Origin of the sequence: Leptolyngbya sp. Heron Island J (assembly GCF_000482245.1) — a bacterium.
Classification (GTDB): Bacteria; Cyanobacteriota; Cyanobacteriia; order Phormidesmidales; family Phormidesmidaceae; genus Leptothoe.
The window spans coordinates 115,344-173,014 of record NZ_AWNH01000012.1; the positions used below are offsets into that span (position 1 = coordinate 115,344).

The window sequence follows — 57,671 nt, forward strand, 5'->3', positions numbered from 1 at the left end:
ACTTAACCCAATGGACTGTCATAAAATTGAAATCCATGATTATTGTTCAACGTGATATTCCCCTACTCGGCTTAGCTAGCGGCTACGCTATATTATCTATGGTGCAGGGGCTACATTTCTGTCTTCAATAGTTTTGGCATAGCCAGCGCTTTGTATTTAAACGCTTCAACAAGTCCATAATGCCCTGGTTATGCCAGGGTATTTTTTTATGAACAGTTCTCTCCAAATTTAATTTTAGCTTAACTCTATGGGATTTACATTAGCAGAACTACACTTAAAAAGTGGCGTTGCTGACAGGTAATGAATTGGCATCTTGACCAAACTATAAAAACGAGTGCAGGGACTGTCGCAGCTGGCACGGCAGGCCATGGACCCGATCTGATCTTGGCCCATGGATGGCCGTGGTCTTCATTTTCATGGCACCGTGTTATTCCACAACTTGCAGAACACTTTCGGGTTCATTGGTACGATATGCCCGGTTATGGACGTTCTGATAAAAATGATCAACAACCCACATCTCTGGATGTGCAGGGGCAAATATTTGCTGAAATGCTTGACCATTGGCATCTGGAGCGTCCTCTAGTTATTGCCCATGATTTTGGCGGTGCGATAACCCTTCGAGCCCACCTGCTTCACAAATGTGATTTTGAACGATACGCCCTGATGAATGTTGTTGCAATGCGCCCATGGGGGTCAGAGTTCTTTGAGCATGTTGGTCGTCATGTAGAGGCGTTTCTTGGATTACCTCCACATATCCATAGGGCAGTTGTCGAGGCCTATATCAAAGGTGCAATTGTTGGCAATATTGAGCGTAAGGACTTTGACCAGCTTGTTAAGCCATGGCTTTCAGAAGATGGGCGTATTAGTTTCTATCGGCAGTTTGCACAGGCTGACGAGAAATATACCGCTGAAGTAGAACCCCTGTATAGCGATATTCGTTGTCCAGTAAAAATTCTCTGGGGCAAGAATGATCCATGGATTCCCCTTGAGCGTGGTAGGGCACTCCATGCACTGATTCCACAAGCCTCTTTTGAAGTTCTCAATAGTGTAGGTCATTTACCTCAATTAGAAGCTCCCGAACTTGTTTTAGAGCAGCTTATTGAGTTTCTGACAAACTAGAGAGAATCTGGTGTTCGACAGTGGGATCTACCGAACAAGCATTAAACAGCTGCACTACTCCCGTGATGTTTTCATCACCATATCCCTGAGCGATCGCAGTTTGATAAACATCATAAACTGTCTGCGATGCTGGAGCTGAAGCCCCGACGGCTTGAGCTGTTTGCAGCACGTAGCGAAAATCCTTAACCACCAGCTCAATGGGAAACATAGGAGCATGACGATTGCTTACCATCAAACCACCTGCCCCCTTCGCGGCTACACTGGTGACTGGTAATTCACCCAAACAGACCATGGCCTTTTCCGGAGAGATGCCACACTGGGACAACATTCCCAGCATCTCGGCTAAAGCGGCCACTTGAATACCAAATAGGGCATTGACCGCCAGTTTCATCGCCATCCCCTGACCGGTTGCTCCCACATGGTGAACGGTAGCAGCACCTGCAGATAAAAGAACAGATTTAACCTGGGCTGCAGTTTCAGCGTTGCCGCCAACAAGGTAAATGAGTTTCCCGGCTTCGGCTTGGGGCCGCGAACCGACTACAGGCGCATCGAGAAACGTAGCACCTTGGCTAGTGATAGTGGCAGCCAATTGTTGGGTCCACGTTACGCTCAAGGTACTAGACTCAATCGCAATCTTTTGGTCACTTAGCCCCAACACCGCCCCGTTCTCCGGATTTAACCAGATGTTACGTGAGCTGTCATCATCAGTCACCATACTGATCACAATATCGGCCTGTTCGGCGGCGGCTTTGGGAGTAGCTGCATAGACAGCTCCCTGATCAAGCAGGGATTTAAGCTTGTCTGCCGTGCGGTTATATACAATCAGCTCGTGCTGGGTCTGAAGCAGATTTTGAGCCATGCGATAGCCCATCGCTCCCGTACCTAGTAATGCAACTTTGGTCATAATTGTTCTTCCAGAATAGGTGGTGGTTCGCTACGAACCATGGCCTCACTCTATCGACTGCGCAGAATACAATAAAGACCAATCTACGAAAAACACTTTTGAATTTTTTGCATGAATTGCGATCACCTCAGATAAGATGACCGCTAGCCACTTTTCTTGCCGTCAATCAGTGCTGGACTTCAACGATGGATATATCGGTTTTGCAGCTTTTTATTCAAGTAGTGAAGCAGAGAAGCTTTACCGCTGTGGCTCGCGATCGCGATCTTGATCCATCCTCAGTTTCCCGAGCGATTGCTGGTCTAGAAGCTGAACTCGGTGTACGGCTGTTTCAGCGCACTACCCGTCAGCTGTTTCCTACCGAGGCGGGTCAAACTTACTTTGAGCGCATTGAGCCTCTGCTAGAAGAGATGCAGCAGGCTATCGATGCCACCATTGATATCTCTGAAAAACCCAAGGGCACTCTCCGCGTTACCGCATCTGTTGCGTTTGGTCACCACTGCATTGTGCCATTGCTACCTGAATTCGCCAGTCGCTATCCTAATCTCACAGTTGATTTATGGCTGACTGATGCGGTAGTCGATTTATTAACGAATCAAATTGATGTCGCTGTGCGGCTTGGCATTTTGTCTGACTCTACTCTGATGGCGCAACAGCTGATTCCCACCCATTATGCTGTCTGCGGAAGTCCGGCCTATCTCCAACGCTCAGGGCCACTCCAACAACCAACAGATTTAGCACACCACAACTGTTTGCGATTCCCACTAACCGGATTTCGAACGCGGTGGCTCTTTAAGGATAACAATGAACAGATCACGGAGGTACCTATTTCTGGACACACGATTATTTCAAGTGCGATCGCTTTAAAGCAATGTGCGATCGCAGGCATGGGATTAGCATTGCTACCCAATTGGTTGGTGGATGAGGATTTATGTTTTGGAACCCTCATTAACGTGTTTCCAGAGCACAAGGTAACCGCAACAGATTTTAATACCGCCGTCTGGTTAGTCTATCCATCTCGGGCGTATGTCCCGCTTAAGGTTCGAGTCTTTATCGATTTCCTAAAACAGGCTCTTTCGGCTAACTCATCCACGGTATAACGCCCTTAAAACACATTACTGACCAAAATGACTAAGTCCACCTTAAAGCCGTTTGGCAGCATGACCAATCATCCAAGGACGCCCACCTGTAGGGCTTTGAGCAATGGGTGTCGCTGGTTCGCCCTGACGCTTAACCAGTCGGGGTTCTAAAGAACTACTCATCCGACTTAAACTCCCTGTGCTGAGACTAATGTTAGGTGCTGTAAACACACGAGTTGCAATGACACCACAACTAGGGCAAGACAGTGGTGTTGTCACCTCAGCCATTTTTCGCCACACATCAAACGGCCCACAGTCAGCACACTTATAATCATAAAGCGGCATTTGTTTCGCTCCTTTAAGACTATTTTCTTGAAAAGACTCTACTGGTTAAATCTCTCTCGACCTTAATTTTAAAGGGATAAGGCTCACCCCCCCAAGTTTCGGGTTTGGAAGCTTGACAAGCTGTTAACTTCTTGATCAGAGAAGCCTTAGTACCCGATGGCAGAAATGTGGCAGCTATTTCATCCACCCATCGACTCATCCACATTGGATAGTGGGCAAACTTACGCCACAGAGTACTAAACACTTACACCAAATCCTAAACTGGCAAAATAGGCTGATCAAAGATCTCTGTCGGAATCGCCAACGTACAGCAGGCATTTGGAATATCCACAATGCCGCTTACCCGACCTTCTACGGGCGCACAGCTCAACAACAAATACGCCTGTTCACCCGTAAACCCAAACTTTTTGAGATATTCAATCGCATTTAAACAGGCGCGACGATAGGCAATATGCACATCCATATAATACTGTTTGCCCGAATACTCATCCACAGAAATGCCTTCAAATACCAAATATTCTGAATAGTGAGGCTCTACTGGGCCTGGCTTAAAAATCGGGTTAATCATGCCGTACTTATCCATGCCACCCTTGATGATGTCCACATGCAGGTCGATAAACCCAGACATCTCAATCGCGCCACAAAACGAAATCTCTCCATCTCCTTGAGAAAAGTGAATATCTCCCATGGAGAGTTTAGCTCCTTCCACATACACCGGAAAGTAAATGCGGGTTCCCCTGGAGAGATTTTTGATATCGCAGTTGCCGCCATGCTCTCGGGGTGGCACCGTGCGGGCTGCTTCGGCAGCAATTCGGTCAAAGTCTGAGGCGGGCACCTGACCCAAAATGGCATTGTTGGGATTCGGTAAAGCAGCCAACACTGGCTGATCTCCCGACAGTCCTGACCCATAGGTGCGCAAATCAGGCGCAGTATTCACCAATTCCGCTTCGCGTTTATTCCACTGGGCTAACAACTCATGGGACGGCGCACAGCCGATTAATCCTGGATGGGTAATGCCAGCAAATTTTACCCCTGGGATATGGCGAGATGAGGTGTAAATCCCTTGAAAATCCCAAATAGCCTTAGCCGCTTCAGGATAATGATTGGTTAGAAACCCGCCACCATTATTTCTAGCAAAAATGCCGGTAAAGCCCCATTCATCTCCTTGCAGTGCCCCAATGTCGACTAAATCCACCACCAGGATATCTCCTGGTTCTGCGCCATTGACCCAAATCGGTCCGCTAAGCACGTGGACAACTGTCAGATCAACATCTCGAATATCGTCAGGACTGTCATTATCTTTAATTTGACCGTCGGTCCAGTCTTTGCACTCAATCCTAAAAACATCACCTGGATTCACGGAAACAACGGCTGGAATGTCTGGATGCCAGCGATTGTGACCCGGTAATTCCTGCTCTGACATGGGTTTTGTCAGGTCTACCTTAAACAATGTTTGAGGCATGTTGTTGACTCCCCTGATGTGAAGTGGGCTTAAGTTGTTGTCTCGTTAGCTGAAAGGCTAACTTCTCCTAGTGTTTAATTTGTGGTGTTCTAATGGAGATGACATGATCTGACCGTAGCTTTTATTGTTTAGCTCAGTATGTAACATTGGCTACGGGATAAGGGATTGATCTATTACGTTTCTAGTTCAAATATTGAGCTGTTTTAAGAGGTGTGTTGCAAATACATCAGGGCTGATCGAAACCAATATACTCTTTTAGCGTTTTGATATGAGCAAAGCAGCATTAGCCCAGTGATTGGAGCACAGCAAAATGACCGCGAGTGCGCCAATCATCAAATTTTGCGGCGGCTGTCTCGGCAATTGATTTATCAATTCCAACCAGCGCATCAGATTTGAGTACTCTTAATGCCAGGGATTTGAAAGGAACGCCACAAGTGGCAATTTCAACGGGGGTATCCATTGGCCATTGGCGATCTTGTACAAATCGACGATAGTTGAGATCACCTTTTGAAATAACGCTAATTGAGTTACTCAGGGTATTGCTTAGATTTTTATCCAACCCATTGAAATGTCTGGGTTCACCCCAATCTGCTTCAGCCTGGATGATCAGTCGATCACAGCCAATAGCGGCTCTAAGTCGTTGTCCCATCAAGCTAACATTTTCAAAGAGATTCTCATCAACAAAACAATTAATGGTTTCCTCTACATCAATGGAGAGAGCATCGGAAACAAACATCGGCCATGGTTTCACATGAATGATTATCCGAATATTATTGAATAATTTGAGTAGGGCGTCGACCATGACTAGATCCCAACAGAGTTCATGCCCGGCATTATCAGCAATGAGATAAATGTCTCCTTGAACAGTAGACTGTTCTAAACAGGACATAAACGCGTCACTTTCGTCGAGCAACACACGATCATTCCATAGATTGGCATCACTTCGTGAGGTGATTAGTTGACTGTAGTCTGCCTCATTGGCAAATAATGAACAACGAATGGTTGCCCCGAGTAAATCTGTATCAGAGAGCTGCAAAATTTTTTCTAACCCAGAGTCAAGAACTGGAATTGCCTCGGCTAGTGCCATTTGACGAGTCGGCCAAAAGACATCAACGCCATTATCAAAATATCCAGCAATAGAATTTAACCCATGATAGAAGAGAAATTCTAAATCGAAAAATGGTAGATCGTTCCAGGTTAAACCATTTAGTTTATCGAGATAGACCTGCCAATAAGCTGTAGGGTGAGCAAAGTTGTTTGTATCGATGGGGCTTCCTGAAATAATAGATTGAAGCATTCTTTGGGCAGCTTCTAATTGCTCATGAGCTTGGAATTGTTTTTCAATAGTGGACAAGATCTTGGGTAGACGACGAGTAATTGTATAATCTACAAAACCTTTCCCGTGAATACGTTTGATAACAGCAGGATGATTGTTAGATGTGCTCATAGTTAGGGGATAGCAGGGTGGGCAAATCTTTACAGATATCTATTGTGCTCTATTGATTTTTTAATTGCCCACCCTGATCGATGCTGAACACCATTAACGGATCATTTGTGCCATTGTAGTGGCCGGAAAAAATCTCGGCTTATCAGATAACAGATCGAATTGCCCTTGGAGGGCTAGCACCATCGGCAATCGCTGCTATTACCTGCTGATATAACCGTGGCATAACAACATCGGAGAAAAACTGACTAGAATCGGTCTGGATATATCCCTCAAGGGATAACTTTATCCCCTCCTGGGAGGAGCAACGGGGTGGGTTGACCGATGGTGCTAGGTTGCGTCATCAAAAGATTATGTGACAAAGCTCTTGCAGCGATCAATAGGTCATAAGTCCCGATTGGTTGGCCCTGAGCTTTCAAATTACTAATCCCCTTCATTATTTGCCGAAATGGTGCCATGTATTTTGGTTTGAGAAGGGATATCCTCTCTCATCTTGAGCCAAGCATTCAAATCTTCCTGAAGAATTTCATTCAGATCTTCCATAAATATAGCTAGTTTTTGTTCGTTAATTTCACATTCTTCTCTACCTCTAATGTAAAATTCAGAAATCCTTTTTAAATATAATAGACGGGAAAGAGTAACTGTTCTTCTTATCCAAAGACCTCGATAATCATAAAAGGCATCTACAGCATTTAACAACGTAATAGATGCCCCAAGAATAAGAGCCATATTCTTGAATAATTTGGTCTGACTTTCATTAGTATTTAAGCCAAGCAGCACCGTTATAGCTGCTGCAAAAGCAACAGCTGTTATTTTGAGTCTAAAGGCCTTTGATTTTTCCTCTTTTCGTTTTTTAGCATTTCTCTGAATTTGGGTATCTAGCTCATCTTGGAAAAATTTCAGTCTTTCACTAACATTCATTTTCGAGGGACTTATAAAGTGGTCATACCAAATTTAATCAAATCACCCTAGTTTTTGAAACTTCTATCCAAATTTGTCCACAAACCCACTTCTCCGATTTTGCAACGCAATCTCCTAACTGACAACAATTACTGACGACGATAGAGTTCGACTTCATTAGCAAGAATGCGGAATCACTTACAAAACAATTGCCATCCCATCTGCTCGTGGCTCCGACCCCGCCACTAAAACACCATTCTCTAATCGCAAAATCATTTGTCCTTTGCCAAACATTTCTGGGTTTGCAACAATTTGCACATCATGCCCTAGATCGCTTAACCCCAAGGCCACATGTCGCGCCACTGTTTGCTCTAAAAACACTCGATTACCTCGATCAAATCGCCAGCGGGGTGCATCTAACGCTGCCTGAGGGTTGAGCCCCCGATCGACTAAATTTGAAACTACTTGTAAATGTCCCTAGGGCTGCATTGATGCTCCCATCCCTCCAAAGGGACCTAATGGCTGGCCATCGCGCCTGAGAAAACCTGGAATAATGGTATGCAATGGACGTTTTCCAGGCGCGATCGCATTTGGATGCTCATCGTCTATTGCAAATCCAGCGCCTCGATTTTGCAATGCAATCCCAGTGCCAAGAATGGCAATGCCGCTGCCAAATCCCATAAAGTTTGACTGGATAAACGACACCATTAGCTCATTATCTGCGGCGGCTAAATACACGGTGCCACCTTTGGGTAATCCGGATTCAGCTAAAGGGATAGCGCGATCGCTAATCAGCCCTCGACGCTGCTCTGCATAGGCTTTATCCAACAACGCGGCTGTTGTTACATCCATGGTGCTTGGATCGGCGGCATAGCGATGGGCATCGGCAAAGGCCAGCTTCATCGCTTCAATCTGTGGATGATAGTTGGCAACGGAGTCTCGGGGCTCAGACGAGAGGAGGGGTAGGAGTAGGCGGTTAGATCGAATGGTTGCATGATTGGGGTAAGCGTCTTTTGTTGCATAGTACCTAATGGGTTAACAGGTCACAGTGTGCCAATGTCTACAATAGTCAAAAGATGGTTAGAAAATGAGATATGTCAGCTACCGATCGCAACCAAATCCAAAAAATATTTGAAGAAACCTACCCAAATAACGTCAGAGCTAAAGATCCCCAGGTCTATGCGGCTCTGTTTACTAAAGCTGCTTTGCAAATGCCGCCTGACGTGCCTGATCATTATGGTCAAGATGAGATCGCAACCGGATTTGCACAACAGATTGCCGACAAAGATCTTGATCCCACGCTGACTGCTGAAGAGATAGAGATCATGGGCGACTATGGCTATGTGACTGGTATCGCTATGATTGTTGTTCATCCCCATGATGGGAGTTCATCAATGCAGCTTAAATTTCGCGGGGTTTGGTTGATGAAAAAAGAAGAGGGAGAGTGGAGGATTGATCGTCAGATTTGGAATGCAAAACCCTAGGGGATTGTTGATGTAGGGTGAAAAGGTTAAGCTCCCGCGCTTAAATCATTCCCCGTTACCCCATCACTCATCCACCCATCCACAGCCTCAACCTGGGACTTTATTTGTGTGCAATCTCCTTACTCCAACCGGGCTTTTACCTTTTCTCTTAGTTCTAGTTGTTTTTCAGGAGAGCCTACTAGCAAAATTCCGAGTTTTCCGACTAAGACAATGCCCCAGTTGACTAAGATGATGCCTGTATGGCTGGCTTCGTCGTATTCTAAGCCGTTGAGGTCGATGTCACTGAGGGATCGATAGCGGCTGGTAAAGGTCTCATGGGTCCAATGTTTTAGGTTTAGTTTTAAGGCAATACCGGTGGGATAGGATGCACCGTTATAGCGGGGATTGCATTCGATCGCAAGATAGTTAGGTTTTGCATTAATCTCTTCAACGGCTACGTCAAAAGCAAAGATCTCTTGCATGCCTCGGTCCACCATCCAAACAGCCATGGGTTCGACTAGATCCCAGGCATCGTAGACGGTTGGATAACGATTACCTAAATGGTTGTAGCCATCTAAAATCTGTTCTGTAATGGCTAAGCGCTGGGGGCCATTCGGGGTGGAGCGATACTGGACATTGAGAAATGTTTTGGCATTTACTTCTTTCTGGAGCTGAATGGGGACGCCCTCAGCCACTGTCGCCAGAGCTTTTGTCAGGGTTTGTTGGTCACTGCAGCGGACGATCCCCATGCCGTCAACGGAAACAGCTGGTTTGAGATAAAGCGGGTAATCAACGCCGGGATCATCTAGGTCGATGCTGCTGGGGCTGGTATATCGTACGGTTTTGGGTACGGCTATGCCTAATTCATCGGCCAGGGTCATAAAGTTATTTTTGGAGTTGATCCACTGGACGGTGTCGTACCAGGGGGCATCTAATCCTTGAAATAGGCCCAGGTAGGGGCTGTTGGCATGGACGGCATCTCCAAAGTAAAACACTGAGATTTCGTGCTCGGGATGGCCGGATAAGTGGTGAAATGAGATGTCCCAAATTACATTTTCGGTATGGCTGAGCCCGATGCGGGTGTAGTGCGCGGCGATCGCATCCCATTCTGGCTTGAGATCGGGATGTAGCTGAATCACATCGTCCGACTCTGTACTACCCAACACTCTCCCAGAAAAGTACTGATTGCCTACCACCTGATCGTGGGTGCAGATCATAATGTCGTGATTAAAAATTCTCATGGATAATCCTGTTATCGTTTAATGCAGTGGTCTAGCTTAAGATCTCAAACAGTAGAGACATATCCCATCTCCACTTTCCGAGCACAGGTGCATGTGTGTTTCTAAATCCTTATAGTCCTGCAGAAACAATATACTGCAACCAAATTTGTTGCATATCGACAAACTTTTGATCTAAAGAAATGCTAAAAATTATCCTTCTGGGGATACTTGAAAGCTGGCATTCAGCATTGGATAAATCCCTCTACCGGGTAAACTTGCGACGAATCATACCTTAAATTTCTTCAGGTTTTAGACAACTAAGAGACCAGCCAACATGTTTAACACTTTTTTATATAACCTTTGAGCCTGGAGCATTAAACACACCAATGGCTCAATAGTTACTATCGAGTGTTTCAGATAGGCCCTGCGGAGCATATCTATCTTGCTGATTGCCTACAATAGGAATACTTCACAGCTGGTAACCCGAGCATACGCCCAGTCATCTTAGATCCTATGTCTCTGTTGTCACACCTATCCCAAATTGCCTGTCTGCGTCAGAATATGGCTACCCAGCTAGATACGATTGCTGATACGCTGCGGTCCCTGCAAGTTAACTTTGATCTGACTCAGCCTTTAGCGGATCTCTCTGCGGCTAGTCAAAGTCTGCGCCAGGGTGTTTTTCGTCTGATGGTGCTGGGGGATATGAAGCGGGGAAAGAGCACCTTTCTCAATGCGCTGCTAGGAGAGTCGCTGCTGCCGAGTGATGTTAATCCCTGTACTGCTTTACTGACGGTACTACGCTACGGAACGACTCCCCAGGTGACGGTTTATTTCACGGATGAGCGACCGTCTGAGCAGTTGGATATGGATACCTTTACTCAGCGCTATACCATTGATCCGGGTGAGCTGCGGCAGGCTGAGAATAAGGCCGCATTTGCCCATGTCAGCCATGCGGTCATCCACTACCCACTACCGCTGTTGCAAAATGGTGTGGAGATTGTTGATAGTCCTGGTCTCAATGATACTGAGGCGCGTAATCAACTCTCTCTGGGCTATATTCAAAACTGTCATGCCATCTTGTTTATGTTGCGGGCGACTCAACCGTGTACTCTGGCTGAGCGTCGCTATCTAAATAATTATCTGCAAAATAAGGGACTATCGTTGTTTTTCTTGTTAAATGCCTGGGATCAGATTAAAGAGAGTTTATTAGATCCAGACGATCCAGATGAGTTGGCCCAGGCGGAAAAACGCCTACATACAGTGTTTTACAATTCTCTCAAAGATTATTGTGATCACTATGAGCAGCGAGTGTTTCCCATCTCTGCCCTAGACGTGTTGCGTCAGCGGCTTAAGTCACCGAATGTGCCTATTCAAGATCCGGGATTTGCTCGATTGTTGACAACTTTAGACCAGTTTTTAACTCAGGAACGGGCAAGGGCTGAGTTTCAACCAGTGGTGGCCCTGTCTCACCGAACGCTGAGGGATCTGACTGAGAAGGTACAGCTGCGTCAAACGCTGTGGCAGCAAAATGTGGCTGAACTTAAGCAAACTATTTTGCAATTGGCTCCGGTATTTGAACAGTTGGTGATGATCCGAGATGACTTTCAAACAGAGATTAGGCAAAGTTGCGATCGCAATGCTACTACCACTACTACGGCGTTCAAAGACTTTATCCTCAATCTAGAAACCACCTTTGAGCAAGACTTTGCCCCCTATCAGCCCGATCTCTCACTGTTAGATCTGGTTAGCCCTGCCGGTCGCCAACAGTTTAATCAATCCTTAGAAACTGCATTCCAGCGTTATCTCAACGACCAGCTGCTGCGCTGGAGCCGGAGCCTGGAGCCAGTTCTGCGCAATGCCTTCCAAACGCTGTCTCAGCGGGCCGCCCACTATGGCACGTCCTACAACCAGATTACCCAGAAAATTCTCACCACCCTTAGCGGTCAGTCAGTAGAGCTACCCCTCGACAATGCTCAGCCCAGCTGGGCAGCATGGGCCATCAATGCCCTGAAGCAGCCAGCAGAGACTCCTGAGGTGCAGACAGTGCTGGCCAGCCTCAATCTCCAGAGCATTTTGATCAATGTAGTAGCTGCCATCGGCGCTAGTTTGCTGGCCTCTAGCCTAATTAGCACCATGGCCGGTCCGATCACCCTGGGGATTGCCAGCCTGGGGATAGGTGCTTTACAAATGGACCAGATCCGCCGGGCACTGGTGCAGGCTGCCCGTCAGGAACTCAGTGCCCACCTGCCTCGTATTGCTGCCGAACAGCAGCAACCAATTTACACTGCCATGGTGCAGTATTTTCGTGACTATGAGCAGGCCGTGATCAGTCGCTTAGATGCGGATATCACAGCTCGCAAAGCTGATTTAGAAACTCTATTGGCCCAAAAACAAGAGCAAGAACATCAAGGCCAATGTGAATTGGAGCAGTTGCAGATAGGCTTAACTCAGCTGCAGCAGGCAGATCAGGCAATTCAACAGCTTTATAGCCAAGTGTAAATAAGTTTGGCCCAGTTGGCATCAGAGAATGCGAGTCAACGCCCGTACGGTGGCTGGTACCACGGTAATATAGGTTGGCTATAACCCGTAAATGACAAGACCTTGCCTATCTTTCCCTGATTCAAAATTCATGCCTGACTTTAAACCCAACGACGGTCGTCTTTATGCCCCCGCTACCGAGCGCAACCGTGAACCGATTCTGGAAATACTGGAGCGGGTGCTGCCCAATCCCGGCACAATTTTAGAAATTGCCAGCGGCACAGGCGAACATGCCAGCTTTTTTGCTCCCAAGCTCGCTCCCCGTCGTTGGTGGCCCAGCGATATCAGCACGCCCATGCTGAAAAGTATTGCTGCCTGGCAAAAAGCGACCAATGCTCGTTATTTACTGCCGCCGATCCAACTGGATGTACGCGAGCAGTCCTGGTCGGTGGAAACTGATCAAAAGCGTCCCATTGATGCGATCGTCAATATCAACATGATCCATATTTCACCCTGGAAGGCGTGTGAATCACTGATCGCTGGAGCTGAGCGGGTATTGCCCGATCAGGGTGTCCTTTTTTTGTATGGTCCTTTTAAGCGCAATGGTGAACACACAGCTCCTAGCAATGTGACCTTTGACACCTGGCTAAAAGAACAAACGCCTGACTGGGGCGTGCGTGATTTAGAAGCAGTTGAAGGTGTAGCCAAGGTTCATCACCTGATATTGCAGGAGGTCATTGAAATGCCTGCGAATAATCTTTCCCTGGTATTTCATAAACAGCCATAAGGCTCCCGCGCTTAAATAGTCCCCCCGTTGCCCCATCACTCAGCCACCCATCGACAGCCTCAACCTGGGGCTTTATTTGTGGGCAATCCCCTAACTTGACGCCTAAACCATCGGGAAATACCCATCGGGTTAGGCATGGGGATTGGTCATCTGCCATCAGATATTGAGGGGGATTTTCAGGGTAAAGCAGGTGCCTTTGCCAGGGTGATGGGTGGCTGCGAGGGTGCCTTTAAGCGGGTGTTCTATGTGAGGCTGGACTTGTTGATAAATTGCGGCTGGATTGGGTCCACAGCCATCGTCCCAAACGCATATGATTAAATGTTGTTCTGTGTGTTTTGCAGCTAGTTGGATTCTGCCTAATGCTGATTTACCCTGCTGTTGTCGGATATCGGGCATTTCGATGTCATGGGTAAAGGCGTTATGGACTAGCTGTTGCAGCGGTATGTATAGCTGCTGGGCTAATGTCTGAGAAATTATAATGTTGTTGGTTTTTAGCTGGACCAGAACAGGTTTACCGTGTTGCTGGGTGAGCTGCTCTAATTCTGTTTGACAGCGTTGAAATAGCTGCTGGATGGACTGCTTTTTGTGACTGGCAATAACTGTGGATGCTGGTTTTTGGGGGGGATACTGTCGGTGAGTCAATGAAATCGGCTGTTTTAACCATTGCCAGAGGTTGTTCAGCCAGTGACGACGCTGGGGATGACCTTGCTTGCTTAGCTGCGTCAGGGCTGGGCTGGGTTCACCTCCCTGGTTGCGATCGCCTTTCAGCACCCTTGTCTGCCCTGCCCGGTAATCCTCTAACGCCAGGTGAGCGATCTGAATCACCTGGTCCGGGTGTTGTTGCAAGGCTGCCAGGGTTGTCTGGGCAATGTTGCCAAAACCTGGCAGATTCAAGGATTCTGCTAAACCGAGAAAGACATCTGCTTGAACTTGCAACAGGTCTGTGAGAGTATCAGGCTCAGCTACTGTCAGAGCCTGACTTAATTCATCCAGATACTCGCTGACCCCGCTTGCAAAAATCGATTGGGTCACATCTACCCCAAGCTGAGCAGCGGTGGGGAGCTGACTCTCTTGGGCATACCGGGCACCCAGATTGTGTTGCAGCTTAGCACCAATAACAGCTATGCGATCTAACGTACTAAATTCATCAACGGTTGTATTGTCGAGCTGAGCTGACAGTAATAGTTTCAAACAGTCATAGGCTTCAAAAATTAAACCTTCTACAGTGGCCGTTAAACGAGCTTCTGGGGTGCATAATGCTCTAAAGGCGTATTCCAACGTTTGGGTTGTAATTTTGACGGCATCTAACCCGACTGTAGCGGCGGCTCCCTTCAGAGTATGGGCTAACCGCATCAGGGTATGAACTTTCTGAACAGTAAAGCTCTGATGCAGGGTAGTAATCTCCTCCTCTATCTGCTGCAACAGGGTGGCGGCTTCTTGCAAGTAGACTGAGCCTTGCGTTTGAGTTACTGGATTAGCCATTGTCAGAGGAGGAGATTGTTGTTAATCAATGTTGGTGACTCGATGGGGTCACCAACAAATAGCCCATGGATACTACACAGACGGTGATAGCTGGCGGAAACGGGTGGTTGGTTTGGGGGAAGCCACAGGGGTTGGCTGTAAATGTTTAATGGCTACTTTCAAAACCCGTTTGGCTTTGATGGGTTTGCTTAGAAAACCTGTTGCTCCCACAACTTTGGCCCGTACTCGATCAGGAATGCCATTGTTGTTGGTCAGGATGATAATGGGAATGTGCCGCAGGGCTGAGACGCGTCTGAGCTGGGCGCACAGTTCGTAACCATTGATCACTGGCATTACTAAATCGAGAAAGATTAACTGAGGCTTGAGTTCGATTAGTTTTGTCAGGGCCTGGATTGGGTCGGCAATATTGACATAGCGATAGCCTGAATCTTGAAAGATCTTGGCCATGGTTTGACTGTCGGCTGGACTGTCGTCGACGTAGACCACCACTGGGGAATTTTTGGTAACTCTGGTGGTGGGCACCAGCCCTGGCGATTGGGTAGGCGGCAGTGGAGCCGCCGCCGGTGGGAGTGGTTTAGCGGCTGGGGCTGTCTGCGATCGCGACTGGGGTTTGGACTTTAATTCCAGGTCTTTTACAGACGCTAATTTGATCAAGTCTCGTCGGATATGGGGTACCAGTGCCTTGGTTAACGAGATTAAGGGTTGCTGCGTTCTAATCGCCAGGTCTCGTAGGGTATGCTGACCGTTGGCCCACCTTTTTAAGTCTTGGAATGCATCTAAAGAGATGCGTTCTTGCAAAATTCCAGACTGCATAATCACCGGGGCCAGGTTGGGACAATACTCGGTCAGGTGAGCCTGCTGCCAGTGTTGCCAATCCTGTTGCACCTGTTCCCAAATCGGTTCTCGACGGAGGCCAATACAAGGAAAATTAGCACCATTGCGAGGGCTGACTTTGTAGATTAAAGGAGAGTTAGCGGTTTGCTTGCTCAGGGTGGCGCTATGGACAATGTCAAACAGAATCTCAGAGATACAGCCCCTAACAATTTTAGAAAAATGTTCTCTGCTAAATTTCTGATTCATCACAAGCTGCGCTACAGACTTGTAATTCTGAGCTTGATAGGAAATCTCTTTCAGATTTTTCTGGCTCAGGTCTGAGGAATTTTTGAGAAACTGTCGATGCCAACGACGTTTGGAATGGCTCCGATCATTGGCCCAAACTATTTGACCCACGAGAAAGTATAAAAACCACTCTACATCTGTATCTGTTCCAATGGCGAGAATTCCAGTAAACAGGCTCTCCCTAGCGCGTTGAATTTTGTGAGTTAACTCGTCAATAACCGATATTTTTGACATACTCGTGGAAACCCTACACGGAGAGGGCTGGTATAGACCGTCTGAAATTGGCTAACTGGATTAAACAGCCCCAGCACCCATAAGCCTGAGCCCATGAAAGCTGGAAGATATATGCGTTACACCCGTGTCTTCTCGTACGAGCATAACGTGCAAGTTACATCAGTTCAAGTTGATTTATGACGGGTTATGTAAAATCAGCAATTGAGACTTACTGAGTTTGAATGGTGATCACCTGGGGCGGGGTGGCATCGGGTGGATAGCGTAGAATGACGTCCACCTGGCGTTTTTCATTGGGGGCTAGGGTGACTGTTGCCAGGGGTGCCCCCTGCTGTCCGCGCAGCTGCACCAGATGAAAATTGTGAATTTGGGGTAGACCGCGATCGCTGCGATATCTAATTTGAATCGGACCCCGGAAAAATGTTCGATTGGGCGGTTCTTCAAAAAACTGCAGCCCCTCTGTTGAGAGTTGGTCTTCTTTGATCGGGGTTTCGAGGGAAACTGTGACAGTTTTAGGAGTGTCACTGGGATTGTAGAGGGGGAAGGAGAGGTTGTAGGCGATGCCGTAGTTGCCGTGGGCCTGGTAGGCAGTGTCGTCATAGCGCACGAGCATAGGGGCGCTCTGGTTTTGACCGGTGCCTAGCTGTCCGGCATAGAGGGTGCTAATGCCATAGGAAAAGGCAGCTCCGACGGCGGGGATGGTGAGTACCGGATTGTTTTTGTCGGGGCTGTCGTCGACTACGGTGGCAGTCCAGCTGGCTCCCTGGGCGACACCTGCCACCCGCCCATAGATTACCTGACCGGGATTGTCGGTAATGGGGGTGGGAGTGCGATCGCGAGGTCCGGCTAAGCCGGACTCTCTCAAAACTGTTTCCCACTGCGCCAGGGAAGGAGCTAGCTCAGTTTCGTTGCCATCTAAGTTGGCCGCTTTGGCTAAACTCGCTAAATAGACAGGGCCGTCACTTTCTAATTCCACCAGGGTAGAACGACCATTCAGGGGGGGCTCTAATTCAGCTACGGAGATGGGGGCATTCATTAATAACGCGCTGGCCCCAGGGGGTACCACCAGCTGAGAGGGAAACATCTCCTGGCGACGCCCCTGGATCAGGTCTCCCATCACCCGGCTCCCTGGCCCAGCAAACATGGGCTCGCGGGGTGAAAAGGGCACCACACTCGGCAGGGGAATAAACGGTGCATCTGGCTGGCTCAGATAGCTGGCCCCAGCTAACACGTTGACGGTAACTGTTTCTACCCCAGGGTTATGGACCAAAATCGCCACATACATCGATCTGAGGTCTTCCGGATCGTCAGCTCGGTAAACATGGTGGGCAAAGACATCAAACCGACCGTCAAAGGCAAACTCTAGATGGGCCTCTGGCTGGGCCATGTCGTCGGGGGGAAAAGTTGAGAGTAAAATTCCCGGCTCGCCAATGAGCTCAGGGCTGTTGCTGTTAAAAACCGGTACGGTGTCGAGCTGAGCGGGTAGCGGTCGGACTTCCTGGGGACGAACGATTGGCGGCGGTGGGGTCTGGGCGAGAAAGAGGGGGAACATGGGGGCAAGGCAAGCGGGCTAAGGTTGCTGGGATCTAATAGTCATGGGGATCATACAAAACAATTAGCACGCTGAATTCAAATGCTCAACTATTTTCAGAAAATCGAATTCAATCAGGGGCCGGTTGGCCGGAGTAATCAAGGGGATATGAACAAAAAGGGCCAGGGCTGATTGTTCCTGAAGATGCTTGAGGACTCGATAGTAAAGACGATTGCAGACAAAGTCGCCAGCATCATGGCTAATGCGGGTGTGAATTGTCTGTTTAATCAGGGTTGGCAGATGGATGGGGGTGGCCAGTTGCTGGTCCTGGTAAGTGCCCCACTGCTCTACGGTGAGTGACTGGCGCGTTTCGGCCATACCGCAACAGATAACTACCTTGGGGCGGTACTGAACAATGTGGGTGATGACCTGGATGGGGGCCAGGTCAAAATTGACGGGTAGCGATCTGAGGATAATGGCATTGTCTGGCAGGTTTGCGGTCACCTGTTTGAGTAAGACATCGCTACTATTAATGCCTTGATGGGCTTTCCAGGGTCGAAAGCTGGTGATCAAGATCGGGGCCATTGTGGGGATGTTTTTTATCTGTATATCCTAGGACACCCATAGCGGGTATCTACCCATCCTTCAAGCAAGCCGATACTATAGAGCAGTCACTGCCTATAAGAGGGACTATGGCAACCATTGCTGTGATTGATTACGACATGGGCAACCTGCACTCGGCCTGTAAGGGCCTGGAATTTGCGGGGGCAACACCAGTGGTGACTGACCAGCCGGAGGTGCTACATCGGGCCGATGGGGTGGTGCTACCGGGGGTGGGGGCGTTTGACCCGGCGATGCGGCATTTATGCGATCGCAACCTGACCCAACCCATTCGGGATGTGATTGCCAGCGGCAAACCATTCCTCGGCATTTGCGTGGGTTTACAGCTCCTGTTTGAAGCCTCTGAGGAAGGGGTGGAGGCGGGTATTGGTGTACTGAAGGGCACCCTGCGTAAATTTAAGCCAGAACCGGGCATTACCATTCCCCACATGGGTTGGAATCAGCTGCAGCTAACCATGCCAGACCACCCCCTATGGACCACAATTGCCTCGGATGAGTGGGTTTACTTTGTGCATTCTTACTACGCTGAAACCTCTGATCCTGCCATTGTTGCGGCCACCGTTACCCACGGCAGCCAGACTGTTACAGCCGCTGTTACTAAAGATAATCTGATGGCAGTTCAGTTTCACCCTGAAAAGTCGGGTAAAACGGGGTTGCAGCTGTTAGCCAACTTTGTTGAGATGGTGAAACAGCCTGCCGTGGTTGGATAATGATGGCTAAACCCTACCAGCGTGTTCCCATTGAAGACTGTGGTGAACCGTTAGTTCCCATTCCGCTGGAGCAGTTTGCTGTTGTTACGCCCCACCCCTATGCGGCACTGGGTGCTCCCTACGGCGAGCTTTCGCCCTATTATGTGCGACAGGGGATCTTACAGGCTTTATTACAAGCCCAGGCATCTTTGCAGATCAACAATCCTGGCTGGCGGATTCAAATCTTTGATGCCTATCGGCCAATTGCGGTCCAGCGGTTTATGGTGGAACACACCTATGAACAGCTGCTGCAGGACTGGCAGCGGCAATCTCCTGGGAGAACTCGGGAGATTGCACCTAGGGAAGATCTGCTGGCGGAGGTATATCAGTTTTGGGCTGCGCCCAGTCACGATGTGGCAACGCCGCCACCCCACAGCACCGGCGCTGCTGTGGATATCACCCTGGTAGATGGGCAGCAGCAGGTGGTGGATATGGGGTCTGCCATTGATGAGATTTCGTTGCGATCGCACCCCCATTACTTTGCCGATCAACCCAACGGAGAGATTTTTCATCACCATCGGACAATCTTGTCCCAAGCGATGCAGACCGCTGGCTTTCGTCAGCATCCCCATGAATGGTGGCATTTTTCTCGGGGAGATCAGCTATGGGCCTGGTTAGAAAACACAGCCCCGGCTCAATATGGCCGCATTGATTAACACCGATATCTGAATTTTGCACATATTTACTTCAAACTTTGGTAATTTTTAGTGAATATGTGCGAAATTCCTAGAAATAGACATCAGTATCTACATAGTCGCTGGGTGCATGATCAATGCGGTCTAAACTGAATTCCAACGAAAAGGCCTATTACGTCTTAGTGTCTGAGTGGGGGACCAAAACACTGGTGTCAGTGCACGCGACCAGTGTCCAATCAGCTGAAAAAATTGCCAGACAAAATGCTGGCAGAAAAGACGGCTGGGAAGGCATTCATAAGATTTACAATGCCTTCCCAGCCGATGAAAAAGCGTGAACCGACGCTCAGCTCGTATATTGCAATAGGCAAGAGACTCTACTCGCCAACCACCTGTTTTAATGCCGCCTGCAATTCTGCTGTTGCCATTCTGGCACCATAGGCGGTCACTAGTTTGGCGGCAGCCAGGGAGCCTAAGTGGCCAGCCTGGGCCCAGCTCAGCCCGTGGGTTAACCCGTAGAGCACGCCGCCAGCATACATATCGCCAGCGCCTAAGGTATCGATGGCGGCAACGGGATGGGGGGCAATTTCTAACACCTGTTCGCCATCAAACAGGATAGATCCCTGGGGACCGCGAGTAATGGCAAAGGCTTTGGCCAGAGTTTTAGTATGTTCAATGGCCGTGGCAAAATCCTCCGTATCGGCCAGCAGCAGCGCCTCAGATTCGTTGGCAAAGAGCATATCAACACCGTCACCGATCATCTCTAGCAGCCCTGGTCGAAAGAATTTCACCATGTTGTAGTCCGATAGGGACATGGCGACCTTACGTCCGGCGGTTTTGGCTAGATGTCTAGCCTTAATGGCAGCTGCTTTGCTGTTCTCTCCGCTCACCAGGAACCCTTCAAGGTAGGTATATTCAGCAGCAATAATGGCGTCAGGATTGAGGTCGGCTTCAGATAGCTGAGCGGAAATGCCTAGAAATGTACCCATGGTACGGTCAGCATCCGGGGTGACTAAAACGAGACATTTGCCTGTGACCCCCGCTTCGGGGGCATGGCTGGTTAAATTTGTATCCACCCCGCAGTTCACCAGGTCCTGGGTGTAAAACTGACCGTAGTCGTCATCGGCCACTTTACAGCCATAGAAGGTTTTGCCCCCCAGCTGACTAATGGCAATAATGGTATTAGCAGCTGAGCCGCCACAGGATTGTTTGGTGCTCCGGCTGTTGAGCTGTGCGATCGCATTATCCTGTACCGCTTCATCCAGCAGCGTCATCACCCCTTTATCCATGCCGATGGCGGCCAGGGTTTCCACCGATAGGGCACATTCAATATCCACCAGAGCGTTACCAAGGCCATAAACATCGTACTTCGGTGGGGTGCTGGTCATAGGAATACAAATTATCCAATAATTTTGCCTGCCTATTATCCCGCTCATCCCTGGAGGTGGCAATGGGTGAGCAGACTTTGAAGAATTCGTGGGGGATTTATCAAGCGTCCGGACATTTTTTGACCAATACCGAAAAGGTGAAAACTTCAGCCTTTTGCCAAGGCCTCTTGATTGACCCGCAATCAATCATGTCAACGTTTATTTAGCGAATTTGTCCGAATCATTGCCCTAGAGGACTATGAATAGTTTGTTCAAGCGACTTTCAAAACACAAGTCCTTCACCTTTCTGGTAACAGTTAGCTTTTTAACAGCGCTATCATCTCAGGCCTTTGGCCAAGAACCCACCAACACAATACCGCTCTCTAACGATTTTTTTTCGGCCATCAATACCATTTGGATGATGATAGCCGCTTTACTTGTGTTCTTTATGAATGCTGGTTTTGCTATGCTTGAAGCCGGAATTTGCCGCACTGAAAATGCCACTAATATATTAGCTAAGAATTTAATTGTCTTCTGCGTCGCCGCAACGGCATTTTTTATTTTTGGATTCCGCTTTATGTTTGGCGACAGCAGTAATCCAGTCTTTGGACAATTCGGAATTCTTGTAGATTCCCTATTTCCCTCTGAAGTCAACTTAAATCCCTTCCCCCAAGGTTTTGAGAATTTAAGATTCTTTTGGCAGGATCGCTCATTCGCAGCAATTTTCTTTTTTCAACTATCGTTTGCCGGCACTACGGCAACAATAGTATCTGGGGCTGTGGCCGAACGGATAAAATTCTGGGGATTTATTCTTTTTAGCTTTGTTCTAGCAGGCTTTATTTACCCCCTAGTCGGATATTGGGTGTGGGGCGATCATGGCTGGCTAGCCAGCGTTCTGAACTTTCATGATTTTGCCGGTTCAACGGTGATTCATTGCGTCGGCGGCACCGCTGCATTGGTGGGCGCTTGGATACTCAGGCCCCGCCATGGAAAATTTGGCTATGATTCGGCAACAGAAAGTTTTCCCTATGGGGAAGAAGTTGGCACCTTTGAACCCTGTAACCCAGGATTTACCACCTTAGGCTGTCTCATCCTATGGGTTGGCTGGTTTGGCTTTAATGGCGGTTCAACCCGATTTCTAGAGTATGTTCCCCATGTGCTGATTACAACGGTATTTGCCTCTACAAGTGGTGGTCTGGCAATTCTCCTCTATAGTCCCTTAGTCACCGGCTATAAGGTCAAACTTTCATCGATTATTAATGGCATTTTAGGCGGTCTAGTCAGCATTACAGCCTCCTCAGCCTATGTTGATATCTTAGGTGCCTGCATTATTGGAGCTGTGGGTGGTGTCCTGGTACTGCTTGGCGAAAGTTTGTTCCAATCAAACTTATTGCGGATCGATGATCCCGTCAGTGCAGTACCTGTCCATCTGTTTTGTGGCATCTGGGGCACAGTCGCCGTTGGCATTTTTTCTCAAAGTATTTCCCGCGAATTTAATAGTCTGCACACTATAGCGCAGCAAACCTTCTATCAATTTTTGGGGTGTAGCTGTGTCATCCTCACAACCTTGCTATTGAGTTTATTAGCCTGGATGGCCATCGGACTATTTCTTTACTATCTCAATCCCAGCGTCTCTTACCATTATTCAGAGGGTGATATTGGTGTGCTGACCACCGTCAGACGAGGCTTGAGGGTAACCCTAGAGGATGAAAAAGCAGGCAGTGATGCCACCATCATTATGTAAGGCAAAGACACAACCATGCCATACCGCTTAAAGCTCGACATCTCCAACCCCTTGCTCCCTGGGGGAGAAGGGGCCAGATCAAAGTCCCTCTCCCGCGGGAGAGGGGTTTGGGGTGAGGGCCAATTACAAAGTATGAAGCACCTTCACTTGTGTGTACACGTTAGCCTAGCGGACTTCGCTTAATATGCCTTGAGCTGCAGGGCAGTTCTCGAAGGGGTTTTTATAGGTTTGAAAAAAGCTGGTTAACAATGGCTTTATTTCTTGCGGCTCACCCGACGTATTACGATTTTCCGTCCAAATATTAAATAAAAACTCAGCATCTCTAAAGTAGTCTGATTCAGGCCTTTGTGGAATTTGGCACAGGCGCATAAATGAGGTGTTGAATCGTCCTGCTGTAGCTTTGACCACAGCTGTCTCATACAAAATGCTGTCTAGCCTATCCTGACAAAAGCTAGACCATTCATCACCCATGGCTGCTTTTAAGTCTGACAGAGTTTGCAAAAGTGTTTCCTGGTCGTCAGAGGTATTGGCACAGTAATTTTCTCTGGCGACTGTTTCTGTAGTGGCCTGTATCTGTGGTTCAGACTTAAACATGAAATATGCAGCCGCCGCTAATCCTGACAGGATCAGAGCCACCATCGATAAAAATATAGCCGGACCCGAGGCATCTCTATCTAAGTCTTGTTTACGCATTTTTAGCCATGCAAAAGGTTGCTGGATGCTGACTAGCTCTTTTAGAGAGCCCAAACTTGGGACTCCCCGTGGAGCTAATCAGAAGGGGTGAGATATTGTTGTTAAGGAAGACTTTGTCCGGCGCTGACTGCCACCTTTCAAGCATCCTCGTCATCGGATCGATTGACAGTTTATATCTTCTATTCTGAAAATCAGAATCAGTACAATGTAGCGATTTTTGTGTAAATGTGCCTGATTTTACGGATAGGCGATCAGACTCAGTTGAGTTGTTGATTCAGTGATTCAAATCGTTTGAGCTGACTACCCGTACCCCTGAATAATTTATACGACTGCTGGCAATTATACGGATACTACGAACAGGGCAATGTATTGGTAAGGGCATCAGCTCTGTAAAAATACGGCTCAGGTTTTAATGATTTGCACAGGGCCTACTGGCATCTCAACCAAGGTGTGGGCAACTGAGTTGTGTAGTCGCTGTTAAAAAAAGTTGCCGCTACTCAAAACTGCGCATATTTTGGAAAGAGGCGATCGGTCTTTTGCAAAATTCATGAACCCTGATCATCAGTCCAAAGAGCAAGAATTCAAACAGCGGGAAGCGGAGCTGAAGGAGCGCGAAATTAAGATTCGGATGCGTGAGTTGGAGGCTGAGTTGGAGGACTCTACCCCGGTGCAGCCTACAGTTAAACACAAAGAATCCTTAGGGCGTCCCTGGTACAAGCGTTTGCCCAAAATTGCCAGATTTGGCTTGATCGTCGTGGGTGTAATTGTGGCCGTTAGAGTAGCCACATGGCTGGCCACACTACTGCTGATATTTGGTGTGGGCTGGGCTGGTTACAAACTTTTTTGGGAAGGCGATCGCAACCAAGATTAAACCTTTGAACCAAACTCTTGTTCTCCCGGCTGCCTAACCTTGATATTGCCAGGCAGGCACCGCCCCTACGAATACCCACTACCCAAGCTTACGTAATGTCTACAATTCAATCGACTGATTTCTTTAGCGACCTGGATCGTGTCGCCAAAGTGCGCCACCAGATGGCTGATGTTCTATCGGGGCTCACCAAGGTACTGGCCGATACAGAAGCCGAAAGTGCTGATACCTCCGGAGAGCTGGGTCTAGAGCAAACGATTGAGGATATGCACACCGCCAGCCAAAATCTGCGTCGCGGCGTGTTTCGACTGCTGGTGCTGGGGGATATGAAGCGCGGGAAAAGTACTTTCTTAAATGCGCTGATTGGTGAGAATCTGCTGCCTAGCGATGTCAACCCATGTACGGCGCTACTGACAGTACTACGTTACGGTCCTGAGAAAAAGGTAACGGTCCATTTTGTCGATGGTCGGGCGGCTGAAGCCCTTGATTTTGCTGAATTTAAACAGCGCTACACCATTGACCCCGCTGAGGCAAAACAGCTGGAGACTAACCAAGAACTAGCCTTTCCCGACGTGAGCCATGCCGTGGTGGAATATCCGCTGCCACTGTTGGAAAAAGGAGTGGAAATTGTCGATAGCCCTGGTTTAAATGATACGGAAGCCCGTAATGAGCTATCCCTGGGCTACATCAATAACTGCCACGCCATTTTATTTGTGTTGCGGGCAACACAGCCCTGTACGTTAGCCGAACGGCGCTATTTAGAGAACTATATAAAAGGACGCGGGCTGGCGGTCTTTTTCTTGATCAATGCCTGGGACCAGGTAAAAGAAAGCTTGCTGGACCCGGATGATACTGAGGAAGTGGCTGCAGCTGAAGCCAGGCTACATCAGGTTTTTCGCACACAGCTTGAGGACTACTGTCAGATTGATGGTCAGGACTGGTATGACGAGCGAGTGTTTGCCATTTCAGCCCGCAATGCCCTGCGCCAGCGGCTCAAAAATCCGGATACCACCCTGGATGGGACTGGCTTTCCACCCTTTATTGAGGCCCTGAATCAATTTTTGACCCAGGAACGGGCAGTGGCAGAATTTCGTCAGGCACGCACCCTGGGACGTCAGGCTCAAAACCGCTTTGCGGAAGTACTGGAGCGACGGCTGCCCTTACTGAATCAGACGGTGGATGAACTCAAGCAGCGGATTGAATCGGTGGAGCCTGAGTTTAAACAACTGGCGGATATTCGCGACCAGTTTCGAGCAGATATTCGGTCAATGTGCGATCGCAAATCCCACGCTGTTGCCAACTCATTCCGCACCTATGTCCTCAACCTCGAAAATACCTTTGAAGCCGACTTTCTCCGCTATCAGCCCGAGATTCGGTTGCGAGAGTTTATCAGCGACAGTGGGCGCGGGCGCTTTAATGCCCAGCTAAAACAAGCCTTTGAACAATACTTTAACGATAAATTTTACGCCTGGTCACGTACCGCAGAACAAGAGGTGGATGCCGCCTTTGCCCAACTAGCCCAAAACGCTGCTCAGTATGGCGCGTCCTATGCCCAAATTACCGACCGGATGACAGCCAAGCTGACCGGGCAAAATACCGTTGGTCTGCCCAACAGCCTCCGGGATGACAGCTCACCGAGCTGGGCCACCTGGGCCATGGGATTGATCTCGCTCGCATCTGGCAATATCGCAGGTATGGCCCTGGCCGCCACCGGCTTTGACTGGCAGAGTATTTTGCTCAATTTTCTCACCGTGAGCAGTATTGCCCTGGTGGCCTCTGCCCTGTTTGGGGTGGTGTTGGGACCTTTGACTGTGGCCCTGGTGGGACTGGGTTTTGGTGCCCTACAGCTAGACCAGGCCCGCAAAGAGCTGGCCAAGGCGATGAAAAAGGAATTGGTCAAACATTTGCCAAAGCTGGCGGATGAGCAGTGGCAGCCCATTTATGATGCGGTCCATGATGGCTTTGATAGCTATGAAAAGACAGTAATTGAACGGATTGACCAGGATATTGCTAGTCGTAAGGCAGAATTGGACAATCTGGTCAAACAAAAAGAAACCTGTGAGATTAATCGCGATACGGAAACCCAGCGGTTGAAGTCAGCCCAGGCCGACGTGAATAGCGCCTGCCAGCAGCTAGAATCGGTGTATCAGTATTTGCTGGCGGTGGATTAGCGAGAGAATAATGGATTCTGTGACTACCTCTGAAGCACTAACACCTCTGCTCATCACCCTGCGGAAAGCTGTGGGGCTTTTAGACAACAACAATGCCGAGCTTAAAAGCGATGTGTTAGGCCAGTGCGATCGCATCTCTAATCCTTCCCTACGCATCACTGTTTTTGGTCCCTTTAACTACGGTAAATCTACCCTCCTTAACGCACTACTGGGTGAAAAAGCCCTGCCCATTGACTTGGTACCGACTACGGGAGCAGCAATTACAGTCACCTATGGCACTGAACTAACCAGCTGTATTACCCTGACGGATGGCCAAGTGCTGAAAGAAGCCGGTACAGATCTGTTACAGCGCTACGCCACCCTGGATGAACAACGCCACATGCGTCAAGAGGTGGCTGCCGTTGCGGTGGAATGCCCTCATCCATTTTTACGGACGGGAGTGGAGCTGGTGGACCTACCCGGTACCGACGATCGCGAAGCGCAAAACAACCTGGTTTACGCCAAGCTACAAGAGACCGATGTGGTCATCCAGCTACTGGACGGTCGGAAGTTGATGACCCTGGCCGAGCGTGAACATTTGCGAGATTGGCTGATGGAGCGAGGCATCACCACGGTGTTATTTGTGGTGAATTTTCTCAATTTGATGGAGCCTGAGGAACGCAAACAGGTGATGTATCGCCTGCGGTTTTTGGCCCAGGACTTTCGCTCCACCCTACCGGACGGTGTCAGCAACCTCTACGCGGTAGATGCTCTACCGGCACTGCGAGCGCGGCTCAAGGGCGATATGGCTGCAGCCACCCAATCCGGACTACCCGCATTAGAATCGGCTTTGCAGACGCTGGTGCAGTTGCGAATGCCTCAACTGTCTACCCACCGTATGACCCGGCTATTGCCGTTGATGCCTAAGGTGCAGCAGGCTCTGCAACAACAGTTAAAGAGCTTAGAAACTCCATCGCCAGATAGCCGTCGCGCGGCGATTCAACAACGGGCTCAGACGCTAATCCAAGAGGGTTTTCAGCAGAGTATGGCTGAACTACAAGACTGGCTGCGCTTAAGGAATTTGTTGAATCAATATCAGCACAGTTTTGCGGTTGCGCTGCAGGCAGGAACTGCATTTCAATGGTTAGAAGAGTCTCTGCAGCCGGTGTGGAAACAAAAAAAACGGGCGGTGGTGGAATGGGTGTATAAAGCCTGTGATTTTTTTGAACAACCGCGTCCGGTGGATTTGTGGGTGAGCTGGCAGCTGCCTGATGATTCTGTTCAGGCAGTACCGGAACCGGAACAACCATCGGGGAAAAAAGAGGAGGGAATGGCTCCGGTTGCGATCGCAACTGGTCTCGGCTGGGTGTTGGGAGGCCCGATGGGAGCCGCTGTTTTGGGTGGAGCCAGTCACCTGATTAATCGGTCCGGGCGGAAGCCATCTGCCCAGCCAGAACCAACTGTTTCAGCTGATCTCAGTCGTGAAGCGGCTCGGAGTTATCTAGCTCATTTTTCGGAAACTGCGCTGGCCGCTCTACATAATTACCAAAAAACCACCCGACCTATTCTTTACCAGTCTGTTGCTAAGCCAGCATCGCAACAGCAGCGGATTGGCCAACAAACGCTGTTGGAAAATACTCTGGTGGAATTGCAACAGCTAAAAGCCCAGTTGAAGAATTTTGGGAGCTAAGGAGGGAGTAATCGTCTGATATCTAGGGTTCTGCACGATATTGCATATATCGATAGTATTTTGGATAACTATCAAGTCGCACATGCAACCAAGCAACGCCTCCTCCGGCTACAGAGATCCATAATGGTTTAGAGCTAAGCCTTTGCTTCACACATCTTCCTAACATTCTCCATAATGCATGCTGCTGAATTTCTGGTGCATTTCGTAAAAATGCAGCGAGGTTAGTATAATCCACGTCGGTTTTGCATGGAGATGGCACCACTAATAATGCATCCTTGCCGAGATTGTCGAATGCAATAACTCCATTATCACCGGCATCAACATTAAAGTATTGAGCATAAGTTTCCCGGTCAGGGGACCCAAATCGTTTTGGCAGGCTTAAAAGCACAAACTCAAAAGGACGATTGAGATGATTACTTGTAATGGGCGGAGTTTCCCATACGTAGGAAGAAAGCCCTGAATCATAAAGTAAAGAACGGAAGAAACTCCTGAACTGGTCATCATGAATCCAGCGTTCAATTACGTCGTTATAAGATAGAAGTTCATCTTTCTCATGGATCTGAAATCTAAGCGTATTGCCCTTGTTGTAAGATTCTCTAATTCCTCTGAAAGGGCCTTTGTCAATATATGTAGGAATAGTTAGAGACTCCAATTTGTTAATAAGATTTGTCAAATGGGGATGGAAGTCGCGACCGGAATCTACTGCAAAGGCATTCTTCCTAGATAGTCGCTTGAGTGATTCTGGAAGTTGATCTGTGCCGGGCATAAAAGCTCCGCCAATTAGCACAGGTATCAAATGAACCCCTCTATTGAGAGCACTCTGTATCTCTGCTTTTACAAAGTCTTCTTTTTCCTCTTCGCGGACTTTTAACTCTGTCAGCCAATCAGGACCAATTATTGCCAGTAGGGCATCTGCCTGTGCTATCTGTTCAAAGATAAATTCGTCAAATTCACGACCTACAGGAATCGTCTGGATATCAAGGAAGACATTCGATTCACCAAAATGAGCGATCAACCTGTCGGCTATTCGCCCCACAAATATATCAGCATGCCCCCCTACATCAGCTCTCCGGTACGAAATAAAGATACGCATTTCAGAATTCTTCAGTCTGTAGGTTGGGTTGAAACAAAACCAATATTTTCGCCGTTTGTCCCATCTCTCATCAACCCAACAAATCTGACCGATCATTGTCCACATTTTGGGTGTAAGCGTTATCGGTTGACCATGTTGGGTTTATTGAGGAATCTAAAGGACACGAGAGATTTAGGTGGGGAGTACCCACGTTTACCAATTATTGAACGTCAGACCCTGGCGGTGGCAATGTAATTGTCTTATCCACCTCAACGGAGTCCACACCGGCTACCTCAGATAGTGAAGACATCTTGTCCGAGTCCACTGAACCCGTCACAATGCCCAGGGTCGACATGGTTTGATCCACACTTAACCCTGATGCCTTTAGCTGCTCAGCAACCTGATCGATTTGCTCTAGGTGAGCGTCATCAATTGATATTGTCACCTGTACCTTGCTCATATCTGCTCCTGGGTTTGCATCAACAATATCTGATCCACTGGGCGAACAGCTTAACAAGCCCATTGTTGCTATGACAATAATTAGCCAATGAATCAATTGCCTAGGCCACCTAGAGTGTCTCATAGTCCTATGGCTGTTGCGGATCTTTGCCAAGGTTAACGCAAAGATCTGCAACGAACCTTACTAAATATGCAACCGTACGGCTCTAGAACAAAGGGGCTTGTGCCAGACCGATGCCCACATCAGTGCCAGGGAGTACCATGCGCTGAGCATCGCGCATTAGCCAGGCCCAAAGCTCCATGCCTCGTGCTCCAGTTGCTTCAGCATAGAGAGCGGCAATGCCAGCCACGTGGGGTGTGGCCATGCTAGTACCGCTAATCGTATTGTAGCGCTCAGGCATGGGCCAGGTGGAATATACGTCTACACCCGGTGCGGCAATATCCACCTGACCACCGTCTAGGTTGATGCTGCTGTTAGAGAAGAATCCCATCTGCAGCTTGTTATCTAGAGCACCTACGGCCATCAAGGATGGCGCATTGGCCGGATAACCCACGGGCTTGATCTCGCCGCGGTCACGTCGGCTTTCATTTCCTGCAGCCGCAATGATCAAGGAGCCGCGCTTTAATGCCCGATGGCCCACCCGTTCATAGATGGGTGAGTAGGTATCGCCTGGTTGGGTAGGCGCTCCTAAGGACATGGAAATCACGGCGCAGTTATTATTGACCGCCCATTCAATGCCCGCCAGAATACCACTATCGGAGCCGGAACCACGGTTGCTCAGCACTTTGCCTGCATAAATCTCGGCATTGTAAGCAACACCATAACGAGGCAGTGTTGGCGGGTCCATGGGACCACAGGCTGTACCAATACAGTGGGTACCGTGGCCGTTACCGTCTTGTACGTCCTCGCCCCTGATGAAAGAGCGGCTGCGAATCATACGACCGGCAAAGTCAGGGTGGTTCAGGTCTAAACCGGTATCCAATACGGCGATCCTAATACCCAGACCGCTATAGGATGTATCGACTACCTTAGTTGCCTGCAATCCCCAGGTGTTTTTACAATCCTTAAATTCCACCGGCTCACCCTTGCGAGTACGAGCGGCCTGCATGGCTTGATCGGGTTCTGCTTGCTCATACAGGTGATTGGTGGCATCACGATAGCCCCGGAGATACTCCCCGGACAGTCCTTGCCCCAGGGCATACACTACTCGCTCTGGCTGAATGGCTAAAACGTTGCTACTGGCTGCCGCACTGGCTCGTACTGACTGAGCCTGATCGGGGTCAAGGGGAACAACAGCGACGCCTAGATCATCAAAGACGGAGGCATTGGGGCTATCGAGTTCTTCAGTTGTAAAGGCATGATCTTCAAAATCTGCGGCTCTAGCCACACCTTGAATGCCGGTTGCACTGGAGAGTGCTTGAATGCCAGCACCTAAGTCTTCGTCAGGCAGCAGTACCAGATAACGCCCTGTGGTTTCAATAGACATAATTCACCTTTAGTTGCGGAAAGTGGTCTTGAGATGCGATTCGAGATGCAGTCTGTTACATCCAGGTGCACACTTAGCTCCATACAACTTGCCAAGAAACCATTACGGAACAGCTCAAATAAAATGTGAATTTAAGAATAACTCTATAGAAATGTGCTGGTTAAGAATAGTCAACAATTATCTGAATTAGTCGATTCTTAGTTAGAATTTTCGATTTTTCAGCGTTTTTGAGAGTCTCTAACCTGTTTTAAAAAGTGTTTTTTGTTTAGTTTTGTTATCTGTTCCATGGTGATAACAAGATTTAAAATATGTAGGATTAAATTTATTGTTTTAAATGTGGGTGATTACTCACTATTGTTGGCTGTTTCTTTGCCAAGATCATGACAGGCTGATTGAGATAGCAAAGAGCAAGAGTAACAATCTCTCTGCTACGGCCTATTGCTTAATTCATGCTGCCACTGATGGTACGCCTGCAGTAGCCCTCGCTGTGTACACCAGAGGTAGAGAGCTGTAAGTACCCCCAAGCCTGCGGCTAGCATCCAGCGCTGAGTGTTAATGGCGGCCAGGGTCCAGGAGCCGACACCAAACGCAGCGCCGTAGGCACACAGGCTGCTGATCAGCGCGATCGCACTTCCACCCACCCGCTGTTTACCAGCAGTCCAAAATCCGCAACTACCGCCAACAAACAGACCCACCACAGCGCCTGCGATCGCCCACACAGTATCTTGCTCGCTCAGTTGTCCAAAACTGTAAAAGCCCAGGATAGCTAGGGACGCGGCCCCGCTAACCATGCCAGTCAGTCGACGGGGCAGACCCTGGAGAGACTGGATGCCAACGGCGGCTCCGGCAATAGCTAAAAACCCACCTAAGGTGAGCGTTAAACCCCATTGGGGACTGCTGGGGGCCAACCCCAGAGCGCTAAAGACTAAGCTGCTAATGGCATGAAAGGTAAAAAGTGCGATCGCAATTAAACCAGCGGTATACGCTGTAGCCTGCCAGTTCCAGGAAGGACGGTATTTCATCAGCGACTTAAGTGACGTTTCAGGATGACTGGGAATGAGAATTAAATCAGGAAGCTGCCAGAGGCTGTTCTAGCTAGCGCCTCGACTACAGAGTAGCCTAAACCAACATTGATAGCGATTGTCGCATTTTAGATGACAATACGTCCATTTAAATAACTATTGTCTTTTAATTTGGGATTGTTCACACTATAAGTGCAAACTTTGAGAGGAAATTTCCAATGAGTGAACCAACGATTGTTGATACGAAACCAGTCGTCATGGAATTAGAACCTGGCGATTACTGGTGGTGCAGCTGTGGCAACTCTGGGAATCAGCCGTTTTGTGACGGTGCCCACAAGGGAACAGAGTTTACCCCGGTTAAATTTACGATTGAGGAGAAAAAGACGGTTGCCCTGTGTCTATGTAAAAAGACCGATGGTCAACCCTTTTGTGATGGCACCCATAGCAGTCTATAAAGGGCCGCTGTTTCAAGTGTTTTGATTGGATAAAAATCTATGCCCCGTGGGAGTTTGGTGAAAAGAAGCGTGCTGTGGCTTGGGCTGTTAATGCCGCTGATGCTCTATGGCGTTGGTATTTGGCGTCGTCCTAGCCGCCAGGTCGTTACTCGCCAGCCACTCTTTCGGGGTATTGTGTACAGCCGTCATATTGCCGATCACCCCCGACCTCAGGTGGCTCATGTCGTTGAGATTGATTTGACCACCCCTGGGCTAATTCCTTATGTGACGCCTGCCTATCAGCCGGTGGCTGAGATTGACCCGTTGGATTGGGAACGTCGAGAAACAATTGCCCGACGGACGTCTGAGGCGATTAAAGCTGAAGGGCTGCAGCTGGCGATTAATGCCAATTATTTTTTTCCATTTCGAGAAGTCACCCTGTGGAACTATCAGCCCCGTTCGGGTCAGTTGGCAAGTTTGGTGGGGTTAGCGATCGCAAATGGGAATAAGACATCGGCTGAGGACCCCCAGCGAGCAGCTATTTGTTTTTTAAACCAGCAAGCAACAATTCGTGGGGATAGTGCTTGTCCTCAGGAAACCCAGCAGGCAGTGGCCGGTAACTGGATGTTGCTGAACCAGGGCCAGCCCACCGAGACCGTACAACAACAACTCCCTAACGAAGACAACAAACCCTATTCCTATACCATTGCTGCCTTAGATGCGACGGGAACCCGTCTGTGGTTAGTGCTGATTGATGGCAAACAGCCTCTTTACAGCGAGGGGATGACGCTGGCGGAAGTGACGAGATTTGTGCAGGCGTTGGGAGCTGATACGGCTCTGCAGCTGGATGGTGGCGGGTCGACAACGATTGCCATCGCAGCGGCTACCGGGCCACAGGTGTTGAATGCCCCGATTCATGCCAAAGTACCGGGCCAAGAACGGCCAGTGGCCAATCATCTGGGCTTTTTTGCTCAACCCTTAGACCCTGAAATCGATAACAACTAAAAACGAGACGTTTGGTTGAGAGTTAGGCAGGGTGATAAAAGTAAAGTCCGTGTGAAGAGGATGCACCAGGGTTTTAGCCTCTAAATGCCGGGTTTTCAGGGAGCTTATGGTGCTAGTAATACACCAAGAATACGTCAGACTGTTGCCCTGATCTGACCCCCAGTGACGCCCAGTGGCCAGAGGTGATAGTGAGTCGCCAACACATAGTGCTTGTAGCATCAGCCCATGCAAGTTCGAAATTATGATTAAGTTTGGGCTGCATCAATCGTGATTGTTAGGCAGGCATCTTAATCTTGGAAGCGAATTTGCTTATGCATACCTAACTATGGTTTGGAATAGACTCCAGAAGGTCTCTATATATAGCATTTTAGCTTTATTGCTATGTTCTACTGCCGCGAATGCCCAGGATGCTGAGGGCGGGGAACCGGTTGATGCCACCCGTGCAACGACAACAGATACTATTTCTCCCAGACTGGGCGTTGATTTTAATAGCCCTCGCCACGGCGATGATGAACGCAGTTTTGGGCGAGTTACGGGCTTTATTCCCCTCTGGCAAACCCCTGGTAATAATCTGACCTTTTTAGATACGGCTGTTCGTCTGAATAGTACTGGCGAACTGGGGGGGACGGTCACCGTTGGCCAGCGGTACCTCTATAAGAGCATGGTGGTTGGTGGGCATCTTTCCTATGATGTCCGCGATACGGGTAACAATACGTTTAATCAGCTGGGGCTGGGGATCGAGGTTTTTGGTGATTTGTGGGACTTTCACCTGAATGGCTATTTGCCCATTGGGGATACCCAGGCTTCAGCCGGTCGCACTGGCGGCACAGGACAGGTAACCGATACCCGGTTTCAGGGAAATCAGCTGGTCTTTTTAACCGAAGGGGGCTCGGAGTTTCTAGAAAGTGCTTGGGGTGGTGTTGACCTGGATGCAGGCATGCAGCTGGTCGATTGGGAGGATTGGGGTCAGCTCTGGGGCTACGGCGGTGTTTATTATCACGGGGATGCCATCGGCGGGCGGCTACGGGTTGATCATCGGGTCCAAGACTGGCTGCGTCTGGGATTGGGGGTGCAAAGTGATGACAATTTTGGCACTCGGGGCTTCTTTTCGGTGGGCTTTAGCTGGGGTGGAGGTCGCCAGACCCGCTCCGATACAGACGCACTGTGGTTCCGGGCAGCAGAAAGTGTTACCCGCAATAGTGCCATCGTGGTGAAGGAAAGTGAAGTCGTCACGGCGGGCAGCACTGAGATTGCGCTTAACCCAGCGACAGGGCTGGCCTACAGTTTTCAGCATGTGACGCCTGATGCTACGTCGACAGCGGGGGATGGCACGATTGAAAATCCGGCGGCCAATTTGAATTTAATCAATGTCCAGGCCGGTGACATTATTTATGTGCGGGAGGGTGATAGTCGGACTAATCCGTTGGCTCCCTTTACGGTGCCAGGGGAAGTGACGGTGATTGCGGCTGCGATCGCAGAAAATATCTCCACTCAATTGGGGGATATTCCTTTACCAGGGGCCGGTGTGGACGATCTTCCCTTGGTGGATGCCACCGGGTTTGACAATGGGATTACCCTAACCGGTAGCAACATCCGTCTGGCTGGCTTTGAGGTCTTTGGTGCCAATGTAAATGGCATTTTTGCCACCAATGCGCCTAATGCCATCATTGAAAATAACATCAGTCGTAACAATACGCTGGTGGCCATTGGGGTGGAGGGCGCATCAGATGGGGCCATCGTTCGCAACAACCAGCTGGATGCCAATAGTGTCGGCATCGGCATTGCTACCTCGGTTGATGTGCTGGTACAACAAAATCAAATCACCAATAGTCTGGGTCTGGGCATTGGCTTTATTGAGGCGGACAACGGCATCATCGATACCAATATCATTAGCGATGGTGCCGGGGCAGCCATTGGGGTACTCAGCGGCAGTGGCATTGCCATCAGCAATAATCAAATTATCAATACAAATACCGACATCGGCACCCTTAATTCACCTTTAGGGCCACTCGGTTCACCAGCGGCTGTGGTGGTGGGAGCCTTGGAGGGCGACGTTACGATTACGGGCAATATCGTCACCGGCAGCACCGGCTCGCTGATCCTGAATGGCCAGGGGATTTTGGTTGGCAGTAATGCTGGTACCATGGCTCTCACACTGGAGGGCAATACCATCAGTAACAACCAGGGAGATGGCTTTAACCTGCTGCTGGCGGGGGATGGCACCGCCACCGTCGATATCGTTGACAATATCATTGAAAACAATGGGTCAAATGCACCAACCCTGCGCGGTGATGGCATTAAGATTGCTATTGAAGAAGATGCTCAGATTACCCAGCTTGCGATCGCAGAGAATCAGCTGATCGGCAACTTTGATGACGGTCTCGATATTAGCCTAGGTCAGTTTCAGAATATCCCCCTTCCCATTCCTATCCCGATTCCCGGTATTGGCACAGCCATTGGCTCCAGCAATGCACAGCTGAGTAATGCCGAGAGTAGCAATAACGTCATTACCGACAATCAAAATGGTCAGGGTATTATCTTGCGTAGTCTGGGGGACAATAGCAGCCTGTTGATTGTGGTGGATAACAATGAATTGACCAACAATGTGGGCGGTGGATTAGAAGCATCCTCCTTAGATACCAACGCCGATGGATCAACGAACCTGTGCCTAGCGCTGACCAATAACAATAGCGACAATGGCTACCAGCTCAATGAAATCCCCGGCAGCACCTTTACGGTGGTCAATCGAGATGCCGTAGACGCCCTCAATACAGGGGCGATCACCTTTTTCCCAGTGCAGCTCAACTTTGACACCGTGGCGGATGCCGCCAGTTGTCCATAGAGGGCATACCGTTAGAGGTGTTCCATGGAACACCTCTAACGGTTTATGACAATAACCCGATTACTCAATGGAAAAATCGGGCTCAGCATCAATGGACACCCGATTCCACTCGGGTGTTGGCATATTTAGCGTGGCTTCTCGCAGCGCTCCTTCCCAGTATTTACGAATTTTTGCCAAATAGGGATCGCTGGACTGAAGCTGTACCCGATGGCGAATTTCAAAACTGTTGGCTTCATAAAGCACCATGTTGATGGGAGGGCCAACAGAAATATTAGAGCGCATCGTCGAATCGATGGAGAGCAAGGCGCATTTGGCAATTTCATCTAATGATGATTCATGGGTCAAGGTGCGGTCCAAAATCGGTTTGCCATATTTGGTCTCACCAATTTGCAAAAACGGCGTTTCCGGCGTTGCTTGAATACAGTTACCCTGACTGTAAATTAAATACATTGCCGGTGCTTCCCCTGGCAGCTGCCCCCCGACTATAAAATTGCACTGAAATTTAATGCCGTCTTGATCTAACCAGGTGCGATCTTCGTCCTGAATTTTACGAATCTCATAGCCAATATAGCGAGCCACCTCATACATGGTGGGAATGGTGTGTAGCGAATCCTTAGCACCGGTTTTAATCGCCTGACCTAGCTCGTGGATCACCGCCTGAGTCACCGATAAATTACCTGACACACAGGCGACAATTACCCGCTCTCCAGGAATTGAGAAGTCAAATAGCTTTTGATACGACGAAATATAATCTACTCCCGCATTAGTGCGAGAATCGGCTGCCAAGATCAGCCCTTCCTTGACAGCTATCCCCAAACAATAGGTCACTAATTCTGACTCCTCTTTCATCTAGTAGCTGCGCTCAGTGCAGATAAATAATGCATCAGCTTTTTGGTAAGATATGACACATCGTCAAAATATCATGACTTTATCGAGCGTAGCCCCTTAGTCTCTTAGCCAATGTTTTGAGCTGTCGGAATAATAGGGTTTTACCAGGACATTGTCTGTGGAGCTAAGGACTGAGGTTTACAACAATAAAAGTTTTAACTACATACTGAAGATTCTGTTGCGATTCATAGCGAGATGCTACGTGCTGTCTAGATTGATTTTATTCCTATACTTTAATTTAAACAGCAATTGTTCAGCCTACCTACATTGAGTTGTTTCTATGTTCGTTAGTCTCTATAGTCTGTTAGTCTAATTGCTAGGCGTTGTTTATCGGCTCTGGTCTTCATGAGAACAATCTCATCGTTGCCTCTTATGAAAGTGTAATCAGAGCATACAGACATGGGAATCTCCTTATTTTTATCTCTTAAAAATCAGTATGAATCACTGCGACGGGTAAACAGCGTTCCAGTTATGAATCTGATTAGTCACCAGATAGAAGATCAAATTATTAATCATCAAATTACAACTGATTTTTTTGCCGGGTTTCAACGGTTTTCTCATTTTCCTGAACAACTACGCCGCTACAGCCGACTTGGGGCAATTTGCCGCCGGGTTTATGTTTTTGGGGTGCCAGATTGCCAACCCGCTACAATTGCAGGACTGGAATTTATTGAACTAGCCCCAGCCTCTTCCTTGGCCCAAGAATGGTTTTTGTTAGTCAATACGCCTACGTTTTGGGCCACCTTGGTGGCCCGTGAGGTCGACGGCTACGATCCGTCAACGAAAGGTCGCCGCTTTGATGCGGTCTGGTCCTATGATGTTGAGGTGATTGAACGAGTGGCACTGCTTGTTTCTCAGGTGATGGAGAAACCCTATGAGCCGATCCGTGAACGAGATTATGTTCAGCAAAATTGCCATATTTCTGAAATCAACAGCAATATGGTTAACCAAATAGAAACTGTAAATGCGCTCAGTCAACGGCGATGGTCACAGTTACAGACACTGCGGGCCCTTTCAGCTATTTCCGCCCAACGGTTGATGCCCTTTTTGGAAGAAGCAGCTAATGTACTGCTGGAGGTGTTTGGAGCGACTGGGGTTGTGATCGCATTTCAGGCAGATAGCGATAGTTATAAAGTGGTGGTTGCTTCTGGAGAAGCCATGGGGAAAGGCTGGGGCGTGCATCTGGCCGACGGCATCTGTGGCAAATCCATTCGCGAAGGACGTCCTATACGGTATCAGGACATTAGCCACCATCAGCGGTTTGACTCACAGCTGCCCAGTGCCCAGTCCTTAATGGCAGCACCTATCCACCATCATAAGCAACCGGGGGTGGTTGCCCTGGGGCACCCCAAACCCAATACCTGGGATGAAGAAGATATGGATATGCTAGAAACCGTGGGTCGTTTTATGGCTATTGGGCTAAAGCAATTTCTGAAGCAAGCCCAGTCAAAACTTAAATCTCGCGATCAACAGAAAGTAAAAGCTTGCGACTATCCGGGATTGACAACCAAATAACGCCTGTCTTTTTTCTCATGTTGATTTTTTATGGGGACTTAATGGCCATATTACTCTGGAGGGAGTATGGCTGTGATTGGTTGACCTGATACTCAATTAACTGCTGTACCTTGATAATGGTCTGATTAAATTCTGGACCTTTGCGGTGAGGCATGCTGTCAAAGGCCTGTTGCTCATCTTCCATCATCAGCACATCCTGTTCAACTAAGCCTGCCAACAAACCACGGGCCGCATTAAACAGACTGTTTTTAACAAAACGGCGAAACCGCATTGGTAGTTTGTGTAGCCGATGGAAGGCCCCTAGCGAAACAAAATGAACTAGATAGGCTTTCGTTTGGGTTTCACTCACCGGACAGAAGAGACAATAAATTTTAAAGTCTTTTCCTAAAACAGACTGCCAGTGGGGATAAACATAGCTGACATCCAGATTGGTAGGACGCAGCTGGCGCATAGCTGGAATAAATAGCTGGCCAACGGAGTAAATTTTGTCGATTTTGTAATAGCTTTCGGCATCGTAATGGGCATCTACGCGAGTTGGATGGGTTTCAATCTCACGCAGCACTGGATTGGCCCATGCTTGCAAATCATCGTGCAGCCGCCCATGGTACATGTCCATCAGGTTCTCGATCAAAAATGAGAAATGGGAGCGGGTGTCGATGGTGGTGTAGGAGGCAATGTAATTAATGTGATCCCACTCCGGTATTCCCATCAGCGGCACGGTATCTGCCTGGTCTACCTCTCCTGGAAACAGCCAGATAAAACCGTCCTGTTCTTTGACTGGGTAAGTACGCAGACGACAGTTAGGCAGCTTTTGTTTTTTGCTCAGGTAGGGGACGTCCACACAAGCGCCCGTGGGATCAAACTGCCAGCCGTGGTAAACGCACTCTAGCTGATTGCCCTGCACTTGGCCATGGCTGAGCCGGACTTGGCGGTGGGGGCAGCGATCTTCCAGGGCATGGACTACGGTTTGGTTAGCTGATGCGTCCCTGGCCTGCTCACGATACAGCACGATGCGCTGATGCCACAGCACCACCCCCAAGGGTTTATCGGTGAGCTCACTACTTTGGGCCACCACATACCAATGGTTAAGATTAATCGGAGCACGACGAACAGCTTCCAGCGATACGGCAGCAGTTTGTCCAGAGGTGAGGATAGAAAAAGGCTGAACCATATAGGATATTTGTAGAAGGCAGCAAGGAACGCGGCAATTAGATTACACCCTAACGCACATACTCAGCTGTAAAAGAGCTGAATGAAATCATCAAGGTGTTGCTGATTTTCGGTAGGATTTAATCTGAACAATATCGCTATCGGGCAATCTGGTCGGATCGATTTATCCGCCAAATCAGCAACGGTGAAAAAGCGCTAAATTTTGAAGACGCCTTCGGGATTAACCGACATTAATGGACGACGGGCACTGCCCTCTTGCTGTAAAACTTCATTGGCAGCGAGTAAACCGCTGCTGATGGCTCGTTCCATTAACCCGCAGGGGAAGGGCATTTTGACCCAGTCTCCGGCAAACAGGAGGTTGGGGACAGCGGTGGCGCTGCTAGGGCGGTTGGGATAGCTACCGGGTGGAAATCCGGCAAAGTTCTTTTGGTTCACGAGTTCCTGGTGCAAAATTGTGGCTCCTTCTAGTTCAGGAACAATCTCCCAAAGTTCTCGTTTGAAGGTGTCTAATAGCGCTTTCTGGGTAGGAAATTGATTCTCTTTATAACAGTAAGCGTGTAGCTCTACAACGCTCCCGCCTGTATCTTCGGCCCATTGGGCATAGTCTCCTTGGACTTTATGGTAAAGGGTAATGCTGTCAGTGAGGTCGTAGCCGGAGAGGGAGGTAAACCAGCTGTGTTCCCATTGGAAATCGCGATCAAGCCAAAAACGGCCCACTGCAAACGGATCGGCCACCTGGAGCTGGTCGACCTGGGCCATAACGGTGGGATGGGGGTCTCCCTGAGAGAGGGCAAAGAGATTTTTGATGCCGGGAATATCGGCGGCAAAAATAAAGTAGTCGGCTGCCAACTTGTTGGCGAATGCTTCAGCCTTTTTATCGGGGTTAGCCGCCATCAGCTGGATGCGATCGCGTTCTCGTTTGAGCACCTTAAACTGAGCTAAATTCTCTTGGGCTGGGCCGCGCACCACCTGGCCATCAGCGTCATAGGCGGCACCGTGGCAGGGGCAAACAAAACCTGCGCCGTTGGCGGCAACTTCTTTGTTGACGCTACAGCCCTGGTGGGTACAGGTCAGGGAAATGGCGCGATCGCTGGTGGATTCTGTCACAAACAGTTTGTCGCCTGCACCATAGTATTCGGTATCATCAGTACTCAAGAGGGGATTGCGATCGCACCAGAACGGCACTGAATTGACAGCAATTGGCCCTTTTTGGTATTCAACATTAGCGATCTTACCCTCACCCCAGTTAATCTGACTCACGGTTACACCCGTTAGAATCCGACCACCATTGGCTACAATTGCATCACTTAAAGGGTCCACTAAACAGCGACCCATATCTTCGCAGGTACCGTTAAACGCCAGTCCTTCAGGATTACCAAAAAAGTAAAAGTGAAAAAACTGCATCAGCTCACCAGCACTCAGCACATCCGGCGAATTGAGGCTGGATTTGGCAAAGGGCAAAAAATACAGATCGTATAGCCCCTTAGGAAACTGACCCTGGCCCCATTCTTCCACCGACAGATGATCCAACCGCTCATAGGTTTGGGGCATACGGAAGCTGGTGATTTCTCGAAACACTTCCAAATGCTTCAAATTGGTTAAATTAATCCCCCATTTCAGGCGGTTGTCTGATTCCACCGCCAAATCCACAATGTTCCAGGGAAACGCCGCATTGCTGGGGTAAAACGCCTCCGGTTTGTAGCCATTTTTATAGAGAACTGCATAGAAATTAAGGGACTGGAAATTATCCCGTGCCTTGAGCTCATCCACCAGGCTAAACAAGTTGTAATACTGGGGAAAAAAGCCATGGAAACCATGTTCCATCCGCAGTTCATGATCGCCCACTTTGATGGGCCAGCTAGCAATCTTGCCCCCCAGCTGGGGAGAGCGCTCTAGCAACGTGACAGCGACTCCGCGCTTACTGAGTTCATAGGCCGCTGCGAGTCCAGCCAAACCACCCCCAACAATTACAGCGGTGGTAGCACGTCCTACCTTTTGTGGTAAATCAAGCCGATCAACTTGATGGAGCGTCGGTTGGGGTTTAGCAAAGCGGGTGTAGCCCAAGGTGCCGCTAACGGCTCCGACTCCTAGTAGCTTCAGGGCGCTTCGTCGTGAAATGTCAGGGGTTTGCCAGGTTTCAGGGAATGGATTCATTAAGGAAATAGACGTAATCGGTGAACGATTGAGAGGGTGAGAGTCATGAGGATTAAAAAGTCAAGACAAACCAGGTCAAGCAGATTTTTGATACTTCAACCCAAAACCTATACGGACACCTCAGGCACTATGGATGATCAATGACGGTATCGGGTGATGGAGAGTTAACCAGCCTGTTAACACCTATGGTGAAGAGCGGAAAGTTCATCGGCCTCAACCGTGATGTGGGCGCAACGTTATGGATAACGCCCATACATCGAAAAAATAAAACCTCATGAATTCATTTCCATAAAGTGCTTTTAGGCCATGACTAGGCAAGTTTGATATAAATCATTTTTGGTACAAATCTTAAACCATAAAGGACTGTAACGGGGAAATGCCAATGGCTTACCTACTAGCTCAAATTGCGAATTATCAGCGAGAAATTATGGCGGTTGCCCAGCGCATTTTACTAGAGCTATTGCGACGGCGGCGCAGCTTGATTTTTTGGGCAATTTTCCCCACATTACTGTTGTTTCTGAATGGAGCGATTACGGCAGAACGGGCACAGCTGGAGCGAGCAGAGGCGTTAGCAGTCGTAGCCCCGCCAACCCTGGTGGGGGCAGCATTATTTTTTAGCTGTTTGGGCGGCAGTGTGGCGACGGTGGTGGCTGAGCGTGAACAAAATACGCTGAAACGGCTATTTCTGTCACCGTTGCGCGGGGTGTCTTATTTTTTGGGGATTGTGGTGGCCCACAGTGCGATTGGGGTGGGTCAGGGATTATTGGTGTTTGCGATCGCCCTGGCCCTGGGTGCAACCTTTCCCGGCTCATGGCCCCTGGCCATAATCATTATTCTGCTCAGCATTCTCACCTATGTGGGCGTCGGCTTTATCCTCGGTACCCAATTCGCCCGCCGCACCGAAGATGTCAATGCCTTAGTCGCCGCCTTTGGCGTACCCTTACTGATCCTGGGTGGAGCCTTTATGCCCACTGCCATTTTCCCCGACTCCCTGATCCGGCTGGCCCAATTCAATCCCATTTTCCATATGACAGAGGCGTTAACACTGACCCTGGCCGGAGAAGCAGCCAATCACCATATCAGCTTTTTAGGAATATTTGCCCTGGCCATGGTGATTACTGGCTGGCTATCCTACCGCCGGATGGTGCGTTTAGAACGCACCCTTTAGCGGCCCTTTAACGGTAAGTTGAAATAAAGCTGTGCATGGTCTTGCCAATGAATGCAAACACTAATGGCCAAGTTCTACCCAAGCATATAACCCTACTCCAGTGCGGTCTCAGATGGGATGCCCAACCCGAGACAGAATTAGATTTAGACATGGCGGTTTTAGCCCTGACTGCCACGGGCAAATTGGCCGCTGGGAAAGAAGGATTGATCTATGCTGGACATCCCCGTCACTCATCCGGCGCAATTCAACTGCTCAACGACAGCATTACCGGCGAAGGCGACGGTGACGACGAACAACTGGTGATCCATCTGTTACAGCTGCCGGTCGATATCACCAAGCTGCTATTTGTGGTCAATATTGACTGTGGTGAAGAACAGCACCAGGACTTTAGCCAAACCCCAAATGCCTGCTGGCGTCTGCTCGATCGCTCCAGTCAGCGGGTTTTACTCAATCGGTCATTGTCCAATGCCCAATGGCAAAACGTCACTACTCTGTTTGTCGCCACATTGGAACGCACAGTCGATCAATGGCAAATAGTCTCCTGTCTTGAACCCAGCTCCCTCAGAAATCTCCATGACCTTCTGCACCAATACAGTTAAAAACAGTTAACACTCGTTTAACTCAGCGCTGCACATACTTGCTCAATGCTTTGAACGCTGCCGGGGTTGATCAGACCATGGTAGTCAAAGCCATAAACCTGATCGGATTGGACGGCTGATAGCTGTTCCCAAAACGGATCGGTTTTAAGCTGGGCGATTTCCTCCTCCAAACCGCTGCCAGAGTCAATAAAAAACAGCTGTTCTGGATTCATTGCCAAAATTTTCTCAGCAGATAGGGTAATGTACCCTTGAAATTCACTTTGACCCTGCAAATCTGCCGTCAGGTTTTGAATATTAAACTTCTCCAAAAAATTGCCTGCCCAGCTATCTTTGTTAGGCGACAACAGCGGTTCTCGGCTGGCCAACACTATTGCTGTCGGGCCACTGTCCGAGGCCTGTGCCAAACAAGCATCATACCGTTCCACCAAAGGTGTTGGATCGACATTCAGCTGAGTAGCCAGGACTTGGGTAAAGTTTTTAAGACTTTCCCAATCATCAATCTCTGTAGATAACACATTGACCTCTAAGTCTGTTAGTCGTTCCAGCGTTTTATCATGGAATCCCGCCGCACCAATCACCAGGTCAGGTTGCAACGCCACAATTTTTTCGAGATCGGGTTCAGTGCGTCCGCTGCTAACAATCGTTAATCCCTCAAATCGCGGATCTGCAGTCAGCAGCGAACTGCCAGGAATAGCCACCAGGGTATCGTCAGCCAGCGTCTGCACAATATCAGCACTGATGGAGGTCAGCGCCACAATCTTCTCAGGTGTATTTTCAGCTGTAGCAGTGGTCTCTAGTGTTGCGGGTGTTGCGGGTGTAGAGGAAGGGTTGGGGCTACAGGCTGAGACGGTCAGGGCTAGACTCAACACCCCAAAGAGTTTTCCTAAAACGTGGGTCGTCATAATTGTTCTCCTAAGCTGCTGATATCATCAATGGACATTAAAACTGCCAGGTAACCCCAGCTTGCACATTTAATCCTGGCTGCTCAAAACGAGCCCGCCGCAGGTCAAATAGACTATCGTTGCTATCTAAAAACCGCACATCGGCATAACGTTCATAGTCAGTATCAAACAGATTGAACAATCCTAAATTTAGGGTGAGATTAGAATGAACCTGATAGTAACCAATCAAATCAAACACGGAGTAGCCATCAGGGACAAAGGGATCTTGGCCGGCTTCCGGTTCAAACCCTTCCCCTCGGGCAGTGCCCACCAGGGTACTGACAAACTCAGCCCCCCAGCGTTGATCGGATGATCGGTAGCGCAGCCCCAGGACTGCTTCAATGGGGTCAACTGTGGACAACGGTTCATCTGAGGTGAGATTGTTCCCCTCGGTCCAGGCAATTGTTCCCAATAGGCTAAACCCACCTTGCCCAGGCGTAAACTGATATTCTGCCTTAGCCTCTGCCCCGTAGGTTTCTACTTCATTCAGGTTGACGTTTTGAAACACTAAAAAGGGTCGCCCCTGGACAAATTCTGTATCAATTAGCTGGTTGTCAATAAAGTCGTCGTAGCGGTTGTAGAATCCTGCCAGACTAAAATTAAACTTCGAGAAATTGCCTCGCATTCCTACTTCAAAACTGTTGCTGGTTTCTGCTTCCAGGTCAGGGTTGGGTTCGGTGCGGTAGCCAAAAATTTGGTTGGTGAAACCGCTGTTAATCTCATCATACTGGGGGGCACGAAAGCCACGGGAATAGCGTCCATAGAAGCTCAGCTCAGAACTGGGCTGATACACTAACGCCAGACTGGGTGCAAACGAGCTATCACTAAAGTCGGTTGCCGTGGCTCCATTCCGCTCAAAATCTTCGTCAATGGAGATGTTTAAGTCGTAATAGTCGTAGCGTAGACCAGGGATCACACTAAAGCTGCCGTCACCAAATTCAATCTCATTCTGGAGATAAACCCCTGCCCTCAAGGTATCTGAGTTGGGATAATCCCGTGTGGGAAAGTCATCGGGAATGGCCGTTTGGGTAGTTGCGCCGGTAATCAGGTCAGTTTGCACTCGGTCCCGCGGTCGAGCATTAAAGGTATTAGAAACATCTACTCCGTAGGTCAGCCGGTGACTGCTATTACCCCAGTCAAAGTCACTACGCAACTGAACATCGCCCCCAAACACCTGATCGGCAAAGCGATTCTCACTCACCCGCAAAGCAGGCAATGTTTGAAATGTGCGAAAATCAAACGACAGTAGCTCCCGCTCGTTTTCTTCTTGGGTGCGAGCATCCTGGAAATAAAGACGGGCCTGGGCAAAGTTAAGAAAGGATGTGCTTTCTGCATTGTCGTATTTATAGGCCAGACTAAACCGGGTGCGATTGGTGTCAATCTCTTCTTCAAATCGCGTCGTGGTGCCTGTAATTAGGGGTAAATTCTCGTCTGCTGTGGTGGTGTCGGTATCGTTATCAAATAGCTCCACGGTAAAGTCAACCGCACTAGTTTCATCCAAGTTATAGACCAATTTCCCCAGCAAACTGTTGCGGCTATTAATTTGGTCATCCCCTAAATTTTCGGCTTCAGAACTATCTCGTCGAGAATAGGCTAAGAGGGTATCGATATTATTAAATCGATAAACCTGAACCAGGGTGCTGGCAAATCCGCCATTACGGCTGTCAAAATTGGTCGAACCGGTGGCAGCCGAATTACGACCCACATTATCAATCAGCTCAGTGGGGTCCAGGGTAAAGTAGCTGACTGTACCACCCAGGGCATCACTGCCATACAGGGTAGATGCTGGACCGCGTAAAATCTCAGCAGTCCGGAGGATTTCAGTATCAAAATAATCTCTGCCCAAATTAAACCCGGCCCCCACGGTGACTGGATTACCAAATTGAAAAGCGGAGGGTAGCCGGATATCATCGACTTGAATCAGCACCCGGTTACCATCAATTCCGCGAATATTAAAATCCTGTAGGCCAAATTGCAGATTATTTCTAACCGATACACCGGGTTCATAGCGAACCAGGTCAGAAATGTCGCGAATCAATAGGCGATTAACCTCCTCTGCATCCATCACAGTCACAGTGGTTGGCGATGTCTGAATGGTGCGGGGGGTACGAGTGCCGGTAACTGTAATCCGTAACAACCCGTCTTCATCTTCAACCACATCCTCGTCGATGACATTATCTTCAGTTGGGTCTACTGGCTCGGGGGGTGTCTGAGCAAGATACCTGGTTTCCGGAGTAGCTACAGGCAAACCGTGAGGCGTATTTTCGGATGCTGCCATGGCGTGGGCAGCCATTAGGAGCATTAAGCATGGGCCTTTAAAAAGAAAAATTCTCAATAAGCGCGGGTAGTTCATCTCAGGATTATTAGACTAATTGGAAAATCAAGACAGTCCAGCAGACTGTGGTTTATGGCTGCCTATGTTTCGGGGCTGGATGCCAATTCAACGGTTTCGTTTGGTGGGGTGGGGGCAGATTGTTTGGCGGTCAACGGACAGATTTGGGGACCCACAGGGGTGTCTACAATGGCTACATCGACGTCAAACACCTGGTTAACAATGTCAGGAGTGAGGGTATCGGCCACTGCACCCACAGCCCACAGAGTGCCCTCGCGCATGAGGGCCAGCCGATCGCTGTAGCGAACGGCGAGATTAATATCGTGCAGGACGGTGATGATGGCCAGCTGTTGTTTTTGATTGAGCTGTTTGAGCAGTTCTAAAAGCTGCAGCTGATAGTGAATATCGAGGTAGGTAGTCGGTTCATCAAGCAGCAATACCTTGGGTTGCTGGGCCAGGGCCAGGGCCAAAAAGGCTCGCTGTCGCTGACCTCCAGACAACGCGGATACGGGGACATGGCGATATTGCTCCATGTCTGTCCAGGCTAGGGCTTGCTCAATCTGCTGGTGATCAGCGGCGGTGAGGTCCCACTGCCACCAGGGTTGGTGGGGAGAACGGCCTAGACTCACTAGCTGATAAACACTGAGACCGGCTGGCAAAATTTGTTGCTGGGGTAGCAATGCTAGCTTCCGGGCGACCGCTGTCGGTGACAGGCTGTGGATATCGTCACCGCTGAGCCAGATAGTTCCTTGTTGGGGAGATAAGATCCGCCCGCAGAGTCGCAGCAAGGTGGATTTACCAGACCCGTTGGCTCCCAGAATACTGAGCCATTCCCCTTGATGTAGCGTCAGGCTGACCTGCTGAACAATAGTGGTGTCGCCATAGCCACCTTGCAGATTGGATGTTTCTAAAACCATAGCTAGCCCCTCGTAATAGCTCCACTACGACGATAAAGCAGCCACATAAAGACGGGGGCTCCCATGATTGAGGTGACAATGCCGACAGGTAGCTCAATGGGACCGAGGCGGGCCAATAAATCAGCAAAGCAAAGCACCAAAGCTCCCCCCATGGCAGAAAAGGGCAGCACTAGTCGATAGTCGTTGCCGACCAAAAATCTGACGCCATGGGGGACGAGCAGACCAATAAAGCCCACTAAACCAGCAATGCTGACGGCTCCAGCGGTGAGCAAGGTGGCGACTGCGCCGATCAGCAGTCGCGATCGCACCAAGGACGACCCCAGCCCCACCGCCAAATCATCCCCCAGATTTAACAAATTCACCTGCCGAGCCAGTAAACAACCCAGGAGCAAAGCAATCAACATACTGGGGCCAACAATTCTCACTTCTGTCCAACCCCGGCCATTGAGACTCCCGATCAACCACGTCAGAGCAGCCTGCACCTGGCCATCCGGAGATAACAGTAGCAGCATGGTTTGCAGCGCCGCAAACAGAGTACTGGCGGCAACGCCTCCCAGGATGAGACGCTCCACCGAGATCTCACCCCTGGTTTTGGCCAGGGCAAAGACCAGCGCCATCGCGATTACCCCGCCCAGCCAGGCCCCCAACGGTAGCCAGATAGCCCAGACCCTAAGACCGACGATCAGCACAGCCGCCAGCCCTGCCCCAGAGGAAATCCCTAGCAAAAACGGACTGGCGAGCCCATTGCGCAACATCCCTTGCAGCAAAGACCCGGCCATCCCCAAAGCCGACCCAACCATGATCGCAGCCACCACCCTGGGCAACCGTAAATCCCACACAATTGTCTGGTTGATGGTACTGCCCTCTTTGAGTAAAGCCGCCCATAATTCTGGGCGAGTCAGGGCCACAGAGCCAAAGGACAAGGAGATAGCGATGGTTAAAAACAGCCCCAGCAATAGCAGTAAACCCACCAGCAATAACGGCGGCCACACCGACCGCTGCCGTGACCGTTGAAGAGCTGCTTTTGATGAAACCGATCCCATGCCTGTATGCCGCTGACTTAACCCTGCATCTATGTCCAGAACCGGAGTTTTTCCGTAATTGCTCTGTGGACAAATAAACGTCCACGCAAATCATCCCTTTAATGAAAATAGATGTCAAGTAAAGCAATTGACTTTACGTGAGCAGCCTGAGCGGTTACTAAAGGCCAGGGTTAACCAAGATACTGATGAGCCCATAGGGCAGCCTGGGTGCGATCGCGAACATCCAGCTGGCAAAAAATATTTGTCAGGTGATTTTTAATTGTGCCTTCGGTTAGGTTTAGGGCAGCCGCAATTTCTCGATTACTTTTACCCTGGCCCAACAGTTTCAAAATCTCCAACTCTCTTCGATTAAATTGGATATCGTAATCGGTTGATTTAGGATCCGCCGGAGCATTGTTCAGCTGAGAGAACACCTTGGGGGCAATGGTGGGGCCTAATTGGCTATAGCCCTGGTTTAAGCTACGAATAGCAGCGGCCACCTTGGGAGCCGGGGTGCTTTTGAGCAAATACCCTAATGCTCCTGACTGTAGGGATTTAAACACATATTCATCATTGTCAAATGTGGTTAAAACCAAAATCCGAATCCAGGGGTAGCGGGTATGAATAGCTTGAGTTGCCTGGACTCCGTCACAGATGGGCATCCGCACATCCATCAAAATAATGTCGGGCTGCAGTGTTTCCGTCAGCGCAATGGCTTCCTCTCCATGATTGGCTTCACCAACCACAATCAGATCCTCTTCAAGGGATAACAACGTCGCCAGTCCTTGCCGAAAAATGGGTTGATCATCAGCTAATAAAAGTCGAATCATCGAGGTATCCTAATCTGAATACAGGTGCCCTGGCCTAGTCGGCTATCCACCCGCATCGACCCACCGACCAGCTGGGCTCGTTCATGCATCCCCCTGAGACCAAACCCATAGGTAGGTTTAGCCAGATCAAAACCAATCCCATCATCTTCCAGTCTGATAGTAACCATCTCTGCCGAGGCTTTCCCCTGTAGCTCAATGACCCGGGCCTGACTATGTTTACGGATATTTTCTAGCCCTTCTTTAATCATGCAGTAAAGCTGATGATTGGTTTGTAACGCCAGCTGCGGTAAGTTGATATTGCCCTTGACAGTCAAGGATGGCTCAGAGTCGAAGGATTCGAGCAACTGCATCAGGGCTAAATTTAGATCAAATGTTTCTTCTCGCATGGTAGTGACTGCTCGGCGCACTTCGCGGACAGACTGACTCGCCAACAGTTTGGATGTGTTCAGCGCCTGTTGCACCTTTTCAGAGTCTTGATTATAAAGTCGTTGTGCCAATTCTAGCTGTACGTCCAGGGAGATTAAGGTATGCCCTAGGGAATCATGGATATCTCGGGCAATGCGGCTACGTTCTAAATCCGCTGCCAACAGTTCAACTTCCTGGGATAACGCAACGGCCTGCTGGCGACTCTTATACTCGGCCACCAGGGTCAGACAAAGCAAAATAATCAGGACACTGAAAGGAACATAAATTACCAGATTGTTAAAGACCGCATCAATCACCATGAGCTGAGGAGCAGCTTGCAGAGCATCAAGATGTATTTGCACCCGTGCTTGAATTTGCTCAATCGGTGTAGACACATTTTGCATCAACCGCCACACTAAACCAACATGCCAGGCGATACCAGCCCAAATGGCAGTGACGATAACATCGCGACGACGCAACAAAAAACTACTTTTGGCTAAATACAAAAAGAGAAGCAGATCGAGTCCCCAGTCGCTAAACGCACGGGTCAGCAACAAACAGAAAATCTCAATAAAAATGTAACTTTGCCGTTGCCATAGGGGTCGCCGAATTGGAAAAACAAAGCTCAACGCCGCTAAAACTGCCAATACACAGAAATTCAGGTAGTCGCCTACTCCGATTTCATAGGGCACCGAGTCATGTAGGATAGGAAACAAGACCCTCAGGGTCACCATGACCAAAAATGCCCACTCCACATAGCGTAAAATTTTTGGAATTGAAGGATTGATGGTGGAAATCTGAGGAGTTGCCTGAGCTGACATCAGCCTAACTAGCCTAATTCTATGATTGCTTTTATAGCTTATGAAAGTTATGGATAAACTTCCATGACAAATGTCATTTGTCGGGATGACCTGTCGCTATGGCACTGGCTGCAAAATCCTGAGTAACTTTAAAGAGCAAAGATAGAAGAGCCTGCGGAGGCTGTCGATTTTTATGAAACAACTACAGCTGGGTACAGGGTTAATAGCAATATCCATTGGCATGATGGGGTTTGGGTTTGGCAATTTACCCTTACCACTGACGACAAATGCGGCGATGGCAGCTGATGATCAGCTATCCCCGCTGATTCAACGGGAGTTATTCTTTGCTAATCCAGAGATTACCGGAGCTCAACTTTCTCCCGATGGCCAGTTTCTAGCATTTCAAAAACCTCTAGACGGGGTGATCAATGTGTGGGTTAAGGGCATCAATGAGCCCATGGAAGCGGCTCGTCCAGTGACCGCAGATGGAGATAGTCCCATCATTGCTTATTTTTGGAGTGCCGATGGACGCTATATTCTCTATGCGCAAGATAAGGGGGGCAATGAGGATTTCCATATCTATGCTGTAGACCCTAATTCTTTAGGCGAGACTATTCCAACCGCCCGTAATTTAACTCCCCTAGAGGGTGCTACAGCTTTGATCTATGCGGTGCCTAAACAAACACCTAACCAGATTATTGTGGGTTTGAACGATCGCGATCCTCGATTTCACGACATTTACCGTTTGGATTTGACGACGGGAGACCGCACATTGTTGCTACAGAATGATGAGAATATCGGTCACTGGACAACTGATTTAACGGGCAATATCCGTCTAGCCCATCGTCAAACCCTGGAAAAAGGCAATGAGATTTTGGCAGTCAAGGATGATGGGTTAATCCCTGTCTATAGCTGCCGTATTGAAGAAACCTGTATGCCCATTCGCTTTCATCCAGATGGTCAGCGGGTATATCTCATCAGCAATCGCGATGGAGATTTGATTCAGCTAGAACTGCTAGATCTTGAGAGCCAACAGAGTCAGGTGATAGAAGCTGATCCTGAAAACCAGGTAGATTTTGCCACTGCCATATTTTCAGAGGCTACAGATGAGTTGGTGGCAACGGCCTATGTTGGTGATCGCCTCCGCATCTATCCTCAAGAGGAGCAGTTTGCCGCCGACCTGGCGTTTATCCAGCAACAACTTCCTGAGATGGAACTGTCTGTGCAATCCATGACTCAGGATGACCGTCTGGTGCTGATCAGTGCCCAAAGCGATGTCAATCCTGGGGCTGTCTACTTGTTTGATAGTAGCGCTCAAACCCTGGAAAAACTCTATGAAGTGCGACCAGAGCTATCCAACCAGCAGCTGGCTACCATGCAGCCAGTGCGCTATACCGCCCGTGATGGCTTAGAAATTCCGGCATATTTGACCCTGCCTCAGGGCCTAGACCCGGTGAATTTACCGGCGATTGTGATGCCCCACGGTGGCCCCTGGGCGCGGGATGTATGGGGATATCACCCATTTACTCAGTTTCTGGCCAATCGAGGCTATGCGGTACTCCAACCGAATTTTCGCGGGTCTACTGGCTATGGTAAAGCCTTTCTCAATGCGGGTAACAATGAATGGGGCACCGGCGCAATGCAGCATGACCTGACGGACGGGGTGCAGTATCTGATCGATGCAGGCATTGCCGATCCGGAACGGGTTGGTATTTTTGGAGGCTCCTATGGAGGGTACGCAACACTGGCTGGGTTAGCCTTTACGCCCGATATTTATGCGGTTGGGGTATCTGCTGTAGGGCCTTCTAATTTGATTACATTGCTGGAGTCAATTCCTCCCTACTGGGCAGCGCTTCACGCAACCTTTGCGCTGCGGTTGGGCGATCTCGAAGATGAAAGCGATCGCAACCGTCTGCAGGCCCAGTCACCGCTGTTTGCTGCCGAACAAATTCAAGCCCCGCTGATGGTAATTCAAGGAGCCAATGACCCGCGCGTTAAGCAAGCCGAATCGGATCAAATTGTGGCCGCGTTGCGAGATCTAGACCGCCCTGTAGAATATCTAGTCGCCCTTGATGAAGGCCATGGCTTCCGTAAAGAAATCAACACGCTGGCCATGACCGCTGCCCTGGAACGATTTTTGGCTGAGCATCTTGGCGGTCGTTATCAACCAGAGATGACGCCCGACTTACAAACACAACTGGACGCTTTAACCGTTGATATCAATACTGTCACGGTAACTGAATCCAGTCAGCCAGAGATTGTTGAGCTGGACCCAGCTATCTATGATCGCTACACAGGCACCTACCAGCTAATGCCCAACATGCAGATTGCGATTTCAGTAAATGAAGAACAACTCATTGCTCAGGCTACGGGGCAAGAGGCGTTTAATCTGTATCCCATTTCAGAGACTCAATTTGTGGCTAAAATTGCCGATATCTTGATCCAATTCCAGGCAGCGCCAGAAGAAACCGTGAGCGGTCTGACACTGTATCAAGCCGGTCAAGAACTCTTTGCCCCTAAAGTGAGTGGAGAATAATCCTGATAAACCGCTATACTACGGAGCGGCTATCAAGCACCCATCTAACTCAGGGAAACAATAATCGGAGATTAGCACAATGGTTGCAAGTGCCACTTTTGGAGCAGGTTGTTTTTGGGGAACCGAACACGCATTTCGACAGTTGTCTGGTGTGGTCAAAACATCCGTTGGCTACATGGGTGGACACTTTGAAAATCCCTGTTATTTGGATGTCCTCTCTCGAATTACCGGGCATGCTGAAGTGGCCCAAATCCACTATGACCCAGCAACAATTAGCTACGAAACCTTATTAGACCGCTTCTGGCAGATTCATGATCCCACTAGCCTGAATCGTCAGGGGGCCGATCGTGGCGAACAATACCGCTCAGTCATTTTCTATCATACGGACGAGCAACGGCAGCTGGCCCATCGAGCTAAACAGGCGATGGCGAGCCAATATCCCCAACCCATTGTGACCGAAATTGTTGTAGCGACTCAATACTGGTTAGCCAGTGAGGAGCATCAGCAGTATTTTGAAAAAAAATCTCTTAAACGCCACTCAAAACAGTATCTGTCTTAGAGAACAGACCTAAAGAAGAGCCCTGGTGATTCTTGATGGATCACCAGGGCTCTTAATTTTTTGAATGCTAATACAGATAACTCACAAATTGAGCAACTGTAGCTAGATCGTTACTTAGTACGCTCGTCAAGCTGGTCCAGACGCTCTGCCTGAATATCCTTAACACTCTTAGTCTGATTGTCTAAGTGCTCAAGACGCTGCTCATGAAGCTTGTTACCACCTGCAACATCCTTTAGCTGATCATCAGACAATTGCTCGTCAGTAACGTTCTTGTTCTGCTCTTCCATGGAAGTTACCTCAATCAATGTAGAAACAACAAAAGTCTTGTCCGGTCGTCTAACACAGGACTCCCCAATCATATCGAGCATCTCGCAAAATGGAAGAGATTTTGTCAGCTTCTCATGAATTTTTAATGATATATGGGGTTTTGAAGAGTTTTCTGAGGTTTTATTAAGAGATCAGAAGTCAATTGTGATGAAATCCAGTTAAATGCAGCTCTAATTATTAGAATCTCCTGAGTATGGTCACATTTGCTCAACTTTCTGCTATAAGGGGCATTGAGACTTCAAATGTGATTAATCACATTGCAAGTGCTGGGTTAGAGGTGAGGTACGCATGGGCGACAGTAATATTTTTCGTCGAGAAGCTTTAGAGCGGTTATCTTCTCCAGAGCAGCTTGACCAGCTGATGCAAATCGTCTCACCTCGTAGCTGGTTGCCACTAGCGACCGTTGGCGGATTGTTAGGAGCTGCTATTTTTTGGGCCTGTGAAGGGCGCATTCCTGTAACCACTAGTAGCCATGCCATCCTGGCCTATGCTGAAGGCGAGTCTGGTGAATTAGTTGGCGTAGCACATTTCCCCACTGGAGAGCTGGCCCAAATTGAACCGGGCATGGATGTCCTGCTAATTCCTGATGTAGAAGGGAACAAACAGGCGGCTGGGGGTATAGAAGGCAAGGTGAGTCAGGTGTCACTGCCCACGGTGATGACCCTAGATGGTGTCCGTCAGCTAGATGATCCAGCTGCGCCTACGACCATTGAGGTGCTGATTGAACTGACCCCTGATCCTAATACCAGTAGTGGTTACAAATGGTCTGCCAGCAGTCTTAACATGATTCCTTTGGGAGGCATGCATGCCACTGCCAGGGTAACCCTGGATGAGAAAGCTCCCCTCTGGTTTGTTCTGCCCTTTTTACATCAGTCCTAAAATTCAGACTGTCCTGAACATCAGACAGGGTTGCTGTTCCAAACTATGGTCTCATCTATAAAGTTGAGGCTGCACTCTCCTGCTTTCAGGACAGCTCAGCATTTAAATCAGCAACGGTAATCAGGATTTATTCGCTATCTACTGTTTGCGGGTGGGTAGTGGCTGGCCGCTGGTATTGAATTAACCAGGCGAAGACTGCACTGGTGGCAAACATAATCAGGGCATAGATGGCGGCTGGAATGGCCATGGTGGAATTATTGAGAAACGTGGGGCCGCTGGCAATGGCAATGGCTAAGGTGCCGTTCTGAATCCCGACTTCAATGGTAATGGATTTGGCACTGGGGGCATCGAGTCTAGCCAGGTTGGCGATCGCAAATCCCAAGGCCATGGTCACCACATTGAGGCTTAGTGTCACCCAGCCTACCTGGAGGAAAAAGCTAGCCACATTAGCCCGTTCCTTAGCCAGTAAACCGACAATAATTAATGCCAAAAAGAATAAAGATAGCCACTTGACCCAGCCTTCGATCCTGGCTGCAAATCCTGGGGTATAGCGATGCAGCGTCATGCCCAAACCAACAGGAATCAACGTAATCACAGCGATTTGAATCACCGTTGTTAAAAAGGAAAGCCGCAGAGCGACAGCTTCCCCTAAAAACTGTTGCATTGACAGATTTACCACCAGAGGAATCGTCACGATCGTAATCAGGCTGCTCACTGCCGTCAGCGTAATTGATAGCGCCACATTACCCCGCACCAGGTAAGTCACCATATTGGATGTTGGCCCTCCTGGACAGGCCGCCAAAATCATCACACCAACGGCGAGTTCTGGAGAGAGCGGAAACAGACTGGCGAGCATAAAGCCAACCACCGGCAGCATCACTAACTGGGCAATCAGTCCTAAAATGACAGCCTTGGGCTCAAGCCAAATCCGCTGAAAATCCTTAAGGGTTAGCCCCAGACCCATGCCTAGCATAATTACAAACAGGGCCAACGGTAGAAAAACTGTGGTTAAAAAATTGGATTCCATCTTTAGTTTTCCGTCCTTCGCTATAGCAATCCTACCGTGATTGCACCGGCTGTTTCACAGGCCTGGCTGGGATAGAAAATCTCTAAGTAGTATCCTAGTTCTCAAGCCACATTTGAAAAGCTGCATGGAGTTTGAACAGGCCCTGGCCCTGGTGAATGATGCCATGTCTGCTACTTTTAGCAGGCTGCTCAGTGATGCGGAATTAGCCTTATTCAAAGGAGCCTGGCACGGACAAACCTATGACGTTATTGCTGAGGAATCTGGCTATGCATCGAGTTACTTTACCCGAATTGTCGGCCCCAAATTTTGGAAAAATCTTAGCCAGGCCCTGGGGGAAAAAGTTAGCAAAACCAGTTTCCGTGCCGCTATCGAACACCGACAGCAACAACTCAATCAGGCCCCCTCTACTCTCCCTGCCGTCCCGGCTCCCTCGTCTGCCACTACTTCCCACCCCCTCGCCATCGACTGGGGTGAAGCCCCCGACGTTACCGCCTTCTACGGACGTCAAACCGAACTGGAAACGCTGACCCAGTGGGTCATTACCCATCGCTGTCGCCTAATCGGCGTTTTGGGCATGGGGGGCATCGGTAAGACTACTCTGACTGCAAAATTTATAGAAACGCTAGAGGCACGCACAGACTATCCGTTTACCCATATCATCTGGCGGTCGTTGCGTAATGGGTTGCCCTTAGTTGACTGGTTAGATGAGGTGATCCCGTTTATCTCCAATCAGCAGGACACCGAAGCCTCTCCTAAACGATTGCTCTACTGGCTGCGACAGTCTCGTTGTCTATTGATTCTCGACAATATGGAGACAATTTTGCATAGTGGAGAGCGAGCGGGTTCTTTTTGTGAAGACTATGCAGACTATGGCGATCTGTTAAAGCTACTGGCGGAGACGCGCCACCAAAGCTGTGTAGTGCTCACCAGCCGAGAAAAACCGGCGGTGGTTGGGGCCTTTGAAGGCGTCGATTTGCCAGTGCGATCGCAATCCCTAACCGGCTCCCCTGAAGCTGCCAGCGCCCTGCTGGATGCCAAGGGATTAGTGGGAACAGTGGCTGAAAAACAATCACTGGGAGAACGCTACAGCTACAGTCCCTTAGCCTTAAAGATTGTTGCCACCTCAATTCAAAGTCTTTTTGAAGGGCGTATAGACCTGTTTCTGGCCGAAGATACCCTGGTTTTTAATGGTCTGCAGCGACTGTT

The 57,671-nt window shown here is 49.1% G+C and carries 50 protein-coding genes and 1 pseudogene (2 of these 51 cut by a window edge); 23 read left to right on the forward strand and 28 right to left on the reverse strand.

All coding sequences use genetic code 11. The features are described 5' to 3' along the window. Positions 1-6, forward strand: the end of a protein-coding gene (locus tag N836_RS42915; protein ID WP_023070745.1) for a nitrile hydratase accessory protein. 375 nt of this gene lie to the left of the window's left edge; only the last 6 of its 381 coding nucleotides appear in the window; the start codon falls outside the window, past its left edge; it ends in the stop codon at positions 4-6. A 294-nt stretch (positions 7-300) separates the two neighbouring features. Further along, positions 301-1,119 carry an alpha/beta fold hydrolase gene (locus N836_RS42920; RefSeq protein WP_023070746.1) on the forward strand — a complete coding sequence of 273 codons (819 nt, stop codon included), beginning with the start codon at positions 301-303 and terminating at the stop codon, positions 1,117-1,119. Here N836_RS42920 and N836_RS42925 read toward each other — a convergent pair. Then, a complete protein-coding gene (locus N836_RS42925) occupies positions 1,097-2,023 on the reverse strand; it encodes an NAD(P)-dependent oxidoreductase (protein ID WP_023070747.1) in 927 nt (308 codons plus the stop codon). The genes N836_RS42920 and N836_RS42925 overlap by 23 nt on opposite strands. Positions 2,024-2,208: 185 nt before the next feature. On the opposite strand from N836_RS42925, the gene N836_RS42930 reads away from it, so the two are divergent. After that, a complete protein-coding gene (locus N836_RS42930; protein ID WP_023070748.1) occupies positions 2,209-3,120 on the forward strand; it encodes a LysR family transcriptional regulator in 912 nt (303 codons plus the stop codon). Positions 3,121-3,162: 42 nt separating this feature from the next. Here the strand turns inward: N836_RS42930 and N836_RS42935 are convergent, their stop codons facing one another. The 5 genes and pseudogenes from N836_RS42935 to N836_RS75150 form a co-directional block, all read right to left on the reverse strand. Further along, positions 3,163-3,444, reverse strand: a complete 282-nt coding sequence (locus N836_RS42935; RefSeq protein WP_023070749.1) for an FmdB family zinc ribbon protein — start codon at positions 3,442-3,444, stop codon at positions 3,163-3,165. Positions 3,445-3,700: 256 nt separating this feature from the next. Further along, a complete protein-coding gene (gene fmdA, locus N836_RS42940; protein ID WP_023070750.1) occupies positions 3,701-4,906 on the reverse strand; it encodes a formamidase in 1,206 nt (401 codons plus the stop codon). Between the two features lie 283 nt (positions 4,907-5,189). Next, positions 5,190-6,353, reverse strand: coding sequence for an ARMT1-like domain-containing protein (locus tag N836_RS72785; RefSeq protein WP_023070751.1), 1,164 nt, complete (start codon positions 6,351-6,353; stop codon positions 5,190-5,192). A gap of 420 nt (positions 6,354-6,773) precedes the next feature. Further along, complete coding sequence (locus tag N836_RS72790; protein WP_023070752.1) at positions 6,774-7,271, reverse strand: SLATT domain-containing protein; 498 nt, start codon at positions 7,269-7,271, stop codon at positions 6,774-6,776. 177 nt (positions 7,272-7,448) lie between these two features. Beyond that, positions 7,449-8,282 (reverse strand): annotated as a pseudogene (locus tag N836_RS75150) (gamma-glutamyltransferase). 62 nt (positions 8,283-8,344) lie between these two features. On the opposite strand from N836_RS75150, the gene N836_RS42950 reads away from it, so the two are divergent. After that, positions 8,345-8,734: a YybH family protein gene (locus N836_RS42950; protein ID WP_023070755.1), complete on the forward strand. Its 390-nt coding sequence runs from the start codon at positions 8,345-8,347 to the stop codon at positions 8,732-8,734. Between the two features lie 119 nt (positions 8,735-8,853). On the opposite strand, the gene N836_RS42955 is transcribed toward N836_RS42950, so the two are convergent. After that, complete coding sequence (locus tag N836_RS42955) at positions 8,854-9,954, reverse strand: hypothetical protein (RefSeq protein ID WP_031291531.1); 1,101 nt, start codon at positions 9,952-9,954, stop codon at positions 8,854-8,856. A gap of 492 nt (positions 9,955-10,446) precedes the next feature. Between N836_RS42955 and N836_RS42960 the strand changes: the two genes are divergently transcribed. Beyond that, positions 10,447-12,432 carry a dynamin family protein gene (locus tag N836_RS42960; protein ID WP_023070757.1) on the forward strand — a complete coding sequence of 662 codons (1,986 nt, stop codon included), beginning with the start codon at positions 10,447-10,449 and terminating at the stop codon, positions 12,430-12,432. A 130-nt stretch (positions 12,433-12,562) separates the two neighbouring features. Further along, a complete protein-coding gene (locus N836_RS42965) occupies positions 12,563-13,198 on the forward strand; it encodes a DUF938 domain-containing protein (RefSeq protein WP_023070758.1) in 636 nt (211 codons plus the stop codon). A 156-nt stretch (positions 13,199-13,354) separates the two neighbouring features. On the opposite strand, the gene N836_RS42970 is transcribed toward N836_RS42965, so the two are convergent. The 4 genes from N836_RS42970 to N836_RS42980 form a co-directional block, all read right to left on the reverse strand. Further along, entirely contained in the window at positions 13,355-14,680 is a 1,326-nt protein-coding gene (locus N836_RS42970; RefSeq protein WP_023070759.1) for an Hpt domain-containing protein, read from the reverse strand. Between the two features lie 72 nt (positions 14,681-14,752). Further along, entirely contained in the window at positions 14,753-16,033 is a 1,281-nt protein-coding gene (locus N836_RS0136995) for a response regulator (RefSeq protein ID WP_023070760.1), read from the reverse strand. A 208-nt stretch (positions 16,034-16,241) separates the two neighbouring features. Then, positions 16,242-17,582, reverse strand: a complete 1,341-nt coding sequence (locus tag N836_RS42975; protein WP_023070761.1) for a DUF3370 domain-containing protein — start codon at positions 17,580-17,582, stop codon at positions 16,242-16,244. Between the two features lie 63 nt (positions 17,583-17,645). Beyond that, positions 17,646-18,146, reverse strand: a complete 501-nt coding sequence (locus N836_RS42980; RefSeq protein ID WP_023070762.1) for a pyroglutamyl-peptidase I family protein — start codon at positions 18,144-18,146, stop codon at positions 17,646-17,648. 107 nt (positions 18,147-18,253) lie between these two features. Between N836_RS42980 and hisH the strand changes: the two genes are divergently transcribed. The 3 genes from hisH to N836_RS42995 all read left to right on the forward strand — a co-directional run bounded on the left by hisH (position 18,254) and on the right by N836_RS42995 (position 19,901). Continuing rightward, entirely contained in the window at positions 18,254-18,892 is a 639-nt protein-coding gene (gene hisH, locus N836_RS42985; protein ID WP_023070763.1) for an imidazole glycerol phosphate synthase subunit HisH, read from the forward strand. Continuing rightward, the gene (locus N836_RS42990; protein WP_023070764.1) at positions 18,892-19,587 is read left to right on the forward strand and encodes a M15 family metallopeptidase; all 696 of its coding nucleotides are present in this window, start codon (positions 18,892-18,894) and stop codon (positions 19,585-19,587) included. The genes hisH and N836_RS42990 overlap by 1 nt, the downstream gene beginning before the upstream one ends. Positions 19,588-19,703: 116 nt before the next feature. Then, entirely contained in the window at positions 19,704-19,901 is a 198-nt protein-coding gene (locus N836_RS42995) for a hypothetical protein (protein WP_023070765.1), read from the forward strand. A gap of 39 nt (positions 19,902-19,940) precedes the next feature. Here N836_RS42995 and N836_RS43000 read toward each other — a convergent pair whose 3' ends face one another. Then, complete coding sequence (locus tag N836_RS43000) at positions 19,941-20,951, reverse strand: adenosine kinase (protein ID WP_023070766.1); 1,011 nt, start codon at positions 20,949-20,951, stop codon at positions 19,941-19,943. 238 nt (positions 20,952-21,189) lie between these two features. On the opposite strand from N836_RS43000, the gene N836_RS43005 reads away from it, so the two are divergent. Next, entirely contained in the window at positions 21,190-22,674 is a 1,485-nt protein-coding gene (locus tag N836_RS43005) for an ammonium transporter (RefSeq protein WP_023070767.1), read from the forward strand. A 165-nt stretch (positions 22,675-22,839) separates the two neighbouring features. On the opposite strand, the gene N836_RS43010 is transcribed toward N836_RS43005, so the two are convergent. Further along, on the reverse strand, positions 22,840-23,367 hold the full coding sequence (locus N836_RS43010; RefSeq protein WP_152532044.1) for a hypothetical protein: 528 nt from the start codon (positions 23,365-23,367) through the stop codon (positions 22,840-22,842). Between the two features lie 547 nt (positions 23,368-23,914). Between N836_RS43010 and N836_RS43015 the strand changes: the two genes are divergently transcribed. The 3 genes from N836_RS43015 (at position 23,915) to N836_RS43025 (ending at position 28,075) form a co-directional block, all read left to right on the forward strand. Next, positions 23,915-24,238, forward strand: coding sequence for a hypothetical protein (locus N836_RS43015; RefSeq protein ID WP_023070769.1), 324 nt, complete (start codon positions 23,915-23,917; stop codon positions 24,236-24,238). 95 nt (positions 24,239-24,333) lie between these two features. Continuing rightward, positions 24,334-26,406 carry a dynamin family protein gene (locus N836_RS43020; protein ID WP_031291538.1) on the forward strand — a complete coding sequence of 691 codons (2,073 nt, stop codon included), beginning with the start codon at positions 24,334-24,336 and terminating at the stop codon, positions 26,404-26,406. Positions 26,407-26,416: 10 nt separating this feature from the next. Continuing rightward, the gene (locus N836_RS43025) at positions 26,417-28,075 is read left to right on the forward strand and encodes a dynamin family protein (RefSeq protein WP_023070771.1); all 1,659 of its coding nucleotides are present in this window, start codon (positions 26,417-26,419) and stop codon (positions 28,073-28,075) included. Positions 28,076-28,097: 22 nt separating this feature from the next. On the opposite strand, the gene N836_RS75155 is transcribed toward N836_RS43025, so the two are convergent. The 4 genes from N836_RS75155 to N836_RS43040 form a co-directional block, all read right to left on the reverse strand. Next, entirely contained in the window at positions 28,098-29,264 is a 1,167-nt protein-coding gene (locus tag N836_RS75155; RefSeq protein ID WP_023070772.1) for a toll/interleukin-1 receptor domain-containing protein, read from the reverse strand. 103 nt (positions 29,265-29,367) lie between these two features. Then, entirely contained in the window at positions 29,368-29,607 is a 240-nt protein-coding gene (locus tag N836_RS0137010) for a hypothetical protein (protein WP_031291540.1), read from the reverse strand. A 205-nt stretch (positions 29,608-29,812) separates the two neighbouring features. Beyond that, positions 29,813-31,093 (reverse strand): S8 family peptidase, encoded by a 1,281-nt coding sequence (locus tag N836_RS43035; RefSeq protein ID WP_023070774.1) that lies wholly within the window; start codon positions 31,091-31,093, stop codon positions 29,813-29,815. A 428-nt stretch (positions 31,094-31,521) separates the two neighbouring features. Further along, a complete protein-coding gene (locus tag N836_RS43040; protein WP_023070775.1) occupies positions 31,522-32,115 on the reverse strand; it encodes a hypothetical protein in 594 nt (197 codons plus the stop codon). A 218-nt stretch (positions 32,116-32,333) separates the two neighbouring features. Here N836_RS43040 and N836_RS43045 point away from each other — a divergent pair, with 218 nt between their 5' ends. The 3 genes from N836_RS43045 to N836_RS43055 all read left to right on the forward strand — a co-directional run bounded on the left by N836_RS43045 (position 32,334) and on the right by N836_RS43055 (position 36,396). Further along, positions 32,334-32,570 carry a CDGSH iron-sulfur domain-containing protein gene (locus N836_RS43045; protein WP_023070776.1) on the forward strand — a complete coding sequence of 79 codons (237 nt, stop codon included), beginning with the start codon at positions 32,334-32,336 and terminating at the stop codon, positions 32,568-32,570. 39 nt (positions 32,571-32,609) lie between these two features. After that, entirely contained in the window at positions 32,610-33,554 is a 945-nt protein-coding gene (locus N836_RS43050; protein WP_031291542.1) for a phosphodiester glycosidase family protein, read from the forward strand. Positions 33,555-33,879: 325 nt separating this feature from the next. Next, complete coding sequence (locus N836_RS43055) at positions 33,880-36,396, forward strand: inverse autotransporter beta-barrel domain-containing protein (RefSeq protein WP_023070778.1); 2,517 nt, start codon at positions 33,880-33,882, stop codon at positions 36,394-36,396. Positions 36,397-36,456: 60 nt separating this feature from the next. Here the strand turns inward: N836_RS43055 and N836_RS43060 are convergent, their stop codons facing one another. Beyond that, entirely contained in the window at positions 36,457-37,245 is a 789-nt protein-coding gene (locus N836_RS43060; RefSeq protein WP_023070779.1) for a proteasome-type protease, read from the reverse strand. 438 nt (positions 37,246-37,683) lie between these two features. On the opposite strand from N836_RS43060, the gene N836_RS43065 reads away from it, so the two are divergent. After that, positions 37,684-38,799, forward strand: a complete 1,116-nt coding sequence (locus N836_RS43065) for a DICT sensory domain-containing protein (RefSeq protein WP_023070780.1) — start codon at positions 37,684-37,686, stop codon at positions 38,797-38,799. Between the two features lie 28 nt (positions 38,800-38,827). On the opposite strand, the gene N836_RS43070 is transcribed toward N836_RS43065, so the two are convergent. Then, entirely contained in the window at positions 38,828-39,970 is a 1,143-nt protein-coding gene (locus tag N836_RS43070) for an aromatic ring-hydroxylating dioxygenase subunit alpha (RefSeq protein WP_023070781.1), read from the reverse strand. Between the two features lie 194 nt (positions 39,971-40,164). Then, complete coding sequence (locus tag N836_RS43075; RefSeq protein ID WP_023070782.1) at positions 40,165-42,123, reverse strand: FAD-dependent oxidoreductase; 1,959 nt, start codon at positions 42,121-42,123, stop codon at positions 40,165-40,167. 382 nt (positions 42,124-42,505) lie between these two features. Here N836_RS43075 and N836_RS43080 point away from each other — a divergent pair, with 382 nt between their 5' ends. Both N836_RS43080 and N836_RS43085 read left to right on the forward strand, forming a co-directional pair. Beyond that, positions 42,506-43,291: an ABC transporter permease gene (locus tag N836_RS43080; protein ID WP_031291546.1), complete on the forward strand. Its 786-nt coding sequence runs from the start codon at positions 42,506-42,508 to the stop codon at positions 43,289-43,291. Between the two features lie 47 nt (positions 43,292-43,338). After that, the gene (locus tag N836_RS43085) at positions 43,339-43,890 is read left to right on the forward strand and encodes a TerD family protein (RefSeq protein WP_031291548.1); all 552 of its coding nucleotides are present in this window, start codon (positions 43,339-43,341) and stop codon (positions 43,888-43,890) included. A gap of 17 nt (positions 43,891-43,907) precedes the next feature. Here N836_RS43085 and N836_RS43090 read toward each other — a convergent pair whose 3' ends face one another. The 6 genes from N836_RS43090 to N836_RS43115 form a co-directional block, all read right to left on the reverse strand. Next, on the reverse strand, positions 43,908-44,792 hold the full coding sequence (locus tag N836_RS43090; protein ID WP_023070785.1) for an ABC transporter substrate-binding protein: 885 nt from the start codon (positions 44,790-44,792) through the stop codon (positions 43,908-43,910). A gap of 37 nt (positions 44,793-44,829) precedes the next feature. Beyond that, on the reverse strand, positions 44,830-47,109 hold the full coding sequence (locus N836_RS43095) for a TonB-dependent hemoglobin/transferrin/lactoferrin family receptor (protein ID WP_161634924.1): 2,280 nt from the start codon (positions 47,107-47,109) through the stop codon (positions 44,830-44,832). A gap of 137 nt (positions 47,110-47,246) precedes the next feature. Beyond that, a complete protein-coding gene (locus tag N836_RS43100) occupies positions 47,247-48,080 on the reverse strand; it encodes an ABC transporter ATP-binding protein (protein WP_023070787.1) in 834 nt (277 codons plus the stop codon). 2 nt (positions 48,081-48,082) lie between these two features. After that, positions 48,083-49,123, reverse strand: coding sequence for a FecCD family ABC transporter permease (locus tag N836_RS43105; protein WP_023070788.1), 1,041 nt, complete (start codon positions 49,121-49,123; stop codon positions 48,083-48,085). A gap of 170 nt (positions 49,124-49,293) precedes the next feature. Beyond that, a complete protein-coding gene (locus N836_RS43110; protein ID WP_023070789.1) occupies positions 49,294-49,932 on the reverse strand; it encodes a response regulator in 639 nt (212 codons plus the stop codon). Next, positions 49,929-51,158, reverse strand: coding sequence for a sensor histidine kinase (locus N836_RS43115; RefSeq protein WP_023070790.1), 1,230 nt, complete (start codon positions 51,156-51,158; stop codon positions 49,929-49,931). The genes N836_RS43110 and N836_RS43115 overlap by 4 nt, the downstream gene beginning before the upstream one ends. 172 nt (positions 51,159-51,330) lie before the next feature. Between N836_RS43115 and N836_RS43120 the strand changes: the two genes are divergently transcribed. Next, positions 51,331-53,673: an alpha/beta fold hydrolase gene (locus N836_RS43120; RefSeq protein WP_023070791.1), complete on the forward strand. Its 2,343-nt coding sequence runs from the start codon at positions 51,331-51,333 to the stop codon at positions 53,671-53,673. A 79-nt stretch (positions 53,674-53,752) separates the two neighbouring features. Next, complete coding sequence (gene msrA, locus N836_RS43125; RefSeq protein WP_023070792.1) at positions 53,753-54,232, forward strand: peptide-methionine (S)-S-oxide reductase MsrA; 480 nt, start codon at positions 53,753-53,755, stop codon at positions 54,230-54,232. Between the two features lie 110 nt (positions 54,233-54,342). Here msrA and N836_RS76905 read toward each other — a convergent pair whose 3' ends face one another. Next, entirely contained in the window at positions 54,343-54,519 is a 177-nt protein-coding gene (locus N836_RS76905; RefSeq protein WP_200867379.1) for a hypothetical protein, read from the reverse strand. A 328-nt stretch (positions 54,520-54,847) separates the two neighbouring features. Between N836_RS76905 and N836_RS43135 the strand changes: the two genes are divergently transcribed. Next, entirely contained in the window at positions 54,848-55,438 is a 591-nt protein-coding gene (locus N836_RS43135; protein ID WP_023070794.1) for a hypothetical protein, read from the forward strand. A gap of 127 nt (positions 55,439-55,565) precedes the next feature. On the opposite strand, the gene N836_RS43140 is transcribed toward N836_RS43135, so the two are convergent. Beyond that, positions 55,566-56,465 carry a bile acid:sodium symporter family protein gene (locus N836_RS43140; protein ID WP_023070795.1) on the reverse strand — a complete coding sequence of 300 codons (900 nt, stop codon included), beginning with the start codon at positions 56,463-56,465 and terminating at the stop codon, positions 55,566-55,568. A 124-nt stretch (positions 56,466-56,589) separates the two neighbouring features. On the opposite strand from N836_RS43140, the gene N836_RS43145 reads away from it, so the two are divergent. Further along, positions 56,590-57,671, forward strand: partial view of a BTAD domain-containing putative transcriptional regulator gene (locus N836_RS43145; RefSeq protein ID WP_023070796.1) — the beginning only. The gene runs 3,331 nt beyond the window's last position; the window shows 1,082 of its 4,413 coding nt (coding positions 1-1,082); its start codon is at positions 56,590-56,592; the stop codon falls past the right edge of the window.

Coding starts and splice junctions, on each gene's coding strand:
- N836_RS42920 (WP_023070746.1), top strand. CDS start 301: ATGAATTGGCATCTTGACCAAACTATAAAAACGAGTGCAGGGACTGTC.
- N836_RS42925 (WP_023070747.1), bottom strand. CDS start 2,023: ATGACCAAAGTTGCATTACTAGGTACGGGAGCGATGGGCTATCGCATG.
- N836_RS42930 (WP_023070748.1), top strand. CDS start 2,209: ATGGATATATCGGTTTTGCAGCTTTTTATTCAAGTAGTGAAGCAGAGA.
- N836_RS42935 (WP_023070749.1), bottom strand. CDS start 3,444: ATGCCGCTTTATGATTATAAGTGTGCTGACTGTGGGCCGTTTGATGTG.
- fmdA (WP_023070750.1), bottom strand. CDS start 4,906: ATGCCTCAAACATTGTTTAAGGTAGACCTGACAAAACCCATGTCAGAG.
- N836_RS72785 (WP_023070751.1), bottom strand. CDS start 6,353: ATGAGCACATCTAACAATCATCCTGCTGTTATCAAACGTATTCACGGG.
- N836_RS72790 (WP_023070752.1), bottom strand. CDS start 7,271: ATGAATGTTAGTGAAAGACTGAAATTTTTCCAAGATGAGCTAGATACC.
- N836_RS42950 (WP_023070755.1), top strand. CDS start 8,345: ATGTCAGCTACCGATCGCAACCAAATCCAAAAAATATTTGAAGAAACC.
- N836_RS42955 (WP_031291531.1), bottom strand. CDS start 9,954: ATGAGAATTTTTAATCACGACATTATGATCTGCACCCACGATCAGGTG.
- N836_RS42960 (WP_023070757.1), top strand. CDS start 10,447: ATGTCTCTGTTGTCACACCTATCCCAAATTGCCTGTCTGCGTCAGAAT.
- N836_RS42965 (WP_023070758.1), top strand. CDS start 12,563: ATGCCTGACTTTAAACCCAACGACGGTCGTCTTTATGCCCCCGCTACC.
- N836_RS42970 (WP_023070759.1), bottom strand. CDS start 14,680: ATGGCTAATCCAGTAACTCAAACGCAAGGCTCAGTCTACTTGCAAGAA.
- N836_RS0136995 (WP_023070760.1), bottom strand. CDS start 16,033: ATGTCAAAAATATCGGTTATTGACGAGTTAACTCACAAAATTCAACGC.
- N836_RS42975 (WP_023070761.1), bottom strand. CDS start 17,582: ATGTTCCCCCTCTTTCTCGCCCAGACCCCACCGCCGCCAATCGTTCGT.
- N836_RS42980 (WP_023070762.1), bottom strand. CDS start 18,146: ATGGCCCCGATCTTGATCACCAGCTTTCGACCCTGGAAAGCCCATCAA.
- hisH (WP_023070763.1), top strand. CDS start 18,254: ATGGCAACCATTGCTGTGATTGATTACGACATGGGCAACCTGCACTCG.
- N836_RS42990 (WP_023070764.1), top strand. CDS start 18,892: ATGATGGCTAAACCCTACCAGCGTGTTCCCATTGAAGACTGTGGTGAA.
- N836_RS42995 (WP_023070765.1), top strand. CDS start 19,704: ATGCGGTCTAAACTGAATTCCAACGAAAAGGCCTATTACGTCTTAGTG.
- N836_RS43000 (WP_023070766.1), bottom strand. CDS start 20,951: ATGACCAGCACCCCACCGAAGTACGATGTTTATGGCCTTGGTAACGCT.
- N836_RS43005 (WP_023070767.1), top strand. CDS start 21,190: ATGAATAGTTTGTTCAAGCGACTTTCAAAACACAAGTCCTTCACCTTT.
- N836_RS43010 (WP_152532044.1), bottom strand. CDS start 23,367: ATGCGTAAACAAGACTTAGATAGAGATGCCTCGGGTCCGGCTATATTT.
- N836_RS43015 (WP_023070769.1), top strand. CDS start 23,915: ATGAACCCTGATCATCAGTCCAAAGAGCAAGAATTCAAACAGCGGGAA.
- N836_RS43020 (WP_031291538.1), top strand. CDS start 24,334: ATGTCTACAATTCAATCGACTGATTTCTTTAGCGACCTGGATCGTGTC.
- N836_RS43025 (WP_023070771.1), top strand. CDS start 26,417: ATGGATTCTGTGACTACCTCTGAAGCACTAACACCTCTGCTCATCACC.
- N836_RS75155 (WP_023070772.1), bottom strand. CDS start 29,264: ATGATCGGTCAGATTTGTTGGGTTGATGAGAGATGGGACAAACGGCGA.
- N836_RS0137010 (WP_031291540.1), bottom strand. CDS start 29,607: ATGAGCAAGGTACAGGTGACAATATCAATTGATGACGCTCACCTAGAG.
- N836_RS43035 (WP_023070774.1), bottom strand. CDS start 31,093: ATGTCTATTGAAACCACAGGGCGTTATCTGGTACTGCTGCCTGACGAA.
- N836_RS43040 (WP_023070775.1), bottom strand. CDS start 32,115: ATGAAATACCGTCCTTCCTGGAACTGGCAGGCTACAGCGTATACCGCT.
- N836_RS43045 (WP_023070776.1), top strand. CDS start 32,334: ATGAGTGAACCAACGATTGTTGATACGAAACCAGTCGTCATGGAATTA.
- N836_RS43050 (WP_031291542.1), top strand. CDS start 32,610: ATGCCCCGTGGGAGTTTGGTGAAAAGAAGCGTGCTGTGGCTTGGGCTG.
- N836_RS43055 (WP_023070778.1), top strand. CDS start 33,880: ATGGTTTGGAATAGACTCCAGAAGGTCTCTATATATAGCATTTTAGCT.
- N836_RS43060 (WP_023070779.1), bottom strand. CDS start 37,245: ATGAAAGAGGAGTCAGAATTAGTGACCTATTGTTTGGGGATAGCTGTC.
- N836_RS43065 (WP_023070780.1), top strand. CDS start 37,684: ATGGGAATCTCCTTATTTTTATCTCTTAAAAATCAGTATGAATCACTG.
- N836_RS43070 (WP_023070781.1), bottom strand. CDS start 39,970: ATGGTTCAGCCTTTTTCTATCCTCACCTCTGGACAAACTGCTGCCGTA.
- N836_RS43075 (WP_023070782.1), bottom strand. CDS start 42,123: ATGAATCCATTCCCTGAAACCTGGCAAACCCCTGACATTTCACGACGA.
- N836_RS43080 (WP_031291546.1), top strand. CDS start 42,506: ATGGCTTACCTACTAGCTCAAATTGCGAATTATCAGCGAGAAATTATG.
- N836_RS43085 (WP_031291548.1), top strand. CDS start 43,339: ATGAATGCAAACACTAATGGCCAAGTTCTACCCAAGCATATAACCCTA.
- N836_RS43090 (WP_023070785.1), bottom strand. CDS start 44,792: ATGACGACCCACGTTTTAGGAAAACTCTTTGGGGTGTTGAGTCTAGCC.
- N836_RS43095 (WP_161634924.1), bottom strand. CDS start 47,109: ATGGCAGCATCCGAAAATACGCCTCACGGTTTGCCTGTAGCTACTCCG.
- N836_RS43100 (WP_023070787.1), bottom strand. CDS start 48,080: ATGGTTTTAGAAACATCCAATCTGCAAGGTGGCTATGGCGACACCACT.
- N836_RS43105 (WP_023070788.1), bottom strand. CDS start 49,123: ATGGGATCGGTTTCATCAAAAGCAGCTCTTCAACGGTCACGGCAGCGG.
- N836_RS43110 (WP_023070789.1), bottom strand. CDS start 49,932: ATGATTCGACTTTTATTAGCTGATGATCAACCCATTTTTCGGCAAGGA.
- N836_RS43115 (WP_023070790.1), bottom strand. CDS start 51,158: ATGTCAGCTCAGGCAACTCCTCAGATTTCCACCATCAATCCTTCAATT.
- N836_RS43120 (WP_023070791.1), top strand. CDS start 51,331: ATGAAACAACTACAGCTGGGTACAGGGTTAATAGCAATATCCATTGGC.
- msrA (WP_023070792.1), top strand. CDS start 53,753: ATGGTTGCAAGTGCCACTTTTGGAGCAGGTTGTTTTTGGGGAACCGAA.
- N836_RS76905 (WP_200867379.1), bottom strand. CDS start 54,519: ATGGAAGAGCAGAACAAGAACGTTACTGACGAGCAATTGTCTGATGAT.
- N836_RS43135 (WP_023070794.1), top strand. CDS start 54,848: ATGGGCGACAGTAATATTTTTCGTCGAGAAGCTTTAGAGCGGTTATCT.
- N836_RS43140 (WP_023070795.1), bottom strand. CDS start 56,465: ATGGAATCCAATTTTTTAACCACAGTTTTTCTACCGTTGGCCCTGTTT.